The sequence below is a fragment of the Flavobacterium gyeonganense genome (assembly GCF_029625295.1).
Lineage (GTDB): Bacteria > Bacteroidota > Bacteroidia > Flavobacteriales > Flavobacteriaceae > Flavobacterium > Flavobacterium gyeonganense.
In genome coordinates this window covers 634,387-692,057 of sequence record NZ_CP121112.1, presented here as the reverse complement: position 1 = coordinate 692,057, position 57,671 = coordinate 634,387, and the positions used below count along the sequence as shown (strand labels likewise).

Here is a 57,671-nt window from a genome sequence, read left to right as displayed (position 1 = left end):
TTCTTAAATCAGACAGGGGCAAAAGGAACCATCAACGGAGCGGAGTTAATTACAGATGCTTCGGCGTATTACGATCAGCTTTTGGTTGGATCTTACATTCGTCCATTCACTTTAGAAGCGTCACTTAATTTCAGATTCTAAATTTATTTCAGATGAAAAAAAATATTATAACTGCCAGTTTCGTTTTTTTCTAAGTGTTACGATGCAGGCACAGCAAGGAAATTTTACTGTAGTTAAAAACAATAAAGGTGCAGATTTGGGATATTCTCCTGAATCTGGCATCCAAATTTTAACTGTAAATGGTAAAAAGTTCAAAGATTTAAATAAAAATGGAAAGCTTGATAAATATGAAGACTGGCGCCTTTCAGAAGATGAAAGAGCAAAAGATTTAGCTTCAAAAATGTCAGTAGAGCAAATTGCGGGTTTAATGCTTTACAGTCGTCATCAGGCTTTGCCAGCTCCAGCTGACGGATACAGAGCGGGACATTATAACGGAAAAGTGTTTAATGAGAGCGGTGCTAAATCGTGGAATCTGACAGATGAACAAAAAGCATTTTTAAAAGAAGACAATCTTCGCCATGTGTTAATTACAAGTGTAGAAACGCCAGAAGTTGCGGCTTTATGGAACAACCAAATGCAGGCTTTTGTAGAAGGAATCGGACTTGGAATTCCGAGTAACACCAGTACAGATCCACGTCATACGGCAAATGTAACGTCAGAGTTTAATGCAGGAGCGGGAGGAACAATCTCAATGTGGCCGGATGGTTTAGGAATGGCTTCTACTTTTGATCCAAAAATAGTAGAACAGTTTGGACAAATTGCAGCTAAAGAATACCGCGCTTTGGGAATTGCAACGGCACTTTCGCCACAAATCGATTTAGGTTCTGAGCCAAGATGGTACAGAATTTCGATGACTTTCGGCGAAAGCCCAGCTTTAACCAGAGACATGGGAAGAGCTTATATTGATGGTTTCCAAACCTCGTACGGAAAAGACGAAATCAAAGACGGATGGGGTTACAAAAGTGTGAACGCTATGGTAAAACACTGGCCAAGCGGAGGCGCTGAAGAAGGCGGACGCGACGGACATTGGGCATACGGGAAATTTGCCGTTTATCCTGGAAATAATTTGCAGCAACATATTGATCCATTTGTTAATGGTGCTTTCAAATTAAAAGGAAAAACGAGTAAAGCTTCGGCGGTAATGCCTTATTACACTATTACTTTTGATCAGGATAAAAAATACAATGAAAATGTTGCCAATGGTTTTAGTAAATACATTATAACCGATTTATTAAGAGATAAATACGGCTATGATGGCGTTGTCTGCACCGATTGGCTGGTAACTGCCGAAGAAGGAAAAACACCAAATATTTTTGCTGGAAAACCTTGGGGAGTTGAGAATCTTTCTATCGCAGAAAGACACTACAAAGCAATCATCGCAGGTGTTGATCAGTTTGGAGGGAATAATGATAAAATGCCGGTTTTAGAAGCTTATCAAATGGGAATTAAAGAATTTGGTGAATCTTTTATGAGAGCCCGATTTGAAAGATCGGCTGTTCGTTTGTTAAAAAACATTTTTAGAGTGGGTCTTTTCGAAAATCCGTATTTAAATGTTGAAGAAACAAAAGCGATTGTTGGAAATCCTGAATTTATGAAAGCAGGTTATGAAGCACAATTGAAATCAGTTGTATTATTAAAAAACAAAGCTTCGGTGATGCCTTTAAAAGAAAAGAAAACTGTTTTTATTCCGAAGATTTATACGGCTTCAACCAAAGATTGGTGGGGAATTGCGAGTCAGCCGAAATTGGATTATCCGGTAAATTTAGAATTGGTTAAGAAATATTACAATGTAACGGATGATCCTTCAAAAGCCGATTTTGCTATTGTTTTTGTAACCAGTCCGCAGAGTTTAGAAGGCGGTTATGACATAAAAGACAGAACAAACGGAAGTAATGGTTATGTACCGATTTCACTTCAATACGGATCATACACAGCATCTGAAGCAAGAACAAAAAGTATTGCGGCGGGAGATCAGGTAATCGATCCAGCTATCAAAGACAGGACATACAAAAACAAAACCGTTACTGCCGCCAATACCATGGATTTGAGAACGATTCTGGACACGAAAGATATGATGAATGGAAAACCAGTTATTGTTTCGGTTACAGCTTCAAAACCTATGATTTTCAATGAATTTGAAAAACAAGTAGAAGGAATTGTATTGAATTTCGGAGTTTCTTCGCAAGCTGTTTTAGATATTATTTCAGGAAAAACAGAACCTTCAGGATTATTGCCTGTGCAAATGCCCGCGAATATGGAAACGGTTGAAAAGCAATTTGAAGATGTTCCGTTTGATATGATTCCGCATAAAGATTCAGAAGGAAATATTTATGATTTTGCTTTTGGATTGAATTGGAAAGGTGTTATAAAAGACGCTCGTACGGAGGCTTATAAGAAGTAATTGTTTTTTTAATCTCGCAAAATCGCAAAGTTTCTTTTAAGTTTTTAATCTTAGCGTCTTAGCGACTTTGCGAGAACTATAAAAAATCTGCATGAAATAATAAACAAAGAATACACTATGAAAAATCAAATAATCCTGCTTTCTGCTTTCTTCACATTATTAGTAAGCGGAGCAAAAGCACAAGAAAGTATAAAGTTATACGAAGGAAAAGCGCCCGGATCTGAAAACTGGACACAAAAAGAAGCCCAAATGTATTCGGATTTATTCAAAACTGAAGTAGTTTACAATGTTATAGATCCGTCATTATTGGTTTATCAAGTTCCAAAAGGGGTTAAAAATACGGGAACTGCCATTGTGATTGCGCCGGGCGGCGGTTTTCAAAGTTTATCCATTAATAGAGAAGGAAAAGAATTAGCAGAAATGTTAAGTAAAAAAGGAATCACTGCTTTTGTTTTAAAATACCGTTTGAACAAAACGGAAACCAACGACCCCGCAAGAGAAATGATGGACAAACTGAAAGACAGAGCAGCATTCGAAAAAAACGCTGCGGCAACAATTCAGTTAGCAGCACAAGACGGGAAAAATGCTTTGAAATATGTTAGAGCGAATGCTTCGAAATATGGAATTGATATTAAAAAAGTCGGAATAATTGGTTTTTCTGCCGGAAGTACAGTTGCGATGGAAACCGTTTTAGACAACACGAAAGACCAATTGCCCGATTTTGTAGCCAATATTTACGGCGGACCAAGATTAGAACTTTTGAGTATTCCTGTTCCAGAAAAAAAAATTCCGATGTTTGTTTGTGCAGCGAGCGACGATCAGTTAAAACTAGCTCCGAGGAGTATTCAGATGTATAATAAATGGCTGGATGCTGGGCAGACGGTCGAGTTGCATATGTATTCAAAAGGCGGACACGGTTTTGGAACTGGAAAACAAAATCTGCCTGTTGATTCCTGGGAAACACGATTTGAAGAATGGCTGACGCTTCAGGGATTTTTAAATTAAAAAACCACTTTAAAACTATATAGTATGAAACATAAGGTTACAAAAACAGTGAGAATAACGCTTTTAACAGCGCTTGTACTTTCGAACTTGTCTTTTAAAAAGTTACCCGTAAACGAGAAAGATCCTGTAATTACGATTAACGGATTTACGTTTACCGATTTCAATAAAAACGGAAAATTAGATGTATGGGAAGATACACGTCTGTCTGTTAATCAAAGAATTGAAGCCATCATTAAGGAAATGACCAATGCTGAAAAAGTAGAATTACTGATCGGAACGGGAATGCCTGGAATTGAAGTTTTAACAGGTCCGGTTGGAGATTCGAAACAAGGTCTTGTACCGGGAGCGGCGGGAGGAACTGCTTCTTTTGAACGTTTCGGAATTCCTGCGACTGTTGTAGCCGATGGTCCTGCCGGCTTAAGAATTGCGCCAACAAGAGAAAATGATTCTAAAACGTATTATGCAACGGCTTTTCCGGTTGGAACGGCTTTAGCGTCAACATGGAATACAGTTTTGCTGGAACAAGTTGGTAAAGCAATGGGGAATGAAGTTAAAGAATATGGAGTTGACGTTTTATTAGCGCCTGCGTTGAATATTCAAAGAAATCCGTTAAATGGAAGAAACTTCGAATACTATTCTGAAGATCCGCTGATTTCTGGAAAAACAGCTGCAGCAATTGTAAACGGAATTCAGTCGCAAGGTGTTGGAACTTCGATTAAACATTTCGCAGTAAATAATGAAGAAACCAATCGTTTGACCATCAACGCACATGTTTCTGAAAGAGCCATTAGAGAATTGTATTTAAAAGGTTTTGAGATTACGGTTAAAGAAGCGCAGCCTTGGACAGTGATGTCTTCCTATAACAAATTAAACGGCGAATATACATCTGACCGAAGAGATTTACTGACTCAGGTTTTAAGAGACGAATGGGGTTTCAAAGGAATCGTAATGACAGATTGGTTCGGAGGTTTTCCGGGTTTTGAATCGATTCAAAAAGGTGGTATTTCAGATGTTGTAAAACAAATGAATGCTGGAAACGATCTTTTGATGCCGGGAATTCCTGCTCAGAAAAAAGCATTATTAGAAGCTTTAAACTCAGGAAAATTATCTCAGGAAGCCGCTAATACCAATGTGAGAAGAATTTTAGAATACGTTTTCCGCACGCCGACTTTTGCTAAATACAAATACAGCGATAAACCTAACTTAACGCAAAATGCGGCTGTAACGAGAAGTGCGGCAACAGAAGGAATGGTTTTGCTTAAAAACGAAAAAAATGCATTGCCTTTTGCTGACAAGCAGAAAGAAGTTTCATTATTCGGAGTTACTTCATACGCATGGATTACAGGCGGTACAGGAAGCGGAAGCGTGAACAATAAACATACCGTTTCTCTTTTAGAAGGATTAAATGCAGCAGGTTATAAATTAGACAAAGAACTAACTGATTTATATACGCCTTATGCAGAAAAAGAACAAGTGATAGAAAAAGAAAACAGAAAGAAAAGAGGCATTTTGGCTTTGCCGGAAAGACTTCCAGAAATGAAAATGGACGACGCCTTCTTAGCTAAAAAAGCATCAAGTTCTGAAATTGCTTTTGTGACTTTAGGAAGAAATTCTGGAGAAGGCGGAGATAGAGTAGTAGATAACGATTTTAATCTGGCAACAGAAGAAATCGAAATGCTGGACAGAATTTCTAAAGCTTTCCACGCAAAAGGTAAAAAAGTAGTGGTGATTTTAAATATCGGCGGTGTAATCGAAACAGCTTCTTGGAAAGATAAAGTGGATGCTATTTTATTAGCTTGGCAGCCAGGACAAGAAGGCGGACATTCTGTGGCCGATGTAATTGCTGGAAAAGTAAATCCGTCTGGGAAATTGACAATGACTTTTCCTGTAAAATATGCTGACAATTCTTCGGCAAAAAACTTTCCGGGAATTCCTGCGGATAATCCGAAAGAGGTGACTTATGAAGAAGGCGTTTACGTTGGATACCGTTATTTTAATACTTTCAATGTAAAACCATCTTACGAATTTGGTTTTGGAAGTTCGTATACAACTTTTGAATATTCTGGAATCAAAGTAAGTTCACCAACTTTTAAAGATAAGTTAACAGTTTCAGTAACAGTGAAAAATACTGGAAAAACCGCTGGAAAAGAGGTAGTTCAGTTGTATTTAAACGCTCCGTCTAAATCAATTGACAAACCAAAAGAAGAATTAAAAGCTTTTGGTAAAACGAAAGAATTGAAACCGGGAGAAAGTCAGACATTAACTTTTACTTTATCTCCAAAAGACCTGGCTTCTTTTATAGAAAGTAAAAGCGCTTGGATTGCAGAAGCTGGAAAATATAATGTTCTTGTTGGAGCATCTTCATTAGATATTAAACAAACGGCGTCGTTTACGGTTGCAAGTGAAATTACCGCTGAAAAAGTAAAAAAAGCTTTTGAGGCTGATGTAAAATTTACTGAGCTGAAACCTTAGTAATTTGGTTAGTTAATTATTATTAGTCAAAACCTTCAGAACTGATGTTTTGAAGGTTTTTTGTTTAATTTATTTTCTTTTAAGACACTTTGTTATATTTGTAAGTCTCATTTATCTGCTATCAACTTGAAAAATTATTTTCTATTTATTTTAACCTTACTTCTTTATTTTCCTGGCTATTCTTCAGAAGGGACAGATACTATTTTGGATAAGCTAAACGATGCTGTGAAAAATAAACAGTATTACGTCCGGTTAAAAGAAGAACACATTTTAAACTTCAAAAAAATAAAATCAAAGGATCTTTCTAAAGAACAAGAGTATAATTACAATCAGGCATTATATAAAGAGTATCAGAAATTCAATTCAGATTCTGCTATTTTTTATGTAAAGAGAAATCTCAAAATAGCTAATGAACTTCATAAAAAAGACCTGTTGCAACTGGCAGAGCTGCAACTGGCAAACCTGTATTCATCAACAGGAAACTACAGGGAATCAGAAGCGATTTTAAAAAATATCAATAAAAAAGAATTAGAAAAATCACTACTGCCTAATTATTATATTACGTATCGGGAATTTTATGAGCATTATAGCGCAAACAGTCGAAGTAGTGAGTTTTTTGAGCAGATTGGTAAATATCGTGATTCGCTGCTAGGTATTTTAAATCCTAATTCTTTAGATTATAAGATTAATAAAATTCAGAAGAAAATTTACCACAAGGAATTTGATGCTGCCCAAAAAGAATTACTAAGATTATTGAAAGGAATGAAGGATGATAATCCTCAATATCCCATGATCACATATCTTTTGGGCAATATTTCACAAAATGTACGTCAAATAGAATTAGTCAAAAAGTATTATGCGCTTTCTGCGGCTTCAGATATTAAACAAGCTATAAAAGATAATGCTTCACAACAGGAACTGGCTATGGTTTTTTATGAATTAGGAGATGTTGATATGGCATATAAACTCACACAATCTGCTATTGAAGACGCATTATATTGCAACGTACAATTTCGGACACTTCTGATGTCCCAGCTTTATTCTATTATCAATACGGCTTATTTGGAACGTGAATCCCAGCGAAAAACAGAACTTCAGGTTTACCTTTTGTGTATTAGTTTGTTATCGTTGTTTTTAATTGTGGCTGTAATTTATGTTTATAAGCAGATGAAAAAAGTATCCAGAATTCGTGGAGAACTTTATGAAACCAGTCAGAAATTAGCGGAATTAAACAAAGATATCACAGAGGCAAATAATCAGCTTCAGGAACGTAATGCCCAATTATCAGAATCCAATCATATTAAGGAGGAATACATTGCAAATTTCTTTAGTCTGTGTTCAGCCTACATCAATAAGCTTGAAAATTATCGTGTTATTTTAAACAAAAAGGCAACAGCCAAACAGTTTGATGAAATTTACAAAATGTTGAAATCAACTACTTTGGTTGATAATGAACTAGAAGAATTATATAAAAATTTTGACAGTATCTTTTTAAGCCTGTATCCTTCTTTCGTAAAAGACTTCAATGCTTTGCTTATTCCCGAAGAACAAATTATAGTAAAACAAGGCGAACTGCTCAATACAGAACTCCGAATTTTTGCCCTGATCAGACTCGGAATAACAGATAGCGTAAAAATTGCTGCTTTTCTTCGCTACTCTTTAAGCACTATTTATAATTATCGTACCAGAGCGAGAAATAAGGCTATTGTTTCCCGAAATGACTTCGAGGAAATGGTGATGAAAATTGGTTTAATTTCTCAAAAAGCCTAATTCTTTATTTTAAAATCACTACTTTTTTTAATGTTTTTTTTGATTTAAGGTTTTGATTTTTAGTTGTTTATTTTTTAAAATTACTACTTTTTTTATTCAGGATTTTCACGAATACGATATCGTTATAGCTTTACCATATTATTTAGAAAACATTTTAAATGGCAGATCTAAAATAGTATAGTAATGATTAATAAATAAAAAGTTATGTTTAAAAACGTTAAAGTAATAGTTGTTTTACTGTTACTGAATTCATTTGGAAGTAATGCGCAAAATAAAATTCCAATTTATCTGGATGATAAAAAGCCAATTAATGATCGTGTAGAAGATGCGCTTTCGCGAATGACTACTGATGAAAAAATTGCAATGATTCATGCGCAGTCTAAATTTAGTTCACCAGGTGTGCCGCGTTTAGGAATCCCTGAAAACTGGATGACCGATGGCCCACACGGAATTCGTACTGAGGTAAAATGGGATGAGTGGGACCAGGCAGGCTGGACCAATGATTCCTGTATTGCTTTCCCTGCGTTGACGGCTTTATCTGCAACATGGAACAAAGAATTAGCCTCATTATATGGTAAATCATTGGGAGAAGAAGCACGCTATCGCAATAAAAATGTACTCTTAGGACCTGGTGTAAATATTTACAGAACTCCCTTGAACGGCCGTAACTTCGAATATATGGGAGAAGATCCTTTTCTGACTTCAAAAATGGTGGTTCCTTACATTAAAGGGGTTCAGTCAATTGGAGTTGCTGCCTGTGTAAAACATTTTGCCCTTAACAATCAGGAAACCAATCGTAACTCGGTAAACGTGATTGTAGATGATCGTGCCTTGTACGAAATCTATTTGCCGGCTTTTAAAGCAGCTGTTCAGGAAGGTGATGCTTGGGCCATTATGGGGTCTTACAATAAATACAAAGGGCAGCAGTGTTGTCATAATGAGTTTTTATTAAACGACATTCTTCGTGGAGAATGGGGGTTCAAGGGAGTTGTTGTTTCAGACTGGGGAGGAGTTCACGATACAAAACAAGCTATTCATAATGGCTTGGATATGGAGTTCGGCTCCTGGACGAACGGACTTTCATGGGGAACCAGTAATGCGTATGATAATTATTATCTGGCAAAACCCTACTCAGAAATGATTAAAAAAGGGGAAGTAGGAACTAAAGAATTAGACGAAAAAGTGCGCCGTATTTTACGATTGTCTTTCCTTACGAATATGAATAAAAATCGTCCTTTTGGCTCATTTGGAACAGAAGAGCATGCAAAAGCAGGTTTGAAAATAGCAGAAGAAGGAATTGTTTTGCTTCAGAATAACAACAATATTTTGCCAATCAATCTTTCTAAAACGAAGAAAATCGCTGTTATTGGTGAGAATGCCATCAAAATGATGACAGTTGGAGGAGGAAGTTCATCATTAAAAGCAAGTTATGAAATCACTCCGCTGGAAGGTCTGAAGAAAAGAATTGGAAATCAGGCCGAGATTGTTTACGCACGCGGATATGTTGGAGATCCGACGAGTAACTATAACGGAGTTGTTGCAAAAGTTAGTTTAGAAGACAAACGTTCATCTGCTGAATTGACTGCCGAAGCTTTGAAGGTAGCCAAAGATGCTGATATAGTTCTTTTCATAGGTGGATTAAACAAAAGTGATAACCAGGATGCCGAAGGAGCAGACCGTAAAGATTTAGGACTTCCATACAATCAGGATGAATTAATCAGTGAGTTAGTTAAGGTAAATAAAAATATTGTTTACGTAAATATTTCAGGAAATGCTGTAGCAATGCCGTGGGTAAAAGAAGTTCCGGGAATTGTACAGGGATGGTTTTTAGGAACAGAAGCGGGAACTGCTTTGGCAAATGTTTTGGTAGGTGATGTTAATCCGTCAGGAAAATTGACTTTTACTTTTCCTGTAAAATTATCTGATAACGGAGCACATGCGTTAGGAGAATTTCCTGGTGGTGATGAGGTTAAATATAATGAAAGTATTTTTGTAGGCTATCGTTGGGCAGACAAACAAAAAGCAAAACCATTATTTTCTTTTGGCCACGGATTGAGTTATACGACTTTTGCATATGGAAAAGTGACTGCTGATAAAAAACAAATTTCTGCCAATGATCAGATTACATTTTCTGTAAAAGTAAAAAATACAGGAAGCAGGGAAGGATCAGAAATTGTTCAGCTTTATATCAGTGATTTAAAATCTTCCTTGCCTCGTCCGATAAAGGAATTAAAAGGGTTTGAGAAAATTTCTCTTAAAGCGGGAGAAGAGAAAACAGTAACTTTTACAATTGATAAAACGGCTTTGAGCTTTTTTGACAATAAAAAACACGAATGGATTTCAGAACCTGGTGCTTTTGAAGTTATTGTTGGTGCATCTTCAACCGATATAAAATCTAAAGTGAATTTTTCGCTTCAATAAATTACATTAATTTTTCTAAATTGGTTGGTTGAAAGCTGTAATTGTAAAAAGTTGCAGCTTTGCTTTTGAAACCAGTTAAATTTAAAATGTTGATCTTTTAACTTTAAAAAAAATAATTATGAAACGAATAGTTTTGTTTGCAACAGTATTCTTTTTAATACAAAACCTTTCGGCGCAAAGCCTGAACAAAATGCAATGGTTTAATGAACCTGAAAAATGGGAAATTAAAAACAATTCCTTAATCATGAACGTGACCGCTGGTAGTGATTACTGGCGTATTTCGCATTACGGTTTTACGGTTGATGATGCGCCTTTTTATTATGCAACTTATGGTGGTGAATTTGAAGCGAAAGTAAAATTGACCGGAAATTATATTGCACGTTTTGACCAGATGGGACTGATGATTCGAATAGACGAAAAAAATTATATTAAAACAGGAGTAGAATTTGTTGATGGAAAATTCAATATAAGCACAGTTGTGACACACGATAAGAGTGACTGGAGCGTAACCACTTTAGACAAAGCCCCGCCATTTATCTGGATAAAAGTGGTGAGAAGATTAGATGCAGTTGAAATATTCTTTTCTTATGATGATAAAAACTATATTCTGACCCGTAATGCACCTTTACAGGATAATACTCCGGTAATGGTAGGTTTGATGGCTGCTTCGCCTGATGGGAAAGGATTTGAAGCCAAATTTGAGAATTTCAAAGTAACACATTTACCGGATCAGCGCAGATTAGAATGGCTTAAGAATCATCAGGATTAGTTATCAATTAATAATTAACCACTAATTATTAACCATTTTATGACCGAAATTAAACCCAAAAAACATTATGAAATTTTAGACGGATTACGTGGGGTAGCAGCGATTTTAGTAGTTGCTTTTCATGTTTTTGAAGCCTTTGCCGGAGGAAACCGTTTTAAACAAATTATCAATCATGGTTATCTGGCCGTAGATTTCTTTTTTCTTTTATCAGGATTTGTTGTGGCCTACGCATATGATGACCGTTGGGGAAAAATGACGCAATGGGAATTTTACAAACGACGTTTAATCCGTTTACAGCCCATGGTAATTATGGGAATGATTATTGGGGCCCTATTTTACTATTTTCAGGCTTCTGATAAATTATTTCCTATGATTGCTGGAATGGAAGTGTGGAAGGTAATTTTAACTATGATTGTTGGCTTCACATTGCTTCCAATACCGCCATCAATGGAGATTAGAGGCTGGGGTGAAATGCATCCGCTTGACGGACCTGCATGGTCGCTTTTTTTCGAATATATAGCGAATATTTTGTATGCTTTGTTCTTTCGTAAATTCTCAAATAAAGTACTCGGAGTTTTTGTTTTGATATTTGCAAGCTTACTGATTAATTATACTGTTTTTGGACCAAAAGGAGATGTTATCGGAGGATGGTCTCTTAATCTGGAACAAATGAATATTGGATTTACACGTTTACTGTATCCTTTCTTTGCCGGAATTTTACTTTCCCGATTAGGAAAATTAATTCATATAAAAGGCGCTTTTTGGGTATGCAGTTTATTGATATCAATTGTGCTGATAGTGCCAAGAATTGGAGATGAAAATAGTTTGTGGATGAACGGTTTGTATGAATCGTTTTGCATTATTCTGATATTTCCGTTGATAGTATCAATTGGCGCAGGAGGAGAAATAAAAAATCCGTTCTCACTTAAAATATGTAAATGGCTGGGCGATATTTCCTACCCAATTTACATTACGCATTATCCGCTGATTTATTGGTTTACGGCGTGGGTTGTAGATAATAAAATTTCTTTGGAAGATGGATATTTAGTTGGAATTGGAGTTTTAGTTGCCAGTATTGTACTCGCTTATTTGTGTTTGAAATTGTACGATGAACCGGTTCGTAATTGGTTGCAGAATAAATTTCAAAAACGAAAAGTTGTTGTTACGGAATAATTTTCGAATATAAAATTTAAAAAGGGATGAACTCTGAAAAGCGTTCATCCCTTTGAGTTTATTTTCATGTGGACACGCATATTTGTAGAGACGCACAGTAGTGTGTCTAAATTATTTACAAATATTATTATTATTCTAAAACCAATTCCGCTAAAGCTTCTTTACTGAAACCTTTTAATTGATCCGTTTTTCCTGCTTTAATTTTAGCAACCCAATTTGGGTCAGATAATAATGGCCTTCCAACCGCAGCCAAATCAAAATCGCCTCTGTCGAAACGTCTGTTTAGTTCTTCCAAAGAAGTGGGCTCAGAACTTTCTCCTGCAAAAGCACCAAAGAAATCACTTGATAATCCGATAGAACCTACAGTAATAGTTGGTGCTCCGGTTACTTTTTTAGCCCAGCCGGCAAAGTTCAGGTCAGAATCTTCAAATTCAGGTTCCCAGAATCTTCTTTGCGAACAATGTAAAATATCTACTCCGGCATTAACAAGTGGGGTAAGCCAAGCCTCTAATTCCTGTGGATTCTTAGCAAGTTTATAATTATAGTCAGAAGGTTTGAATTGGGAGAATCGCATAATTAAAGCAAAATCTTCGCCAACTTGTTTTCTGATTTCTTTGATAACTTCAACAGCAAAACGATTACGTTCGGGCAACGTTTTTCCGCCATAAATGTCGGTACGTAAATTGGTTTCAGCTCTAAAAAACTGATCAATCAAATATCCATGCGCACCGTGAATTTCGATAGTGTCAAAACCTAACTTTTTGGCATCGGCAGCAGCTTTTCCGAAAGCTAAGATGGTATTTTCAATATCTTTTTCAGACATAGCAATACCATTTCTGAAATCAGGGCGATTGAATCCTGACGGTCCTTCAAAAGGAACAGGAGGAACCCATCCGGAGTGGTGGTTATCCATGATTCCCATATGCCAGATTTGCGGTCCCATCTGACCTCCGGCAGCATGAACTTCATCGATGACTTTTTTCCATCCTTTTAAAGCCTCATCTCCATAAAAATGCGGTACGTTTGCATCGTTTGACGATGAAGGTCTGTCAATAACAGTTCCTTCAGATAATATAAGTCCAACTTCGCCTTCTGCTCTTTTTTGATAGTATGAAGCAACTTGTTCGGTTGGAGTTCCGTTTGGAGAAAATGATCGCGTCATTGGCGCCATCACAATTCTGTTTTTAAGATGTAGTGTTTTCAGGTGGAATGGAGAAAACAGACTGTTTGTACTCATAATAATTTACAAATTAGATTGAATTAATTTACTGAGTGCTTCAAAGGCACTTTCGTTGCGTTTGTAGTATGTCCACTGTCCAACGCGCGTAGATTCTATAAAACCTGCGCGTTGTAAAATCGACAAATATTCTGAAACGGTAGATTGAGTAAGACCTGCCTTGGCTTGTATCTGACCAACACAAACGCCATGTTCAAATCCTGCAGTGATTTGATCCGGGAAGTTGAGTTCTGGTTCTTTTAGCCATTCCAGCATTTGTAATCTGGATTTGTTAGACAATGCCTTAAAAATTTCTACTTGTTCCATAATGCAAATATATCGACTTTTTCCGATATGTAAATTAATTAAAAATAATTTTAGATAAATTTTATGATAGCTATGTGTTCTTAAAAAATATAGTGATTTGCATTAAGCCACTCTTTACAGTCATTGATCCAGTAAAGACTTGTATCTTGTGCTCCCAAACCAAAACCGTGACCGCCTTTTTCGTAAATGTGTAATTCGGCTGAAACGTTATTCTTTTTTAAAGCCAGATAATAATTAATACTGTTTTCAGGTAAAACAGCGCTATCATCTGAGGCATGCACTAAAAATGTTGGAGGAGTTTGTGATGTAACTTTTTTGTCATTCGAAAAATTATCAATAAGAATTTGGGAAGGCTCTTTTCCCAGCAAATTTGTTTGCGAGCCTTTGTGCGTTATATTGCTATCCATTGAGATTACTGGGTAAACTAATATTGAAAAGTCTGGTCGGGCACTCATGTTAAATTTCGATTCATATACTTTATTATCAAAATGTGTTGCCAGTGTCGATGCTAAATGACCACCTGCTGAAAAACCTATCGTACCAATTTTATTCGGATCAATATTCCATTTTGCAGCATTAAACCGAACAAAACGAATGGCCTCCTGGGCATCCTGTAGAGATCCGATAGATTTGTTTTTCATGATTAGATCGCTTGGTAAGCGATATTTTACAACAAAAGCAACAATACCTAAGCTATTTAACCATTCTGCTACATTCGTTCCTTCTTTTTCCATTGACAAATGCGCATACCCTCCACCCGGAAAAATAAGGACTGCAGTTTGATTAGGTTTTATTTGTTTCGGAATGAAAATACTCAATGTTGGGGATGTGACTAAACTTGTACGTTGAATTTTACCTTCTTTTACAACTTCTTTTTCTTTATAGTCAGGAGCCATTATTTCATCTGGAATAGATTTCCAGAGTGGCAAAATTTTATTTTGAGCATGTAAATTCAACATCATTCCAAATGTTAAATAACATAGTAAAAGTATTTTTTCTGACTTATTTTTTTTTGATGTTTTCAAATTTTTAAGATTACAATTTTTAATAAAAAATATATATTGTTGGTAAAATTTATTTGACTTCATATCAATGTTTTAATTGTTTGTGTGTAGTTATTGATTTAACAAGTGCATTGTTTAATGTTTAATTTTTAATATGTTTTTTTGCTATATATATTTAATTAATAGTACGAAATAATTTTTTAAGTAATTTATTTGCAATATAAGTATTTAAACTTATATTTGTGCAATCGATTACATTTTTTGGTTTTATTTGAAAATTAATTATATCTTAAAAACGTATGGTTAATATAAAAATATTGCGTTTGTTTGTAATTGTAAAAAATACATTTTTAATTAATTAAAAGGTTTTAAATAAGCCAAACAAACATAATTACTATGAGTCAAAAAAACCAATCTATTGGAAATTATCGCTGGAGTATATGTGCATTGTTGTTTTTTGCAACAACCATTAATTATTTAGACAGACAAGTTCTTTCGTTAACGTGGAGCGATTTTATTGCTCCTGAATTTCACTGGACTAATAATGATTATGGAAACATTACAGCTTTATTTTCTATCTTTTATGCAGTTTCTTTACTATTTGCAGGAAGATTTGTGGATTGGCTGGATACAAAAAAAGGATTTTTATGGGCTATCGGAATATGGTCTTTAGGTGCTTGTTTGCATGCATTTTGTGGTATTGCGACTTCAGGGATTATAACAGGGGACTGGTTTGTGGGTTTTGAAGGTGCCAAAGATGCTATTCATACAGTTAATGATACAGCATTGGTAATTAATGTGAGTGTTACTCTGTTTATTTTTGCCCGTTTTGTTTTAGCTGTTGGAGAAGCAGGAAATTTCCCGGCTGCTATTAAAACTACAGCAGAATATTTTCCTAAAAAAGACAGGGCATTTTCAACAAGTATTTTTAACGCTGGAGCAACAGTAGGAGCTTTAGCTGCGCCAATAACAATTCCTTTCATTGCTAAGGCTTTTGGTTGGGAAATGGCGTTTATTATTATTGGGGCTTTAGGTTTTGTATGGATGGGATTCTGGGTTTTTATGTATGATAAACCTGAAAAACACCCAAAAGTTAGTGCAGCTGAATTAGCTTATATTCAGCAAGATGAAATAGAGGATAGTAAAATAGTAGGTTATGTACCTGAAACCAAAACAAAAGTTTCCCTTGTAGATTGCTTTAAATACAAACAAACCTGGGCATTTGCTTTTGGGAAATTTATGACAGATGGTGTTTGGTGGTTCTTTTTGTTCTGGACTCCTGCTTATTTGAGTTCTGTCTATGGAATGGACTCTACTGAGGCTGCCTTACCACTATTTGTTTTGTATATGATTACACTTTTGTCAATTATAGGTGGATGGCTTCCGACTTATTTTGTTGAAAAAAAGGTATGAATCCGTATGAAGGAAGAATGAGAGCTATGTTGATTTTTGCTTTTTTTCCATTGTTAGCTTTAGTAGCACAGCCATTAGGCTATATTAGTTACTGGTTGCCGGTAATTATTATAGGTATTGCCGGGGCAGCTCACCAGTCATGGTCGGCTAATATTTTTACAACAGTTGGTGATATGTTTCCTAAAAAAGCAATTGCAACTATTACAGGTATTGGAGGTTTAGCTGGTGGAATTGGTTCAACTTTAATTAACAAAGGTTCTGGATTATTGTTCGATTATAGTAAAGATACAAATATGTCTTTTATGGGCTTTCAGGGAATTGAGGCTGGATATTTTATCATTTTTTCAATTTGTGCAGTATGTTATTTAACAGGCTGGATTGTGATGAAAACTTTGGTTCCTAAATATGCGCCAATTACGGATCTTTAAAAAGATTTTATACTAACTAATTTAACCAACCAAACCAAACTGAATTATGAACCAAACCAATGCCGCGATAGGAAAGTATCGCTGGACTATCTGTAGCTTAGTTTTCTTTGCTACTACCGTAAATTATTTAGATCGAAATGTAATTAGTTATCTACGGCCTTTTCTTGCAGAAGCCTTTCACTGGACCCCGGAGCAGGAAGTAATTGATTACTCTAATATAGAATTGGCTTTTAAAATTGCCTATGCACTTGGAATGCTGATTGCAGGAGGAATTATTGATAAATTAGGTACAAAATTAGGTTATGCAATAGCAACCGGTTTATGGAGTTTGGCAGCTGTTGGGCATGCATTTGCTACCGGGACAGGAGGTTTTTTAATAGCACGTGTGTTTTTAGGTGTGACGGAGGCAGGTAATTTTCCTGCAGCGATAAAAGCTACAGCAGAATGGTTTCCACAAAAAGAGCGTGCTTTGGCAACGGGTATCTTCAATTCAGGAAGTAATATTGGTGCCATAATTGTTCCTTTATCTGTTCCTTTTATAGCAGAAAATTATGGTTGGCAATGGGCATTTATTGCTACAGGTGTTATAGGATTTATATGGTTGGCATTATGGTTCGTTTTATATGAAGTGCCTCAAAAACAAAAGCGTTTATCTCAGGCAGAATTAGAATATATTACTGCTGATAAAACTGAGTTAATTGAAGAAAAAGATACAGAGAAAGTTTCGTGGTTGAAATTGTTGGGTTTTCGTCAAACATGGGCTTTTGCAATTGGAAAATTGTTGACAGATCCCGTTTGGTGGTTTTATTTGTTCTGGTTGCCTGATTTCCTGATGAAGCAATATAAACTTTCAGCTACAGAAATTATCTGGCCCTGCGCTTTAGTATATGTGATAGGAAGTGTTGGAAGTATTTTTGGCGGCTGGCTTCCATTAAAATTAATTGAGAAAAACTGGCCGGCATATAAAGCACGAAAAACAAGTATGCTGCTTTATGCTTTTGCTGTTTTACCCGTATTGTTCTCTCAATATTTAGGAACAATAAATATGTGGTGGGCAATTTTAGTAATAGGTTTGGCGGTTTCTGCGCATCAGGCGTGGAGTGCAAATATATTTACAACTGTGTCTGATATGTTTCCTAAAAAAGCAACTGCTTCTGTAACAGGAATAGGAGGAATGTTTGGAGCACTTGGAGGAATTTTACTAACGGTTTTAGTACAAAAAAATATGTTTGTTTATTATACTAAAATTGGAAAAATTGAAACAGGATATTTTATAATGTTTTGTATTTGTGGAGCAGCATATCTTTCAGCATGGTTAATTATGCATATCTTAGTTCCGAAAATGAAAAAAGTAGAAGTGTGATAATTACACAAATAAATTTTCATTTCTATTATGATATTTAAATATAAAAATATAATTTTGTGCAATCGATTACATTAATTTAAAATTATGACAAAATATAGTTCAAGATACGCATCAAGCCCTGAGGCTGTAAAAAAATATGATACCCAGCAATTGAGAAATGAGTTTCTGATTAATGATTTGATGCAGGAAGATGAAGTAGTATTCGTTTATTCTCATTATGACAGATATATAACCGGTTCAGCAGTTCCGGTAAAAGGAAATTTAGTTTTGGAAACTATTGATCCGCTTAAAGCACCTTATTTTTTGGAGAGAAGAGAGTTGGGTATTATTAATGTAGGAGGAAGTGGTTCTGTTGTTGTGGAAGGAACATCTTATGAGTTAGGTTTTAAAGATGCTTTGTATATCGGTGCTGGAAATAAAGACGTTGTTTTTAAAAGCGACGACAGCAGTAATCCAGCTAAATTTTATTTAAACTCTGCACCAGCACACACCACTTATCCAACTAAAAAAGTAAGTTTAGCTGAAGCTAATAAACTACAGTTGGGAACAATGGAAACGGCTAATCACCGAACTGTAAACCAAATGATTATTGGTAGTGTTGTCACAACTTGCCAATTACAAATGGGTATGACAGAATTAAAACCTGGGAGTGTTTGGAATACCATGCCGGCACACGTTCACGATCGTCGTATGGAAGTGTATTTTTATTTAGATATCCCGGAAAACCAGGCCGTATGCCATTTTATGGGACAGCCTCAGGAAACAAGACATATCTGGATGAATAATCATCAGGCAGTAATTTCTCCGCCATGGTCTATTCACTCCGGTTCAGGAACGAGCAATTACACTTTTATCTGGGGAATGGCAGGTGAGAATTTAGATTACGGAGATATGGATGTTTGTAAAATCACAGATTTAAGATAAGAATCATGACAAACTTATTTGATATAAAAGGAAAAGTTGCTTTAATCACAGGAAGTACTCACGGACTGGGAATGGCAATGGCAAAAGGATTAGGTCAGGCAGGCGCAACGATTGTCGTTAACGGAAACTCTTCTCAGGAAAAAATTGATAATGCTGTAGCAGAATTAAAAAGTGAAGGAATTAATGCTGTTGGTTACAAATTCAATGTAACAGAAGAAAAAGAAGTTAGTGCTGCTGTAGCGAAAATTGAAAGCGAAGTAGGATCAATCGATATTTTAATCAATAACGCCGGAATCATTAAAAGAATTCCTCTATTGGAAATGGAAGTTGCTGATTTCAGAGAGGTTGTTGATATTGATTTAGTTAGCCCGTTTATTGTTTCTAAGCATGTTGCTAAAGGAATGATCGAAAGAAGACAAGGGAAAATCATCAACATTTGCTCTATGATGAGTGAATTGGGTAGAAATACGGTTTCTGCCTACGCTGCCGCAAAAGGAGGTTTGAAAATGCTGACCAAAAATATGGCAACAGAATGGGCAAAATATAATGTTCAGATAAACGGAATCGGACCTGGTTATTTTGCAACTGAGCAAACTAAGCCAATCCGAGTTGACGGACATCCTTTTAACGATTTTATCATTAGCAGAACTCCTGCTGCAAAATGGGGAGATCCAAGTGATTTAGCTGGAGCTGCAATATTCTTGTCATCAAAAGCCAGTGATTTTGTTAACGGTCACATTTTATATGTTGATGGCGGAATCCTTGCAACAATTGGAAAACCATCTAACGAAGAATAATTTTTCTATTATATTAAAAAAATCATGAGTTCTAATAAAACATTCATAAACGATAATTTTTTACTTGAAAATAAATACGCTGAGGAGTTATACCATAACTATTCGAAAAATCAGCCTATTATTGATTATCACAATCACTTAAATCCACAGTTTATTGCAGAAGATAAAATTTTTGACAATATCACAAATGTGTGGATAAACGGAGATCACTACAAATGGCGTGCAATGCGTACATTAGGAATTAACGAGCAGTTTGTTACAGGTAATGGTTCTGATAAAGATAAATTCTTAAACTGGGCAAAAACAGTTCCGTATACAATGCGTAATCCTTTGTATCATTGGACTCACTTAGAATTGGCACGTTATTTTGATATTTACGATTTGCTGAATGAAAAATCTGCTGAAAGAATATATGAGGAAGCTTCGGCAAAAGTAAACTCGGCAGAATACAGTACACGCAATTTGCTTAAAAAAGTAAATGCTGAACTAGTTTGTACTACAGAAGATCCTATTGATACTTTAGAGTTTCACCAAAAATTAAACAGTAATCCTTTTGAAACTAAAATGAGCACGGCTTTTAGGCCTGATAAAGCTATTTTGATTTCAAATGACGGTTACAATGCTTATCTGGACACATTGGGGGATGTGTCCGGAGTAGCAATCAGTACTTACGCTGATTTACTTTCAGCACTAAGAAAAAGAATTGATTTCTTTAATGCAAACGGATGTAAGTTAAGTGATCATGGTTTAGATCAGATTTATTTCGAAAACTTTACTGAATCTGAAGTAAATGCAATCTTCAAAAAGAAAAGAGAAAATCAAACGATTACTCCTGAAGAAGCATTGAAATTCCAGAGTGCAGTATTATTGTTTTTATCTGAAACATACCATGAATTGGGATGGGTTCAGCAATTTCACTTAGGAGCTTTACGTAACAATAATGCGCGTATGCACAGAATTTTAGGACCTGACACAGGATGGGATTCTATCGGGGATTATCCTCAGGCTCAAAAATTATCTGCTTTTTTAAATGCTTTAGATAGTAAAGATAAATTAACAAAAACAATTATTTATAACCTAAACCCTGCTGATAACGAGGTAATGGCTACCATGATTGGTAACTTTAATGACGGAAGCGTTAGAGGAAAAGTGCAGTTTGGTTCAGGATGGTGGTTTTTGGATCAGAAAGACGGAATGACAAAACAATTAAATGCCCTTTCAAACATGGGATTAATTAGCTGTTTTGTTGGAATGCTGACCGACTCCAGAAGTTTCTTGTCTTTCCCAAGACACGAATATTTCAGACGTATTCTTTGTAATCTTCTTGGAGATGAAATTCAGAGAGGTGAACTTCCTGCTGATATGGAATGGATCGGGAAAATGGTTTCTGATATTTCGTATAACAATGCAAAAGAATATTTTAAATTTTAATTAAATATTGACAATGAGTAAAGTAGTTGCATTCGGCGAAATAATGTTGCGTTTTTCTACAGAAAGACATTTGCGTTTTTCTCAGGCTAAAGCGTTTACAGCTTCTTATGGCGGAGGTGAATTTAACGTTTGTGTTTCTTTAGCGAATTACGGTATTAATGCTGAGTTTGTTACCAGATTGCCTGAAAACGAAATTGGTTACTGTGCTGTGCAGGAGATGCGTAAAATGAATGTTGAGTCTAAAAGTATTGTTTACGGCGGAGAACGTTTAGGAACGTATTATTTAGAAACAGGAGCAGGAACCAGAGGAAGCAATGTGGTGTACGACCGCGCGCATAGCTCGATGGCAACGATTAAAAAAGGGGACATTGACTGGAAAAAAGTACTTGAAGGAGCAACCTGGTTTCACTTTAGCGGAATCTCGGCTGCTATTTCTCAAAGTGCTGCAGAAGCTTGTCTGGAAGCAGTTCAGATAGCGCATGAATTAGGATTGACCATTTCATGTGATTTGAATTACAGATCAAAATTATGGCAATATGGCAAAACACCAAGCGAGGTTATGCCTGAGTTATTAAAATACAGTCACGTTATTTTAGGAGACATTGATACAGCTTATTTTATGTTGGGAATACCTAAAGTAAACCCGGATTATCAAGACGAAAAATCATTACCGGCTTTATATTCTAAGTTATATGAGCTTTGTCCGAACTTAAAAACAGTGGCAACTACATTACGTTATTCCGTTAGTGCTTCTCATCAAAGAATCGGAGGTGTTTTATTTGATGGGAAAACCATTTTTAATGCTGCTGTACAGGAAGTAACTCCTGTAATTGACAGGGTAGGTAGTGGCGACGCCTTTATGGGAGGATTAATCTACGGATTAGTTGAATACAAAGAGGATAAACAAAAGGCATTAGATTTTGCAGTAGCTGCTTGTTGCTTGAAACATACAATTGCCGGAGATTACAATTTAGTTACATTAAAAGAAGTTGAAAACATGGCAGGAGGAAACTCTGCCGGATTAGTATCAAGATAAATAAAGTATGGCAAAGTATTCAAGAATTGAAGTAGCTCAGACGATGAAAGACAACGGGATGGTTCCATTGTTTTTTCATTCGGATATTGAAATCAGTAAAAAAGTATTAAAAGCCTGTTACGATGGAGGATCCAGACTAATGGAATTTACCAGCAGAGGAGATTTTGCTTTTGAAGTTTTTGGAGCATTAAATAAATATGCATTGGCCGAATTGCCTGGAATGATGCTAGGTGTTGGTTCTGTTACTGATGCAGCAGCAGCTTCATTATATATGCAGCTTGGTGCAAATTTTATTGTAACTCCGGTATTTAGAGAAGATATTGCAATAGCATGTAACCGTAGAAAAGTTTTATGGTCTCCCGGCTGTGGAACGCTTTCTGAAATTGCAAGAGCAGAAGAATTAGGCTGTGAAGTCGTAAAGTTATTTCCTGCAGATACTTACGGACCAGAATTTATTAAAGCAATAAAAGGGCCATGTCCATGGACTACAATTATGCCTACAGGAGGCGTTTATCCAACTGTAGAAAGTTTGTCTTCATGGCTGAATGCTGGTGCTACATGTGTTGGTCTTGGCTCACAATTAATATCAAAAGATTTGTTGGATAAACAGGATTTTGATGGATTGAAAAATAAAGTAAGTGATGTTTTAAACATCATAAAAGATATTAGAAAAAAATAAATAAAGAATAATTAGTTGTTCCTTATTGTAAAGCATTTTTTTTTAGAGTTTTAAAGGTTGTAATTGAACATTACGCTTGAAAAATAAAGCTTGTCACTCCTCACAGCAAACTTTATTTTAATCTTTTACAAGTGTAATGTTTCTTTTACAATTAAAAAACAGGTAAGGGATTAATGAGGTTATTTATAACATTATTAGAGAAAAATTCAAATGAAAAAGTTAAATAGAGTAAATACAGGATTAGAGAAATTAAATCCAATTAAAGTAGTTCAGTTTGGTGAAGGTAACTTCCTAAGAGCATTTGTTGATTATGCTTTTCACAAACTAAACAAAGAGGTTGATTTTAATGCTGGTATTGCAGTTGTTCAGCCATTAAAAGATGGTATGGTAAACATGATTAATGAGCAGGATGGTTTGTATACTCTGTTCATGAATGGTATTAAAAAAGGAGAAAAAATACAGGATATCCAGTTAATTGATAATATTGTAAAAGCTATAAATCCATATACTGAATTTGCAGATTATTTAGCTTTAGCTAAAGAAGAAGAACTTCAGTTTATTGTTTCAAATACTACTGAAGCAGGAATTGAATTTATTGATACTGATACTCCGGATATGCAGCCGCCAGTAGCATTTCCTGCCAAACTAACTGTTTTGTTATATGAAAGATTCAAGCATTTTAATGGCGATGCATCTAAAGGGGTTACTATCATTCCTTGTGAATTGATCGATTATAATTCCGAGACCCTAAAGAAATATATTTTACAATATGCAGATTTATGGAAATTAGAGGATTCATTCAAAACATGGTTAACGGAGGCGTGTACATACCACAGTACTCTGGTTGACAGAATCGTTCCGGGATACCCAAGAGCAGAAATTGAAGATTATAACAATAAATTAGATTATCAGGACAATTTAATTGTTGCTGCTGAGCCATTTTTCCTTTGGGCTATCGAAGGTGGTGAAGATTTAAAACAAAAGCTTCCTTTTCATAAAACGGATTTAAATGTGAAAATCGTTGACGATATTCGTCCTTTCAAGATGATAAAAGTTCGTATTTTGAATGGCGCGCATACAGCAATGGTTCCTACTTCACTTTTATACGGTAACAAATTAGTAATGGAAACTGTTAATGGTGATTTTACTGGGAAATTCGTAAACAGCGTTATCAGTGAAATCAGCGAAACGCTTGCGATGGACAAAAATGAAATCGCTGCCTATTCTGAAGAGGTAATGGATCGTTTTAAAAATCCATTTATCAAACATGCACTTGCTGATATTGCTTTAAATTCTATTTCAAAATTCAAAGTAAGGGTTTTACCAAGTTTATTAGGATATTATAATGCAAATAAAAAATTGCCGGTTAGTTTGACTTTTTCATTGGCTTCTTTAATACAATTTTATAAAGGAACATGGAATAATGAAGCATTGCCAGTAAAAGATACTCCCGAATTAGTTGAGGCATTTAACAGTGCATGGCAATTAGGAGCTTTAGATTCAGTTGTGGATGCTGTTTTGGCTAACACTGATTTTTGGGGTCAGGATTTAACAAAAATTAATGGTCTTTCTGAAGCATTAGTTGTAGCTTTAACTGAAATTGAAGCAAATGGAATTGAAAAAGGTTACGCTAATTTCAGCGCAAAGTACTAATTAGATTTTAAAATTATTATCATGCAAAAAAAATTAATAAAAGTAAATCCGGCAGATAACGTAATTGTCGCTTTAACTGATTTGGTGCAAAACGAACAAATTATGTTTGAAGGAACTACGGTTTCACCAACAACTGATGTTAAAGCAAAACATAAAATTACAGAGAAAGATTTTGCAATTGGTGATGAGATTATAATGTATGGGGTTTTGGTAGGGAAAGCTGTAAAACCTATAAAAAAAGGAGAGGTAATTACTACTGAAAATGTCAAACATGAAAGCGAAAAAGTTTTTGGTAAAAACGGAAACTTAGGTTGGACTCCACCAAATGTAGATCGTTGGAAAGATAAAACTTTCAACGGGTACCACCGTACAGATGGACAAGTTGGGACTAAAAATGTGTGGCTATTTATTCCGTTAGTTTTTTGTGAAAATAAAAATATCGAAAAACTCAAAGATATTTTCGAAAACGAATTACTGCCAAAAAAGAAGTTTCTTATAAGAACTTATTACGTTCTTTAATTGAAGAGAAAAGTGTAGAAGAAGTAGCTGAGAGAAATTCAAATGAAAATCTTTTAGATAATATTGAAGTAAAATTTATCAATCATCAAGGTGGTTGTGGAGGAATTCGACAAGATTCTGAATTGTTGGCAAAACTGCTTGCAGGATATGTTAACAATCCAAATGTTGCTGGTGCTACTATTTTAAGTTTGGGCTGTCAAAATTTGCAGGTAGATATTTTCAAAGCTGCATTGAAAGCAATGAGTCCAAATTGTGATAAAGAAATTTTGATCTACGAGCAGCAACAAATTGGAACTACCGATCAAATGTTCCAGATGGTGATTAAAGATTCTTATGAAGCCATTAAAAGAGCTAACAAAATTGAACGTAAACCTGCTCCTATTTCAAAATTAAGTATTGGTTTGGAATGTGGCGGATCTGACGGATTTTCAGGTATATCGGCAAATCCGGCATTGGGAGTTGTTTCTGATATTTTCGCAGCTTTGGGAGCTAAATCCATTTTGGCAGAGTTTCCGGAATTATGTGGCGTTGAGCAAGAATTGATGAACCGATGTGTGGACGAAGAAAAAGCAGATAAGTTTTTATCTTTGATGAAAGCTTTTGAAAAATCTGTTGTAGATGCAGGTTCAGGGTTTGATATGAACCCATCTCCAGGAAATATTAAAGACGGATTAATTACCGACGCTATGAAATCTGCTGGTGCATCTAAAAAAGGTGGTACTGCACCAATTGTAGATGTTTTGGATTATGGCGAATATATTTCAAAACCAGGTTTAAATCTCCTAAATACACCAGGAAATGACGCTGAATGTACCACAGGATTGGTTGGATCAGGAGCAACAATTGTTTTATTTACCACAGGTTTAGGAAATCCGATGGGAAATCCGGTTGCGCCCGTTGTGAAAATAGCTTCGAACACGGCATTAACCAATAGAATGTCGGATATTATTGATTTCAATGCTGGAACTGTAATTACTGGTGAAAAAAACATCACGGAAGTTGGAGAAGAACTTGTAGATTATATTATAGAATTAGCTAGTGGAAACGTGGAAACAAAAGCAGATCAGTTGAAACAAGATGTGTTTATTCCTTGGAAAAGAGGGGTTTCATTATAATTTTTCCAACGTTTAACTTATATAATTAATTTTTACTATCTAGAAAGGCAGCTGATAAAGCTGCCTTTTTTTGTTTCTCATTAGAGATAAAAATTTAAGATGTAACGTAACGATTTGCAAATTAAATAAAATTCACATAATTTATTTAATGAGAGATCAAAAGGTAATTCTTGTTGAAGACTGGCGAATATGCAATTCGGGTGCAAGTATTACCTTTTTTTGTATTTTAATAGTTTCGGTTTTACTTATTTGCTCTAAGAATACCTTTGCAGCCATTTTTCCCATTTCAAGCGGAGACTGGTCGACTGAAGTTATTGATAGTTCCATGAACTTTGTAAAAGGTTCATTACTGAATCCTGCTACACAAAAATCATCAGGAATAGAGATGTTTCTTTCTTTTAATTCCTGAATGGCACCTAAAGCGGCAAAATCACTTGAAGAAAATATAGCATCCGGAGGAGTTTCAAGCTGTAATAAAATTTCTATGGCTTCTTTTCCTGATTCTACACTACTTTTAATAGGAATAACATATTCTTCCTTAAAAGGTATTCCACTATCCAGTAACGCTTGCTTATAGCCTAAAAATCTATTTCTAAATATATCAAGTGACTGGTCTCTGGAAAAATGAGCGATATGTCTACAGCCTTCATTGATTAAATGTTTTGTAGTAAGATATCCTCCTTTAAAGTCATTAATAGTTACAGAGCTAACTCCGTCAATATGCCTGGTTCTGTCAAAGAAAATTAAAGGAACATTTTTTTGGAGAACGTTTTGAAAGGCTTCATAATTTTCATCAGTAACATCAGTAACAGACATTAAGATGCCATCTACCTGTGCATCGATTAAAGCATACAGGTTTTCATTTTCTCTTTTGGGATCATCATGAGTCTGTGAAATAATAACATGATAGCCGTGAGGATACAGTTCTTCTTCAATACCTCTGATTACGGTTCCAAAAAAATTATTGTCAACGCGAGGAACGATGATACCTATATTGTTGCTTCTTCCACTTTTTAAAGCCAATGCCAACTTGTTGGGTTTGTAACCCATTAAGTCAGCTGTTTGCTGTACTAATTCGCGTGTGCTTTTTTTATTTTCGGGTTATTATTTAAAGCTCTTGAAACAGTAGCAGCAGTAATGTTTAGTCTCTTAGCAATATCGTATATAGTGGTTTTTTCACTCATTCAAAAAAATATTCTTTTATTTTATTCAGGACAAAAATACTTTTTTTTGAATAATTCAATAGAAAATATCATCGATTGATAAAATGTTATTATTTTAGCTATAAATATGTGTAAAAATGAAATTACAGGTTTTTTATTTTACAATTAATGTAATTGTTTTTATTGAGAATATGTGATGTAAAAGTTTTGATTATGAATAGAAAGAATATTAGATTTTTACAGAAAAACTAAACGTTATTAGGAGAAATGGATTGCAAATAGCAAGAGTAATCATAAATTTATTCTGGACGTGGATTTACGAATATGTAATTCTGGTGCTAAAACTACCTTTTTTTCGATTTTAATAGTGTCTGTTTTACCAGCTTGTTCTAAAAAGACGCGTGCTGACATCCTTCCCATTTCAAGAGGAGACTGATCAACAGAAGTTATTGATAGCTCCATAAACTTAGTGAAAGGTTCATTACTAAAGCCTGCAACACAAAACTCTTGCGGAATACTAATGTTTCGGTCTCTTAATTCCTGAATAGCGCCTAAGGCAGCAAAATCACTTGAAGAAAATATAGCGTCAGGAGGTGTTTCAAGTTCCAGTAAAATATTAATGGCATTTTTTCCAGCTTCAACACTACTTTTTGACTGAATAACATATTTTTCGTTAAACTGGATTCCATTATCCAGTAAAGCCTGTTTGTATCCTAAAAATCTATTTTTGAAAATTTCTAATGACAGATCTCCGGATAGATGTGCAATATATTTACATCCTTGACTAATTAATTGTTTTGTAGCTATGTAACCGCCTTTAAAATCATTTATTGTAACCGAACTTACACCGTCTATATGTTTGCTTCTGTCAAAGAAAATCAATGGTACATTCTTTTCCAATACGTTACGAAAAGCGCCATCATTTTCACTCGTAACATCTGTAACTGACATTAAAATACCATCAACCTGAGCATCAATTAAGGTGTAAAGATTTTCATTTTCTCTTTTTGGATTTTCATGAGTCTGGCAAATAATAACCTGATAACCGTGTGAGTAGAGCTCTTCTTCGATTCCTCTAATTACAGATGCAAAAAAATTACTGTCAATACGCGGTACAATAACTCCAATATTATTGCTTCTCCCGCTTTTTAAAGCTAAAGCTAATTTATTTTGTTTATAGTTCATTGAGGCAGCAGTTTCAAGAACTAATTTTTTGGTGCTGTCTTTTATTTTAGGGCTGTTATTCAGCGCTCTTGATACTGTGGCAGCAGTTATATTTAATTTTTTTGCAATATCATAAATGGTTATTTTTTCGCTCATTCAAAATTCATATTTTGATTATTTTAACACAAAAATACATTTTTTTTGCAAACAGAAGGATAAAATGTTATCGATTACCAAAAAAAAGCCACTTGTTAAATATGATAGAGCAATGGTAAAAAATTATGTTTTTTTTACAACAATTACAATTAATATTACTTTTTAAAAATAAATGCATAATTTTTATTCAAATTTATTTGTTGATGTAATTCGATTTCTTTACTTTCGTGTAATCGATTACATAATTTAAAAAGTCTTGATTAATAAATAGAATACTATAAAATGATGGTGTATAATGTTTTTAAAAATAATTACTCATTTTTAATAATGATATGTTGTATTGTTTTTATGTCTTGCAGGCTCAAAACATTAGAAACATCAATTGAAGATCCATGGAAAAAAATGGACTTTGTTATAAAGACTATGCCTCAAGTTAATTTTTTAGAGAAAGATTATGATGTGAAAGATTTTGGCGCAGTTGGAGATGGAGTTGCGTTCAATACAATTGCTTTTGAAAAGGCAATAAAAGCTTGTACTTCTAATGGTGGTGGAAGAGTTATTGTTTCCGAAGGAAAATACTTAACCGGGCCTATACATTTGGAAAATAATGTGAATTTGCATTTGGAAGATAATGCAGAAATTCTGTTTAGTACAAATCCAAAAGATTATCCAATAGTTCATACTTCTTTTGAAGGAACAGAATTAATGAATTATTCTCCTCTTATTTATGCTAAAAATAAAACAAATGTTGCTATAACAGGTAGAGGTATTTTGAATGGCCAGGCCAGTAGTGGCAACTGGTGGCTATGGTCCGGTGCTAAAGATTATGGCTGGAAAAAAGGGATTCCTTCGCAAAATGATCCAACTAATCGTGAAGTTTTGGTTGATATGGCTGAAAAAGGTGTGCCGGTTTCAGAAAGGATTTTTGGTGAAGGACGTTATTTAAGGCCTAATTTTATTGAATTCTTTGAATGCAATACTGTTCTAATAAAAGATATTAAAGTAATTAATGCACCTTTTTGGATTTTGCACCCAATAAAATCCAATAATGTAATTATAGACGGGGTTACAGTGGATAGTCATGGACCTAATAATGATGGTTGTGATCCTGAATATTCGCAAAATATAATAATTAAAAATTGTGTGTTTAACACAGGAGACGATTGCATTGCTATAAAATCAGGAAGAGATGCTGATGGAAGAAGAGTAGGAATACCAAGCAAAAATATTATTGTACAAAATTGTAAAATGATAGACGGTCATGGAGGAGTTGTAATTGGTAGCGAAATATCCGCAGGTGTAAATAATGTTTTTGTAGAGAATTGTGTTATGGATAGTCCAAATTTAGACAGGGCAATTCGCATCAAAACAAATTCTAAACGAGGTGGAGTTATTGAAAATGTTTATGTGAGGAATCTGGAAGTAGGAACGGTTAAAGAATGTGTCTTGAAGTTAAATATGTTTTATAACGTATACGGTTCGCAGACAGGAAACTTCATTCCTGTTATCAGAAATGTAAGTTTAGAAAACGTAAAAGTAAAAAAAGCAGGTAAATATGGCATTTGGGCTGAAGGATATAAAGAATCCCCGGTCGAAAATATTACGCTTAAGAACGTTATTATCGAAAAGGCGGACTCTGTTTATCTATTGAAAAATATCAGGAATTTTAATTTTATAAATACTTATATCAATGACAAAAATGTAGAATCAGTTAAAAATTGATTTTTTTACTGTATATTATTATTGTTATTTTCAATCATTATAGAGAGAAAGTCTGTTATTTTGCCAGATTTGTATATTAGCTAAATTAGTTTATGAAGAATATTTTTTTAACAGTTCTGTTCTTTGTATCAAATTCTTTTTTTGGACAAATCAATTTTCCCATCGATACTTCATATACGATAAAAAGCACCTATGCTAAACTAATAAAAAAATATCCTTTCATAAAAATTGCTGAAGAAGTAAAAAATAAAAATGTTATTGAAATTAACGATGTGGTTTATAGTCAGGATAAAAATAGGGCATTACATTTTGATGCGTATTTGAATAAAATCAAAAGAAAAAATCCTGCTGTAGTTATGATTCACGGAGGGGGTGGAAATCAGGTAATAAAAGTCAGATGAGAACGATGGCACAGAGAATTGCTTCAGAAGGATATTCCTGTTTTGCAATTGAATACAGGCTTTCATTAGAAGCCAAGTATCCGGAGGGAATTTTCGATGTTAAAAATGCAATAAGATTTATAAAAGATAATGCACGAAAATTCCATGTAGACCCAGACAAAATTGCTGTTTTAGGATGTTCTTCAGGAGGTCAAATGGCTGCTTTGATTGGTACAACAAATAAGAATCCGGCTTTTGATGATGTTTTGAATAAAAGCAAATCTTCATCTGAGGTAAATGCAATTATTAATATAGATGGCATTTTAGCTTTTAAACACCCGGAATCATCGGAAGGTGAAGTAGCAGCTTTATGGCTTAAAGGTACTTTTGATGAAAAACCTGAAAACTGGAAAAATGCTTCTGGTTTGACTCATACAGATAAGAATACACCGCCAACATTATTTTTGAATAGTAGTATTCCGAGATTTCATGCAGGAAGAGATGATATGATTAAAATTTTGAATATAAATAATGTTTACAATGAAGTGCAGACTATTAAGGATTCGCCCCATTCTTTTTGGTTTTTTGCTCCCTGGCTAGATGAAACCATCTTGTATACAACTCAATTTTTAGATAAAATTTTTAAAAAGAAATAAATTAAGTACAAATGCGAAATATAATTTGATAGCATTATAGTTTTATAATTATATGTAATCAGATAAATAGAATTTCCAAAAAGTTAAAATAATTACTATGTTAAACAACACAATCAACACTTTAAAAGTCGCCACACTTTTCGTTTCATTCGCAATTTTTGGATGCAAGACAGCATCACCTGAAGCAGGAAAAAATGCAAATTCTACAAATCAAACAGTAATTTCTAAAGATTTGAAATGGTCAGACAAAATGGCGTTGACATTAATGAAACGCCATCCTCAATCCTGGCAGATTGATGATTCTAAAGCTCCAAAATGGGACTACGTTCACGGTCTTGTTTTGTATTCATTTCAGGAATTATATAAAAAAATCCAAATCCGGCATATGCATCTTATGTTCAGGGGTATTTAGATGCATTAATTCAAAATGACGGCACAATCAAAACGTATGAAATTGAAAAATACAATATCGATATGATTGTGGCTGGGCGTTTGCTTTTTAATGCTTATGATAAAACAAAAGAAGAAAAATATTTAAAAGCGATGCAATTGTTACGCCAACAGTTAACGGTGCATCCAAGAACGCAGTCCGGAGGATTCTGGCATAAAAAAATCTATCCTAATCAAATGTGGTTAGATGGTTTGTACATGGGGGAACCTTTCTATGCTGAATATACAGCAACTTTTGAAGGAGGAAAAAACCTTGATGATGTTGCCCATCAGTTCGAACAAATTCAATTACATGCAACAGATCCGGCTACAGGTTTATTATATCATGGATGGGATGAGAGCAAGCAAATGCCATGGGCAAACAAAGAAACAGGAAATTCACCAAACTTTTGGTCCAGAGCTCTTGGCTGGTATGTAATGGCTCTTGTTGATGCTTTAGATTATTTCCCGAAAGATCATCCAAAACAAAAAGAATTGGTTGGTTATTTAAATAAAGTTTCGGAAAGTTTAGCAAAATATCAGCATAAATCGGGTTTATGGTATCAGGTTACAGATAAAATGGAAAAGGAAGGAAATTATCTTGAAGCTTCAGGCTCATCCATGTTTGCCTATGCATTTGCAAAAGGTGTTAATAAAGGATATTTACCTGCAAAATTCAAAAAAATAGCCAACAAAGCTTTTGATGGACTAACTACTCAGTTAATCAAAGTTGACGCAGACGGAACTATAACATTAACTCAGGCTTGTCAGGTAGCGGGACTTGGAGGAACTCCATACAGAGATGGTTCTTATGAATATTATGTAAATGAAAAAAAGAAAGATAATGATCCTAAAGCAACAGGCCCTTTTATTCTGGCAGCATTAGAATTAAACAGATAATACCTTTTTAAATGAAATTTGTCATAATAACATCTCTTTTGTTGTCCAGTATTTTGATGCAGAATTCAATAGCGCAGGAAAAAAACAAAAGAATTATTCAAATGTCTGGGTAGCAGATCAGGGTGACGGCACTTATAAAAACCCTGTTTTATATGCTGATTATTCTGATCCGGATGCTATCAGGGTGGGAGATAATTATTATATGACCGCTTCATCTTTTAATTGTATTCCTGGCCTGCCTATTCTTCATTCAAAGGATTTGGTAAACTGGAAATTGATTGGACATGCACTTTCCAGACAAAAACCATTAGAAGTGTATAATAAAGTTCAGCATGGAAATGGAGTGTGGGCTCCCTGCATCCGTTTTCATAAAAATGAGTTTTATATTTACTATCCCGATCCTGATTTTGGAATTTATGTTGTGAAATCAAAAAAAGCCGAAGGACCATGGTCTGAACCAGTTATGGTAAAAGAAGGAAAAGGGTTGATTGATCCAACGCCTTTGTGGGATGAGGATGGGAAGGCATATCTGGGTTATGCGTTTGCTGGCAGCCGTGCCGGAATAAAAAGTGTTTTGGCAGTCTGTTCAATGAATCCGGATGGTTTATCTGCAAATAATGATGATGTTATGATTATTGACGGACATCCGGATGAACCAACCATTGAAGGACCTAAATTTTATATACGTAATGGTTATTATTATATTTTTGCTCCGGCTGGAGGAGTAGCGACCGGCTGGCAGACCGTTATGAGGGCTAAGAATATTTTTGGTCCTTATGAAAAAAGAAAAGTGATGGAACAGGGAAAAACAACTGTTAACGGCCCGCATCAGGGTGCATGGGTTCAGACACAAACAGGTGAAGACTGGTTTCTTCATTTTCAGGATCAGTTTGCTTACGGAAGAGTTGTTCATTTGCAGCCTATGAAATGGCAGCAGGACTGGCCGGTAATTGGAAGCGATGAGGATAATGATGGTATTGGAGAGCCTGTTATGGTATATAAAAAACCAAATGTTGGTAAAAAAACTTTTCCGGTTGCAACACCACCTGAAAGTGATGAATTTAATAATCCTAAACTTGGGCTTCAATGGCAGTGGCATGCAAATCCGCAGATAACATGGGGGCTTCCTACCTCAATGGGTTACTATAATTTGAATTGTATCTCTGTCCCTAAAGATTATAATAACCTGTTTGATATTCCCAATTTACTTTTGCAAAAAATCCCGGCAAATGAGTTTACGGCGACTACAAAAATTACTTTCAATTCCAGATTCGATGGAGAATATACAGGGCTGGTTATCATGGGACTCGATTATAGTTTTTTATGTCTCAAGCAAAACGAAGGAAAATTATTTCTTTCGCAAAAAACAGCTTTAAGATCGGATAAAAAAGGAATCGAATCTGAAAGTAAGAAAATCGCAATAAAAGACAGGACAATATACCTGCAGGTAAAAGTAAAATCGGGAGGAATATGTAATTTTTTCTATAGTGAAGATGGACAAAAATTCAATGCAATAGGTGACACTTTTACAGCCAGAGAAGGAAAATGGATAGGTGCTAAGATAGGATTTTTAGCTCTTAGAGAAGGAGTTATAAATGATGCGGGAAGCGTAGCAATTGACTGGTTCAGAATAACTGACTAAAACTAAATAAATAACTAAATAAATAACTAAAATTAACCAATTAAATGAATCAACTCAAAAAGACAGCGTTATTACTTCTAATCATTACTGGCTGTCATGTAAATGCACAGGATAAAGCCAAAAAATGGCCGGACTTAATTGTAAAAAGTTACTCCGCCTGGTTTGGATCTGAAGAAGGTAAAAAAGTAGGCGAAAATGTTTTGCTTTACCAAAGGGATATTGGAGGCTGGCCTAAAAATATTCCAATGCTTAATGAACTGACAGAAGAAGAAAAAGCTAAATTAGTAGCCCTAAAGCCAATAGCAAAAGATTGTACAATCGATAATAGAGCTACAACTCAGGAAATACTTTTTGTTTCAAAAATGTATGCACAGACAAAAGATGAAAGATATAAAGATTCATTTTTGAGAGCAGTGAATTATTTACTTTCTGCACAATATCCTAATGGTGGTTGGCCTCAATACTTTCCGTTAAAAAAAGGTTACTACACACATATCACATATAATGATAATTCAATGGTGGATGTTTTGAATGTATTAAAGGAAATAGCAAATGAAACCCCGTATTACAGTATTAAACCATCACAGGAGGTTATTGACAAAGCCAAAATTGCAGTTAGTAAAGGAATTGAATGTATTCTAAAAACGCAATATAAACAAAATGGTGTTCTCACAGTTTGGTGTGCACAACATGATGAAGTTACTTTTGCACCAGCTGATGCAAGAGCTTATGAACTTGCTTCTTTAAGCGGAAAGGAATCTGCAAAAGTTGTATTGTTTTTAATGTCTATTGATAATCCTTCACCGGAAATTAAGATAGCTGTAAAAAGCGCTTACGACTGGTTTGAAAAAACAAAAATAACGAATCTTAAAGAAGAACGCATCTATGATGAAGACGGTAAAATTATAGGAAAAAAAATGTATCCTATGGTAGATGGAGCGCCAATTTGGCCAAGATTTGCAGAACTTGATACTAATGAGGCAATTTTTTGCGACCGTGACGGAGTTAAAAAGAGATTTATAACTGATATTGGAGAAGAAAGAAGAAATGGTTATTCATGGTATTCTAATGAACCTAAAGAAGTCCTTAAAAAATATAAGAAGTGGGCAAAAAAGAATAATTTAGAAAGTAGTGATTCAGAATAATTTTTAATTACATAATTGTTTTCTGAGTCAGGACATAGATTTTCCTTGATAAAATATAAATCATGAATATTAGACTTCTTATCTTTCTATTGTTTTCAGTAACTGGCTTTGCTCAGGAAAATAAATTCCCAACAGCAAAGACAGATTCGATTATAAATGCTATTCAGTTGCCAAAAATACCTTCTTATCAGGTTAGTGTGGAAAAGCTGGGTGCTAAAGGTGATTCGGTTTCCAACAGCAAACCTTTTTTCGATAAGGCAATGGCATTGTGTAAAAAAAATAATGGGGGGACAATTGTAGTTCCAAAAGGAATTTATCTTTTAAATGGCCCGATTCATTTTGTCAGCAATGTGAATTTGAAAATTGAAAAAGGAGCAAAAATTAAATTTAGTGACAAACCTGAGGATTATTTACCAATGGTCTTAACTAGTTGGGAAGGCACAATGCTTTATAATTATAGTCCGTTAATATATGCTTATGATTGTAAAAATATTGCAATAACCGGTGAAGGAACAATTGATGGAGAAGGAGGAAAGACCTGGAAAACTTTTAAGGCAAAAGAAGGAAAAGGAAAAGAACTCAGTCGCGAAATGAACCATACGAATGTTTCATTAATAGACAGAAAATTTGGGACAGGTTACTTTTTGCGTCCGCAGATGATTCAGTTTTTTAAATGTTCGAATATATTGATTGAAAATGTTCGAATTGAAAATTCGCCTTTTTGGTGTGTGCATTTGCTCAAGTCTGAAAGTATAACTATCAGAGGGATAAGTTACAAATCTTTGAATTATAATAATGATGGTATTGATCCTGAGTATGCAAAAAACGTTTTAATTGAAAATGTAACGTTCAATAATGGCGATGATAATGTTGCCATAAAAGCAGGAAGAGATCATGAAGGAAGAGCTAACTCAGCGACTCCAAGTGAAAATATTATTATTAGAAACTGCAATTTCAAAGGACTTCACGGAGTGGTTATTGGAAGCGAAATGTCTGCAGGTGTAAAAAATGTTTTTGTGGAAAATTGCAAAACAGTTGGTTATCTGAAAAGAGGGATTTATCTGAAAACTAACGCTGACAGGGGAGGATTCATAAAAAATGTTTTTGTTAGGAATATTCAACTCGATGAAGTAGAAGACTGTCTTTATATAACCGCAAATTACCACGGAGAGGGAAAAGGATATCAGTCTGAAATTTCAAATGTATTTTTCTCTGATATTTCGTGTAATAAAGCATCTGCTTCGGGTATTGTCATACAGGGTTTTGCAGATAAAAAAATCAAGAATATCTCTTTAAACAATATCGAAATTAAGTCCGCAAAAAATGCTATTTCAAGTACAAATGCTGATAATGTCATTCTGAATGAAGTTTTCATCGGAGAAAAAGCTACAGTTCCTTCAGCAGCAAAATAGTTTAATACAAATAAAATGAAAAAGTACATATTAATTTTTTGGTTGGTTTCAACCGTTTGTTTTGCACAAAAGACTACCGTTTACACCATCGGTGATTCGACAATGGCAAATAAAAAAGATCCTGATAAAAATCCGGAACACGGTTGGGCTCAGGTTTTACAACCTTTTTTTAAAGATAATATTGTTATAGATAACAGGGCTTTAAACGGAAGAAGTACCAGAAGCTTTATTGCTGAAAAACAATGGGAGGCAGTTTATAATAGTCTTAAAAAAGGGGATTATGTTTTTATCGAGTTTGGGCATAATGACCAAAAAAACATGGATTCATTGCGTTATACAAATCCGCATACTGCATACAGGCATAATTTAATTCGTTTCGTAAAAGAAAGTCGTGAAAAGGGAGCAATTCCAATTTTACTAACTTCAATTACAAGAAGAAACTTTAATGAAAAAGGTGTTTTAATTGGTACGCATGGAGATTATCCTCTCGAAACAAGACTGGTTGCCCAGGAATATAAAGTTCCTTTTATAGATTTAGAATACTATACAGAACTGTTGGAACAGTCTTATGGTCCTGAAAAATCAAGGCAACTGCATTTGCATTTTAAAGCAGGGGAAAATCCTTTTTATAAAGAAGATAAAGCAGATGATACACATCTTTCCTTGAAAGGCGCAACAGAAATAGCACAGATTGTTGTTAATCAAATAAAACTTTTGGAAGACCCTTCAGTTGAAAAACTTAAAAAGGGAATCAAATAAATTTCAATTAAATTATAAAAAATCGTATTCGAATTAAAACTCCGGATACGATTTTTTATTTTTAAGACTAATTATGGAATTAATCGAACTATTTTTTTTGCAAAGGACTAATGATTTGAACGTTCTGAAAAACAATAGCTCCTTTTACAACACCTGCAATTGTACTTCTTAAAGCATCAATGATCTGCATTTTTAATTCGCTTTTTGGGTAAATTAAACTCACTTCACGCGCAGGTTTTGGTTCTTTAAAATTACGCAGTTTTAATTTGTCAGATTCCTTTAAATCTAGGGTATGAAGATAAGGAAGCAATGTTGTCCCCAAACCTTCATCAGCTAATTTTATAAGGGTCTCAAAACTTCCACTTTGTATCTGGAAATTGTTTTGTTCGATTTCAGTAGCGTTTTTACACAAATTCAGGATCCCGTCTCTAAAGCAATGTCCGTCTTGTAATAATAAAATTTCATTGATATTTAAATCAGAAACTTCTATCTCTTCTTTTTGGTAAACAGAATGATGCTCAGGAATGTAAGCGACAAAAGGCTCAAAATACAATACGATTTCCTTGATTTTTTCATCCTCGAGAGGAGTTGCGGCTATAGCAGCATCCAAATGGCCATTTTTTAATTTTACAATGATCTCATCTGTATTTAGCTCCTCAATCAAAAGTTTTACTTTTGGATATTTTTTTATAAAATTATTTAAAAACATCGGTAAAAGTGTAGGCATTATGGTTGGGATTATCCCTAAACGGAATTCCCCTCCAATAAAACCTTTCTGCTGCTCTACAATATCCTGGATACGATTTGCTTCGTTTACAATATTCTTTGCCTGATTTACAATTTTTTGGCCAATATCAGTAAGCTGAATGGGTTTTTTACTTCTGTCAAAAATTAAAATATTAAGTTCTTCTTCAATTTTTTGTATTTGCATACTTAATGTAGGCTGAGTCACGAAACATTTTTCTGCAGCTAATGTAAAATTTTTATGTTCAGCCACTGCTAAAACATATTGTAATTGAGTAATAGTCATTTCATAGTATTTTGTGATGCAAAAATAAGAAAATATAATTTTTAACTATGCTTTTTCGGAACAACTTATTTTAAATTTGTAAAAAACATACTATAAAATAGATAAAGATGAAAACAAATATTTTAGGACTACCCGTTAAAGAATCAGAATTAGTAGTAAATGAATTGAACGTACTGCTATCAAACTTTCAGATTTACTATCAGAATTTAAGAGGAATTCATTGGAATATAAGAGGAAAACGTTTCTTCGATTTACATGTAAAATTTGAAGAATTGTATACTGATGCACAATTAAAAATTGATATGATAGCCGAAAGAGTTTTGACAATTGGCGGAACACCATTGCATACTTTCGAAGATTATATTAAAAACAATAAACTTACAATTGGAAAGAATATTTCGAACGATGAAAAAGCAGTTCAGCTCATTGTAAATTCATTATCTGATTTATTGAAAATTGAAAGAAATATTCTTAATCAATCTGGAGAGATCAATGATGAAGGTACTAATTCAATGATGAGTGATTTCATTTCCGAGCAGGAAAAAACAATTTGGATGATGAATGCATGGCTTGAAGGGGAATTGTAAAGCATTATTAGTGAGTATTTTAGAAGGCTGGGTAACGAAGATCGATTATTCAGCTTTTTTATAAATGTTAAATTTCTATAAAAATTTTAACGTGACACTTTGATTTTACATCTATAACATTATTTTTGTTCAGATGAAATTAGTAGCCCGCATATTATTATTCATATTTATCGCCTTCTTATCAACCCCAACAATTGTGGCCATGATAAAGAAAAGCAATAACGCGGCTATAACAATCAATATTTCTGAAGAAGAAAAATCTCATAAAGAAATTAAGGCAGCAGTTTATGCTGACGCTGTTGATCATGAATTGACAATGCCTGTTTTCACAGAATCAAAAATTATAGTATCAGGAAATATTGTAAAACTTGACAATATTTCTCCAAGCATTTTTGCACCACCCCCAAACTTCGTATAATACTTCCGATTATTTTGAACCAACTGTATTTATATAAATGCAGTAGATTTTTTATACATTATTTTAGTATTATATCATGACAAAAAAAATTAATCTTTTTGCCAACCTCAAATCTGACTTCGCTTCAGGTTTAGTGGTTTTTCTGGTGGCTCTTCCATTGTGTTTAGGTATAGCAATGGCTTCGGGTGCACCTTTATTTTCAGGAATTATTGCAGGTGTTATTGGCGGAATCGTAGTAGGTTATTTAAGCCAGTCACATATCAGCGTTTCCGGACCTGCAGCAGGACTGACAGCAATTGTATTAACGGCTATTACTGATTTTGGTGCTTTTGATGTGTTTTTACTTTCTGTTTTTATAGCGGGTGTAATTCAGTTAGCATTAGGGTTTTTAAAGGCAGGTAGTATTTCGAATTATTTTCCGACTAACGTAATCGAAGGGATGCTGGCAGGTATCGGAATTATTATAATCCTGAAACAAATTCCACACGCTTTTGGTTATGATGCTGATTTTGAGGGTGATCAGGCTTTTGTTCAAAATGACGGAAGTAATTCTTTTTCATTTTTATTTGACGTAATTAATCATATTCAATTAGGAGCCGTAGTAATCTCACTGATATCATTGGTTATCTTGATTTCATGGGACAAAGTTCCTTTTTTAAAAAGATTAAAATTAGTTCCAGGAGCTCTGGTAGCTGTAATTTTAGGAGTTGTTCTGAATGAATTTTTTACATCTTCAGGAAGTTCACTTGCTATTGGAAAAGAACATTTAGTTTCGTTGCCAGTTCCAAAATCTTTTGAGGACTTTAAATCGATTATTATTACGCCAAATTTTGCAGCCGTAACAAATCCACAAGTTTGGGTTGTAGGTATTACAATTGCTATAGTTGCTTCTATTGAGACATTATTGTGTATTGAAGCTTCAGACAGGATGGATGTTCAGAAACGATATACAAATACAAATGTCGAGCTTAAAGCGCAGGGATTAGGAAATATGGCGAGCGCACTTTTAGGAGGTTTGCCAATGACATCAGTAGTGGTCAGGTCATCTGCAAACAACAATGCTGGTGCTAAATCTAAAATGTCAACTATAATTCATGGAGTTCTTTTATTAATCAGTGTACTGTCAATTCCGGTAGTATTAAATAAAATTCCATTGGCTACTTTGGCAACTGTCCTGATTTTGGTTGGATATAAATTAGCAAAACCGGCAACTTTCATGCATTTCTGGGAAAAAGGAAAATACCAGTTTATCCCTTTTATAGCAACATTAGTCTTTGTTGTCGCTACAGATTTGCTGAAAGGTGTTGCGTTGGGAATTATAATTAGTATCATCTTTGTATTAAGAGGAAACCTGAAGAGAGCATACAACTTCAAAAAAGAAGAATATGAAGATGGCGATATTATTCACATCGATTTAGCTCAGGAAGTTTCCTTTTTGAATAAAGCTGCTATAAAACAGACTCTAAATGATATTCCGGAAAATTCTAAAGTAATAATTAATGCCCATGATACAGAGTATATTGCGCATGATGTACTTGATTTGATTCGTGAGTTTAAGGAAACCCGTGCTATTGACGAAAATATTAAAGTGAAGCTTAAAGGCTTTAAAGAAGCTTATGAGTTAGAGAATACGCCTGAAAATAATAACCATGTTTCTATTGAACATTACTATGATGTGGCTAAAAGGGCATTGGTTAAAAAACAAGAAGTAAAAGAAGATTTTTAAAACAAATAAAATAAATTTAAATGGTTCTATGACTTGAAAACCTTTAAAAATCAGGTAACTTTACATAGAAATACCATTCAAACAAATAAAAAGATGAGAGAGTTTTATAAACAGCTATTAGAAAATAATAAAAAGTGGGTTGAAACTTCATTAGCAAAAGACCCTAACTATTTTGCTGATTTAGCTAAAGGGCAGCAGCCGCCATTGTTATGGATTGGATGTTCCGACAGTCGTGTTCCTGCAAACGAAATTGTTGGAGCAAAACCAGGTGAAGTTTTTGTACACAGAAACATTGCTAATATGGTAGTGCATTCTGATATGAATATGCTGAGTGTTCTGGATTATGCGGTAAATGTTTTGAAAATTAAACATATTATCGTTTGTGGACATTATGGATGCGGTGGTGTAAAAGCAGCAATGGGTAACCAGTCTGTAGGTATCATAGATAACTGGCTTCGTCACATTAAAGATGAATACCGATTACATGACAAGTACCTGAATTCTATTGAAGATGAAGATGAACGTTTTAATGCATTTGTAGAAATAAATGCCAAAGAGCAGGTTTATAACTTAGCTAAAACTTCTATCGTTCAGGGAGCATGGAAAAATGGCCAGGATTTGATGGTTCATGGCTGGGTTTATGGCTTGAATTCAGGTTTTGTAACAGATTTGAATGTAACAATCAGTTCAAATGAAGAACTGGATCAGGTTTACCAGCTCGATTTATAATCTTAAAGCTGAATAAAAAATCGCCAATTAGGCGATTTTTTATTCATTTTCGTCCAGATTTTCATTAAAAGCTGACGGCAGCATTGTAGGAATAAATTTTATTAAAATAGGTAATAGCAAACTGCCCCCGGGAAGTAAAAAGATCGTAAGTGATGGAATCGTCTTGCAGATGTCTAAAAGCTGTTTTTTTACCTTTTTCTTTTCTTTGGCATCTAAATCCCTTGTTGTAGAATAGGCCAAAAGAATCATTAATTCTTTGCTTTGAACGATTTCCTTGACTAACCTGTTTTTGTTTCTAATAATCAGTTTTACGACCATATGCGTCATCTGATCATAGAAATGCTTTACCGGATTCGAATAATTGAAATATGGTATTTTGCTTTTATGGGTTGTTATAAATGCATTAGTAGTTTTAATGCTATTAGTTACAAATTCATCTGATACATTCATCATGGATCCTAATGAATATAAAAAGTATGCTTCTTCATTCTCAACAACACCGTCACTCCATAAAGCCATTCCGGCCATATCTATTAAATAATATTGTTCCAGTTTGTTTTTGAAATAATCAAGATTTAAAGTTTCTAAAGTATCTACGGTTACTTTTGAGAATTTAGAATATCGTATAGAACCTTCAAAAAGTTTAATTAATAAATCGTCGTACTGTGATTTTACGGTCTTGGTTTTTAATGCTAAACCTACAATTCCTAAAACAGTTTCTTCAATTCTTTTGAGATATTTTTCCGGGATTTCTCCTTGTTCTAAATATTTCCTAAAAGCAAGTACATCAATAAACAAAAGCGCATTAGTTACTAAATGTGAGAAGTTTTTACTGATGATGCTGTCATTGGTTTGTACCCTTTGATCAATTATGTTTTCCAGTGAAAGTGCAGGCGTATCTTTTGGAAGCAGCATTTTAAATAAACTGAACCCTTCCGGATTCATTTCTTTATAAAATTTCAAAACTTCTGATAGGAAGTTAGCTGGTTCAGAATTTCTTTTTTCTAAGCAGAAAACATGATATAAAGTGTTTAATAAAGCAGTTTTTGAAATTTCGGTTTTAAACCAGCCTTTTATTGTAATAGGAACCTGGCTATCGATAGAAATGATGTGACCGTAAATGAAACCGGTTTCCCTGACCTTGTAGTAAAACGAGTCAGCTGTTTCAAAAGGAATTGCTTCTGAAAACTTTTGTTCATTAAAAAACTTATCTATCCAGCCTGGTGCCGATGGGTTAATCATTAAGTTGAATTTGAGGATACAAATCTATATCTTTTTCTTATGTGAAGATTATATTTTAAATAAAAATAACCACTAGATTTTTTAGAAAATAGTGGTTATCATATGTATTATGTTTTTATATTATTTGATGATTCCGGCACAAGCAACCCTGCCTCCTGCATTTCCTGTAGGCTGAGTTGTAAAATCATCCGCTCCCTGATGCACGATTAGTCCCTTCCCTAAGATATTTTTAGTTTCGTCATCACCTCCAATAGCCCATTCGTCTGTTGTCAAAGTGATAGTGCCATTGCCGTTTGCATCTGCAGTAAAATTGCCAATATCTCCTTTATGGTATTCACCAACTCCCCATTTTCCATGTTTTTTAAAAGTTGGATTCCAGTGACCGCCTGCAGAACTTCCGTCAGCAGCAGAACAATCCGATTTTTCATGAATGTGTATAGCATGAACACCTGGCTGTAAACCGGCTATTTTTGCTGTAAAAGTTACTTTGCCATTCTTTTCTGTAAAAGTAGCAGTTCCTGTAACTGTACTATTGCTTTTTGGTTCTAAATTGACAGTTAAAGTTTTTGCATCGTTTGATTTTGTACTAGTCTTACAACCAATAATTAAGGCTGTAATTATTGCGAAGGAAACAATTATTTTTTTCATGAGTGAGTTTTTAAATTATACATTAAGTAAATTTAACATAAAACAGTTGATATTCTTTAGGACCTAACGTTAAAAAAAACTAAAACTATTCAATGTAATTTAAGTTTGTTTTTTGATATAATGCTCAAAAAAATCCTTAATTTAGATATGTTTTTTAATAAAAAAATATAATTATATCTGGAATATATTAAAAACTTAAAATTTATGATGAAGAACGTTTCTACCCTTGTTTTATTTAGTTTCCTTTTAATTTCATGTAATATTTTTAAATGCAATAAGAATACTATTTCTAAATTAGAAGGCAACTGGGAACTTAATTACATATCCGGGCCACGAATTGCATTTGATGGTTTATATCCAAATAAAAAACCGACAATAAACTTCAATACAAAAGAAAAAATGGTTTCTGGTAATAATAGTTGTAATTCCTATATTGGAAAACTTGTAGCAACAGAAAATAAGATTGATTTTACACAGCCGATGGTATCAACAAAAATGATGTGTCTGGACGGGCAGGGTGAACAGGTTTTTATGAACACTTTGTCAAAAGTAACTTCCTATAGTATTACTGATGATGGAAAAACTTTAAATCTTATTTCTGGTAATATTGCAACGATGCGATTTACAAAAAAGTAAAAAATATTTAAACTATTAATATATAATTTATGAAAACTAAACTATTTGCATTAGTAGTAATATTGTCCTTTTTAACCATTCCCGGATCAGCACAGAGAAAATCAAGAAAAGATCTTAAGGCTGAAAGGCAACTACAGAAACAAAAAGAAATTGAATCTCTAATGAATTCAAAGAATTTTGTTTTTGAAGCACAAAAAGTTATGCCACAAGGCGGAAGACTTTTAAATTTAGATTACGATCGTTATTTTTTGAAATTTAATGAAGCCAAAACAACCTGCGATCTGCCCTTTTTTGGGCGTGGATTTAATGTGCCATACGGAGGAGGTGATGGCGGAATAAAATTCGAAGGAGTTCCTGAAAATATTGTGATTAAAAAAAGAAAAAGTCATATAATATAAAGGCAACTGTAAAAGGCAAAGATGATTTCTACAATCTTTTTTTTACTGTTTTCTTAGATGGGGGGGCATCTCTTTCAGTTAATAGCAATAATAGGGCGTCAATTTCTTATGATGGAGAAATTGATACGCCAAAATTAGAGGAAGTTAAAAAATAAATCCCTGTAGCAAGTACTTTATTTCTGTATGTAAATTTAGAAAGCCGCATTTGTTTCGGGACAAATGCGGCTTTAACAAATTAAAACCTAAAAAGTATTTTAAACTAGAAGCAGTATGAATTTTCTGCAACTAATTTTTCTGCGATTTTTTCTCTCAATGCTACTACGTTTGGAAGATTAGTGTATTTTGTAAAACGTTTAAGTCCCATTAACATCATACGTTGTTCATCACCTTCAGAGAAAGAAGCGATTCCTTCTTTTCCTCTCAAGTTTACAATATCTACAGCTTTGTACAAGTATAATTTTGCCATAGCGATTTGCTCCTGAACTTTATCTTCGCCTTGAGATTTAGCTAATTTCTCAGTTCTCAAGATTGTACTCTCAGCCATGTAGATTTCGATTAAGATATCAGCAGCGGCCATTAATAACTGTTGATGAGAATCTAAATCAGGACCGTATTTTTGAACAGCGCTTCCGGCAACCATTAAGAAAACTTTTTTCAAGTTAGCTACGATCACTTTTTCTTCAGCAAATAATTCAGAGAAGTCTGGTGTATCAAACGATGGAATTCCCATTAATTCTTCTTGAACTTTCATTGCTGGTCCAAGTAAATCAACGTGTCCTTTCATTGCTTTTTTGATCAACATACCCACAGAAAGCATTCTGTTGATTTCATTTGTACCTTCGTAGATACGAGCGATACGAGCATCTCTCCAGGCACTTTCCATTGGAGTATCTTCAGAGAATCCCATTCCACCAAAAATCTGGATTCCTTCGTCAGCACAGTTTTGAACGTCCTCAGAAACGGCTACTTTCAAGATAGAACACTCGATAGCATATTCTTCAACACCTTTCAATTCTGCTTCCTGATGACTTGTTCCTTCTGCTTCACGAGCAGCGATTCTGTCTTCGATGTCTTTTGCAGCACGGTAAGAAGCACTTTCTCCTGCGTAAGCATTAGTTGCCATTTCAGCTAATTTAGAACGAATAGCTCCAAAAGATGAAATAGATGTATTGAACTGAATTCTTTCGTTAGCATATTTTACAGCTCCGGTTGTTACTCTTCTTTGAGCATCTAAACAAGCAGCAGCCAGTTTAATACGACCAACGTTTAACGCGTTCATTGCAATTTTGAAACCGTTTCCTCTTTCAGATAACATGTTTTCAACTGGAACTTTTGTTTCGTTGAAGAAAACCTGACGAGTAGAAGAAGCACGGATTCCTAATTTATGTTCTTCTTCATTCATAGAAATTCCGTTTGAAGGATCGTTTTCTACGATGAAACCTGTAATATTTTTATCATCACCAATACGAGCAAAAACGATGAAAACGCTGCAGAAACCTGCATTCGAAATCCACATTTTTTGACCTGTAATTAAATAATGAGTTCCGTCTTCAGATAAAACAGCTTTTGTTTTTCCTGAGTTCGCATCAGATCCTGCGCCTGGTTCAGTTAAGCAATAAGCTCCAAACCATTCTCCAGAAGCTAATTTCGGAACGTATTTTTTCTTTTGTTCTTCAGTACCATAAAGTGTAATTGGCATAGTTCCAATTCCTGTATGCGCGCCAAAAGCAGTTGAGAATGAACCTGTTGCTCCAGAAATGTAGTCACAAACCAACATTGTAGAAACAAATCCCATTCCTAATCCGCCGTATTCTTCTGGAACTGCTACTCCAAGAAGTCCTAGTTCACCAGCTTTACGCATAGATGATTCTGTATACGCGTAATCTTTTTTCTCAAAACGATCTTTATGCGCCCATAATTCTTTGTCAACGAACTCTTTTACAGAGTCACGCATCATTAACTGCTCTTCAGAGAAATCTTCTGGTGTGAAGATGTCCTCGCATTTTGTTTCTTTAACTAAAAACTGACCACCACGAGTCACGTTTTTTTGGATTGTATCTGCCATGATTATGTTTTTTTTATATTTTGTTTTTGCTCAATCTTGTCATTTCGACGAAGGAGAAATCTCCGCAAGTAGCTCTACAACGATTGACAAACTTTGCAGAAAATTGTCGCGGAGATTCCTCGTTCCTCGGAATGACAAACTAGATGGTTACTTTGTCGAATTACTATTGCGATTTCTCGTTCCTCGAAATGACAAACTGAACGTATACTTTACTTAATAATACTTTTTATAATACCTCGTAGATTCCAGCGCTTCCTTGCCCAGTCCCCACACACATCGAAACGATTCCGTATTTGTTTCCTCTGCGTTTCATTTCGTCGAATAACTGAACAGAAAGTTTAGCTCCTGTACATCCCAGAGGGTGACCTAAAGCGATTGCTCCACCGTTTACGTTTACGATTTCTGGATTTATGTTTAATTCGCGAGTTACTGCTAAAGCTTGTGAAGCAAAAGCCTCATTTAATTCGATTAATTCGATATCGTTTAATGTTAATCCCGCTTGTTTCAAGGCTTTCGGAATTGCTTTTACAGGACCTATACCCATAATTCTTGGCTCAACACCAGAAGAAGCAAAGTTTACCAAACGTGCAATTGGCTCAAGGTTTAATTCTTTTACCATTTCTTCGCTCATAATTAAAACGAATGCAGCACCGTCGCTCATTTGAGAAGAGTTACCAGCAGTTACACTTCCGTCAGCAGCAAAAACTGGTTTTAAACCTGCTAAAGCTTCTTTAGAAGTTCCTGCTCTTGGACCTTCGTCTTTATTTACAACGTATGATTTTGTTTCTTTTTTACCATTTTCGTTGATGAAAGTCTGCTCAACAGTAATTGGAACGATTTGTTTGTCGAATTTTCCTTCTGCTTGCGCTTTTAATGCTTTCATGTGAGAGTTATAAGCAAACTCATCCTGATCTTCTCTAGAAATTTTGTATTGGTTTGCCACTGCTTCAGCAGTTAAACCCATTCCCCAGTAGTAATCTTCGTGACCTGCAGCCGCAACTTTATAATCCGGAGTTGGTTTGTAACCTCCCATCGGAATATAACTCATACTTTCTGCACCACCTGCAATGATGCAATCTGCCATTCCTGACTGGATTTTAGCAGTCGCCATTCCGATAGTTTCTAATCCAGAAGCACAGTAACGGTTAACCGTTACACCAGGAACATCTTCAACTTTTAATCCCATAAGAGAGATTAAACGTCCAACGTTAAGTCCTTGCTCAGCTTCCGGCATGGCATTTCCTACCATAACGTCATCGATACGTTTTTTGTCAAAATTAGGCAGTTCGTCCATCATAAACTGAATGGTTTCAGCTGCTAATTCATCAGGTCTTTTAAATCTAAAAACACCTTTTGGAGCTTTTCCAACTGCTGTTCTATATGCTTTTACTATATATGCTGTTTTCATAAATGATTGTATTAAGATTGGAGAATTAAGTATTAAGATTTTCCAATTGTTTTGTTGATTTTATCTTTTAATGATCGTTGAAAAGAAAAATTCATATTTGAAACCTCTACTAATTGATTAATAGTTGGTTGAATTAAATCTTCACTAACAAGTTTAAGCCTTTTTGCAAGTATTAATTGTGTTATCAATTCGAATGTTGAGCCATTTGCAATTCCTAAAAAGTGCATGAATTCTTTGTCGGAATTTCTTCCAGAACCTTCAGCGATGTTTGAAGGAATAGAAACAGCGCATTTTTTAATTTGATGAATTAAATTGAATTTTTCATCATTTGGCAGCAATGCAGAGATTTCATAAACATGAACCGCAATATCCATTGCTTTTTGCCAAATCTTTAATTTTTCAAACTGATGCATTTCTTAATACTTAATTCTTATTACTTGATACTAGTTTCTTAAAGGTTTCCCTTTAGTCAACATGTACTGGATTCTTTCTAACGTCTTGCGTTCTGTACATAAACTCAAGAAAGCTTCACGTTCGATATCTAATAAATATTGTTCAGATACTAAAGTTGCTTCAGATAAATCACCACCAGCCATTACGTAAGCAAGTTTGTTTGCGATTTTTTTATCGTGCTCAGAAATGTATTTTCCAGCTTGCATTTGATCTGTTCCAACTAAGAACATACCCAAAGCTTGTTTTCCTAGAACTTTAATATCATTTCTTCTGATTGGCTGTGTATAACCAGCTTCAGCTAATAATAATGCATGTTTTTTAGCTTCAGCGATCTGGCGATCTTTGTTTACTACAATAACATCTTTTCCGTGTTGCAAAAGTCCTGTGTCAAAAGCTTCATAACCAGAAGTTGATACTTTTGCCATTGCGATTGTTAAGAAATACTCTTGAAGAACGTTTAATTCCACATCATTTTTGCGGAATAAATCTGAAGCTCTTAAAGTCATTTCTTTAGAACCACCACCACCAGGGATAACTCCAACACCAAATTCAACTAATCCCATATACGTTTCTGCAGCAGCAACTACTTTATCAGCGTGTAAACTCATTTCGCATCCACCGCCAAAAGTCATTCCGTGAGGCGCAACCACAACTGGAATTGAAGAATAACGAACACGCATCATGGTATCTTGGAACAATTTAATCGCCATGTTCAATTCGTCATATTCCTGTTCAACCGCCATCATGAAAATCATTCCGATATTAGCTCCAACAGAGAAATTTGCTGCTTGGTTACCAATAACTAAACCTTGATATTCTTTTTCTGATAAGTCAATTGCTTTATTGATAGCCTGAAGTACATCGCCACCAATTGTATTCATTTTAGATTGGAATTCTAAGTTCAAAATTCCGTCTCCTAAATCCTGAATGATTGCACCGCTATTGCTCCAAACTTTTTTGCTTTCGCGAATGTTGTTCAGAATAATGAATGAATCTTGTCCAGGAACTTTTACTTGTGATTTTGTCGGAATGTTATAGAAATAAGTCGCTCCTTCTTTTACAGTATAGAAACTGTCGCTTCCAGAAGCTAACATTTCAGTAACCCATGCAGCTGGCTCTAAACCTTCCGCTTTCATGATTTCAATTCCTTTGGCAACACCAATGGCATCCCAGATTTCGAATGGACCATTTTCCCATCCAAAACCAGCTTTCATGGCATCATCAATTTTGTATAATTCGTCTGAGATTTCAGGAATTCTGTTTGACACATAAGCAAACATTCCAGCAAAACTCTTACGGTAGAATTCTCCCGCTTTGTCTGTTCCTTTTACTAAAACTTTAAAACGATTGATTGGTTTGTCAATAGTTTTAGTTAATTCTAAAGTTGCAAAATTTGCTTTTTTTGCAGCACGGTATTCTAATGTATCTAAGTCTAAAGAAAGAATATCTTTGTCTACTTTTTTGTAGAAACCTTGTCCGGTTTTGCTTCCTAACCAATTATTTTCCATCATTTTATTGATGAAATCAGGAAGTTTGAACAATTCGTGTTGTTCGTCTGTTGGGCAGTTTTCATAAATACCGTTGGCAACGTGTACCAAAGTATCTAAACCAACAACGTCAACTGTACGGAAAGTAGCCGATTTTGGACGACCAATTACTGGTCCTGTCAATTTATCAACTTCTTCAATCGTTAATCCCATTTCTTTTACCAAGTGGAATAAACTTTGGATTCCGTAAATACCAATTCTGTTTCCAATAAACGCCGGAGTATCTTTAGCAACAACCGAAGTTTTTCCTAAGAATTTAGATCCGTATTCGTTTAAGAAATCCAATACTTCAGTTGAGGTTTTTGGACCAGGAATAATTTCAAATAATTTTAAGTAACGCGCAGGGTTAAAAAAGTGAGTGCCGCAGAAGTGTTGTTGAAAATCTTCGCTTCTTCCTTCGCTCATAAAATGAATTGGAATACCAGAAGTATTAGAAGTAACTAAAGTTCCCGGTTTACGGAATTTCTCGATTTGTTCAAAAACCAATTTTTTGATGTCTAAACGCTCTACAACAACTTCGATAATCCAGTCAACATTAGCAATTTTTGCCATATCATCTGTTGTATTTCCAGTTGTGATTCGGCTTGCGAATTTTTGACTGTAAATAGGAGAGGGTTTCGATTTTAATGAATTCGCCAGATGCTCGTTTACCACACGGTTGCGAACAACTTTACTTTCAAGCGTTAATCCTTTTTTAGTTTCAGCTTCTGTCAACTCGCGGGGAACGATGTCAAGCAGTAAAACTTCAACACCAATGTTGGCAAAATGACAAGCTATTCCTGAACCCATAATTCCGGATCCAATTACAGCGACTTTTTTAATTGTGCGTTTCATATTTGATATTTTGTTTTTTTATTTTGAATTTCCTCAATAATTAAGGTTATTCATTTTCTGTCTTTCCTGTTTGCTTCGCCAGTTCGCTGGCGCTCGTGTGATTAAATATGTTTTTGTCCTGAATCAATTCGTTGATGATTTCCGAAACTTCTATAAAATGCTGAAGCTTCTCATCTGAAACATGTTTTCTAACCGTTTCATTAAACTTCAGAACTGTATTTTTAGATAATTCTCTTTTTTCTTTTCCAAATTCAGTTAGGTAGATTAATACACCTCTTCCGTCGCTTGGATTTTTTTGCGAACAATCAAACCTTTGTCTTCCATAGATTTTAAAGTTCTGGTCAGACTTGTGGCTTCCATTCCCATCCTCGGACCTAAAGCGGTCGACGGAGTTCCTTCTTCCTTGTCAATACTTAACAGAGCAAATCCGGTTGCCATTGTAGCATCGTATTTTGCAGCCTCTTCATTATACATTCTGGATACAGCCTGCCATGTTGCTCTTAAAATATAATCTATCGTTTTATCTTTCATAAATAACTATATCGATTTCAAATATAATGAAAAAATACTATGCGTGCATATTATTTTTTCATAAATTTTAGGTTAATTAGTAAATACTTTTGAATTTGTGGGGTTTAAGGGATTCTTTTTAATTGAAATATACTACTCTTTTTTTAGTATTAATGAGTTTATAATCGGAATAATTATTGTTACAATAAAATGAAGCATTTAATTTACCTTTTGAGAAATCCCGTTTTATTCAGTTGGATTTTGTTCATCATATCTGGCAAATGCTTTTTGAAGTATTTCCTTCATTCGTTTTCTGAAACCTTCGGGCCTGAGAATTTCAATTCCGCAGCCAAATCCCAATAATAAACGTTCCATTTCGTAATTCGGAATAACAAAAAGATGCACAATAATACTTTTATCCTCATTTTCCTGAATCACCCTTTGGGTTTGATGTAAGGGTTTGGTCAGAACATAGGGCGCATTTTCAGCATCAATCCAAAGTTCGATCCGTCTGGGCTGTAAGCCTGAATTGACAGTAACGCCAATTACATTTTTATAATATAATTCGGCATCAAAATCTTCTTCTAAATAAGGAAGATTAAAGTCATAATCAATCGAAATAATTCTGTCCAGTGCCAGATTCGTAATGGGCTGTGATTTTTTCTTCTTTCCAACCAAAAACCAACGGTTATTAAATTCCTTCAAAATGAAAGGATGAAAGTGAAATTTTGTTTCGTCTCGCGATTTAAAAGATTTATAGGTAATAATCAAAACCATTTTCTTGATAATCGCCTGATATATTTCATCTAAATAATGAAGACCTTTGAGTTTTTCATTCTTATCCAGATAAATTACTGGTTTGGTATGCGACTTTTCAGCATAGATTTTATCCTCCAGTCGCTGTAAAATATCCGATACGTCATTAAACAAAGAGAAATCTTTAAATTGTTTCAGCATCGAAACCGTTTCAGTCAAGACATTCATATCCGTTTCTGTCAGCGGAATATCGGTTATCGAAAAATCTTCATCTTCATATTTATAATACTTTTTATCGTAAACCACGATTGGCGCATTATAACCCAATTTTTCACTTCGCATCAGCTGAATATCCATTTGAATTGTTCTTTTGCTAATCGGAATTTGGCGGCCTTCATATTCTTCCAAAGCCTGTGAACAACATTCGATTAAATCCTCCAAGGTCCATTGCCTGTATTTATTCTGCAGACATTTATCGATCGTCTTGTACCGAATTAAGGCGTTTTTGTTTTGTGACATATTTTCGTTTTTTGGGCGTGTCCCTCCGGGTCGGGCTGTCCACTATATCTTTTGTGGCGAACCCCGCCACAAAAGGATGCCGTTCCCATCCCTCACGCGTTTACGTTAATAAAGAAATTTCCTTTTCAATAATTGGTTCTTGCTTTTTTATATAACTCATCGACTATTTAATCTACAGATAAAGACATTTAAAATCTGCTAAATCTGCCAGATCTGCGAGAAAAAATGCCTTTCAGTATCTTGAGAGATTATAAATTTATCAATTCAAGTTAGCAGTAAAATCTCCTTTTCAATATTTTTCCTCGCTTTTTCTTCATATAAACCTCTGAATTCTTCGGTTTGAAAAATAAATTCATTCTCCAGAAAATGTTTCAACGCTTTGGCGCGTCCGGGTTTGTATAGAAAATCAGGGTAAATGCGATATTCTTTTCGAATTTGTTCAAAATAGATTTTATAATCATCCCAGTCTTTAGCCAGAATTTTCAAATCAAAATCGATTAACCAGTTTATATCTTCAATTGCGTTTTGCTGATGCTGTTGTGTTGCGCAGATGGCATCAAAAACTAATTGTTTATTTAGATTGACATTTTCAGGTAAAATCGACAAAGCATACTCAGCACTTTTGAGTTCGTTATCTTTTTTGGAAGCCGAATAAACAAAATCATGATAAAAAATAGAAAATAATATTTTGTCTGGGTTTTGAAGTTTAGCGCGATACGTTTCAAAAACCTCTATCATTTCTTTTAAATGCGTGAGATTATGATAATGCCTTGATTTCTTGGAATATGCTTTTTCTAAATCCAACCAGTTTTGCTGAATTTCATTTGCTGAAAAGCCAATATTGGAGAGTAAATCAGAATATATTTTCTCTAAATTCATCTTGTTTTTTACTCAAATTTAAAATTCTTTTTTTACTGCGCAAAATAATTGCGTAGTGGCTTTGAAATCTTTGTCATGTCAAAACGAAACAGTTATGAGAACTATTAAAATTTATTGTAAAGAATGTGAAATTGAATTGACTGATGAGTTAGTAGAATCTAATGACATATGGGAATACGATTTTGGTATAATGCCCGAAAATCATTTCTTTATTCGATCTCAAGAAGCATCTCTCAAAAATTCCATCATTGTTCCTATAGATAATTATAAATTAAAAGATCATCCAGATATGAAAAGATTTCAGGGATGTTGTGGAAGCTCTGGCTTGGACGGTATGAATAAATTGTGTTTTAATGGTCATGAAGTTGCAACAGAATTTTCTGATTGCTGGACAGATGATTGTATAGAATTTAATAATGATAAAGTGGTTATAAAAGAAAAGATTGGGGATAATATTTTTAAAGAATTAAAATTATAATTCTTACTACGCAAAATAACCGCGTACTAGTTTTGAAATCTTTGTTCAGAAATAAAAAACAAACGTTCATAGAAATAAAATAAAGAATAAAACAGGTCAAGTTTGAGTTACTTCGAAAACACTTTCCAATGTACATACTTATACCATTACCTTTTTATTCATTATAATAAGGAAGCAGTAGCTCAGCGGTAGAGCAGGTAGTTTTGAAATTATCCTTAAAGGGTCAATCCAAACTTACTTCGTACACTTTTAATGTCCGGGTCGTGGGTTCGAATCCCATCTGCTTCACTATTAATGGTCAATTAAAACTTACTTCTTACAGGTTAATTCCCCATCTTCCGAGAGGAAGTTGGCATTAAAGTTTTAAAATCATCATTAATAAAAAACGAGGGTCAAGATTAACTTACTTCTCGGGGAAACCCACCAGATAAAATAGTTCATCAATTACACTCGAATTTAAGGTCAAGTGCTTCTTACTTCAAACACTCTTTTAGGTAGAACTCAGAAGCACCATTATCTAAATTTTAAAATTTAAAAAAAAATGAAAACAAAAGAATTATTAAAAATCAGTTTACGTCAAAATGCTATTTTCATTCCATCAGAAATGATTACGAATGACGTTAAAAATTTATCAGGAACAACTTCAGTTTTGTTAGCCAATGTTTCAAAACTTGGATTTACATTTTCTGAGTCATTGCTTCACGCTTTAAACAATGTGAGCCCGAATTATAAAATTGAGGTTTTAGAAGTTTTGAGAGAAGTTTTAGGAACAGATAAAAACTGGACGCCATTGGTAAAAGAATGGAATGTTCCAACAGGCGAATCTGTTTTGGATCATATTTTAACTTATTTCTGGAATGTTTTAGGTGTGAAAAACGGAACAACTTTACAATGCGGACATATTATCCCTGATAATACTTTTCCATTAGAAAGATACAATGGTTGTCCGTTCTGCGGAACTCCGTTTGAATTCGGAAAACTGGAAAATATCGGACAAGGAAGCAAATTAAAAGTCCTTGAATTGTGGTCAGAAAGAGATTTAAATGATTTCTATATCTCATTATTGCAATCTAAAACCGCTTTAGACGCTACTCAGGTAGATAGTTTAAAAATGGCGATGCAATATTTGCCTTTACCAAAAACAGAAGTGGCAATGAAGGAAACTTTAATGCTGGTGATTGATCTTTTGATCGAAAATGGTAAAGAAGACGAAGCCTCTCAGTTTTTAAAAACACCAACCGATATCTTACGATACTTGTGGTATAAAAACACAGGAATGCTTCAGATTATCGAGCCAAAAACGATTATCAAAAGAACATCAAAAAATGCACAGCATTTCCATAATGTTTTAGATACAAGCGCTAAGGCAAGAATTGCTTCTAAAAAAGATTTGAAACTAAAATATTCCCGAAAAGAATGTTTGATGGTCGCCAATTGGTTAAATAATATGAATTTGGATGTAGAAGCAATGTGCGAAATCATGCATCCAAAAAGAGGAATGTGGGTTCGTTTTATCCGAGCGTTGCGTTTGGCAGAATACAGCAAAAGAAAAGGGTTTAAGAAATTGAACTTTTTAATAGATGTATTCTACAACCAAGTGTACGATGTTTGGCAAAGCAAAGTAGATTCGTCAAGATTGAAATTTGATGCAGATAAAACATTTGCCTTATTAAAACAACGTCCGGGATTGTTTGCACGTTCGTTATTTTCGAATATGCTTTGGTTTGGAGCAGAGGAAACTATTGCCCATTTCGAAGAGATCATCGATAAAGTTCCGGCAAGACTGGTGTTTACATTAAACATGTATGCGCAGAATTACTTTGATGTAAACATACAGAGAAGTGTGAAACCTTTGGGCGGAACAAACAAAAGAATTGCGTCAAATCAGTTGTTGAAGTTGTACGATGATAATCAGTTGGAAACAATGAAAATTCAAATCGAAGACTTGACTATTTTGGCGATGAAAAAACGATTTGCGTCGGTTTCAAATTCAAATAAAACAATTTATATCGATCCGCAATTGTTTAATATTCCGGTTTCTATAGGAGATCGAAGCGATACCGTTCAGGATTTGCCAGTTGCTTTAATGGGAACACGTTTCCCAATCGAAGGAAATGAAGTGCGATTGTTTATGCAATGGGGGAAAGATTTGCCAGCGCAGCATTTAGATATGGATTTGAGCTGTCATATTGCTTATGAAGATAAAGCCGATATTTGTTCTTTCAGCCGATTAACGACTACAGGTTGTCAGCATAGTGGTGATATCAGAAGTATTCCGAATAAAATTGGAACTGCCGAATATATCAACATCAATATCGACCAATTGGCAAAAGCCAACGCAAAATTTGTAACTTTTACCTGCAACGCCTACAGCAACGGAAGTATTACACCAAATCTTGTTGTAGGTTGGATGAACAGCAAATATCCAATGAAAATTTCGGAACGAACTGGTGTGGCTTACGATCCGTCGTGTGTAGATCATCAGGTTCGTGTAACGCAGAATGTTGCCAAAGGTTTGGTTTTTGGAGTGTTGGATGTAGCCAAAAGAGAAATCCTTTGGTTAGAGATGACTTTTGGAGGTCAGGTTGTAGGCGGTTTGGATTTCAAAGGCGTTCAGGCTTTATTGGCAAAACTAAACAGCAAATTGAATATTGGTAGTTTATTACAGCTTAAAGCGGAAGCACAAGGCTTAACGATTACCGAAAATGAAATCGCTGATGAGGTGTACACAGCTCAATGGGCGATGAATCCGGCGGTTGTGACGCAATTGTTAATAGATTAAGTCAAAGTAACAAAGAGAAAAAGGTTTTGTAGAGGCGCACTGCTGTGCGTCTCCGCAAAGTTTTTCTTCAGATTATAAGGATTAAATGCATTTTCTTGTTTTATGTCATTTCGACGTAAGGAGAAATCTCCGAAAGTAGCTCCGCAATCAAAAGCAATACTTTGTCGATTTTGCAACGGAGATTTCTCCTTACGTCGAAATGACAAAAAGCACGTTTACAGTCTTTATAAAACTTTACGAGAAATAAATTATCTAAGCAAAATAACTGCGCATTGAATTTTGAATATTTGTTCAAAGATTAGAACTAATGAATACAACGCTTTTAAAAGAAATGATTTCGCAAAATTATATCAGGGTAAACAAACATCCTGAGCATGATTTGTATATTTATAATTACACTCAAAATGCCCAATTTGAGAGAGTCTGGAATGAAATTACATTAAGCTGCCGGGGTTTGATTTTAGATGCAAATGGAAATGTTGTAGCCAGACCTTTTCCTAAGTTTTTTAATTTGGGTGA

43 protein-coding genes, 1 tRNA gene and 6 pseudogenes (2 of these 50 only partly in view) are annotated in these 57,671 nt (G+C 34.5%); 35 read left to right on the top strand and 15 right to left on the bottom strand.

Translation table 11 applies throughout. The features are described 5' to 3' along the window. The 8 genes from P5P89_RS02830 to P5P89_RS02795 all read left to right on the top strand — a co-directional run. Window positions 1-141 carry the 3' end of a TonB-dependent receptor gene (locus P5P89_RS02830; RefSeq protein ID WP_278010649.1) on the top strand. Its footprint begins 1,254 nt before the window's first position, so 141 of the gene's 1,395 nt are visible here — the last part of the coding sequence; its start codon lies off the left edge, out of view; it ends in the stop codon at window positions 139-141. Window positions 142-202: 61 nt separating this feature from the next. After that, window positions 203-2,461, top strand: a complete 2,259-nt coding sequence (locus P5P89_RS02825; RefSeq protein ID WP_278010648.1) for a glycoside hydrolase family 3 protein — start codon at window positions 203-205, stop codon at window positions 2,459-2,461. Window positions 2,462-2,578: 117 nt separating this feature from the next. Then, on the top strand, window positions 2,579-3,466 hold the full coding sequence (locus P5P89_RS02820) for an alpha/beta hydrolase (RefSeq protein WP_278010647.1): 888 nt from the start codon (window positions 2,579-2,581) through the stop codon (window positions 3,464-3,466). Window positions 3,467-3,490: 24 nt separating this feature from the next. Beyond that, the gene (locus tag P5P89_RS02815; RefSeq protein WP_278010646.1) at window positions 3,491-5,938 is read left to right on the top strand and encodes a glycoside hydrolase family 3 C-terminal domain-containing protein; all 2,448 of its coding nucleotides are present in this window, start codon (window positions 3,491-3,493) and stop codon (window positions 5,936-5,938) included. Window positions 5,939-6,064: 126 nt separating this feature from the next. Beyond that, the gene (locus P5P89_RS02810) at window positions 6,065-7,708 is read left to right on the top strand and encodes a DUF6377 domain-containing protein (RefSeq protein ID WP_278010645.1); all 1,644 of its coding nucleotides are present in this window, start codon (window positions 6,065-6,067) and stop codon (window positions 7,706-7,708) included. Between the two features lie 204 nt (window positions 7,709-7,912). Then, window positions 7,913-10,129, top strand: coding sequence for a glycoside hydrolase family 3 C-terminal domain-containing protein (locus P5P89_RS02805; protein ID WP_278010644.1), 2,217 nt, complete (start codon window positions 7,913-7,915; stop codon window positions 10,127-10,129). 118 nt (window positions 10,130-10,247) lie between these two features. Continuing rightward, the gene (locus P5P89_RS02800; RefSeq protein ID WP_278010643.1) at window positions 10,248-10,898 is read left to right on the top strand and encodes a DUF1349 domain-containing protein; all 651 of its coding nucleotides are present in this window, start codon (window positions 10,248-10,250) and stop codon (window positions 10,896-10,898) included. 39 nt (window positions 10,899-10,937) lie between these two features. Then, complete coding sequence (locus P5P89_RS02795; protein ID WP_278010642.1) at window positions 10,938-12,071, top strand: acyltransferase family protein; 1,134 nt, start codon at window positions 10,938-10,940, stop codon at window positions 12,069-12,071. A 130-nt stretch (window positions 12,072-12,201) separates the two neighbouring features. On the opposite strand, the gene P5P89_RS02790 is transcribed toward P5P89_RS02795, so the two are convergent. The 3 genes from P5P89_RS02790 to P5P89_RS02780 all read right to left on the bottom strand — a co-directional run bounded on the left by P5P89_RS02790 (window position 12,202) and on the right by P5P89_RS02780 (window position 14,639). Then, entirely contained in the window at window positions 12,202-13,308 is a 1,107-nt protein-coding gene (locus tag P5P89_RS02790; RefSeq protein WP_278010641.1) for an NADH:flavin oxidoreductase, read from the bottom strand. A 6-nt stretch (window positions 13,309-13,314) separates the two neighbouring features. Continuing rightward, window positions 13,315-13,614: an ArsR/SmtB family transcription factor gene (locus P5P89_RS02785; RefSeq protein WP_278010640.1), complete on the bottom strand. Its 300-nt coding sequence runs from the start codon at window positions 13,612-13,614 to the stop codon at window positions 13,315-13,317. An 80-nt stretch (window positions 13,615-13,694) separates the two neighbouring features. Beyond that, complete coding sequence (locus P5P89_RS02780; protein WP_278010639.1) at window positions 13,695-14,639, bottom strand: alpha/beta hydrolase; 945 nt, start codon at window positions 14,637-14,639, stop codon at window positions 13,695-13,697. Window positions 14,640-15,014: 375 nt separating this feature from the next. Between P5P89_RS02780 and P5P89_RS02775 the strand changes: the two are divergent. From P5P89_RS02775 to P5P89_RS02735, 9 genes and pseudogenes are all read left to right on the top strand, one after another. Next, window positions 15,015-16,459: pseudogene (locus tag P5P89_RS02775) on the top strand (MFS transporter). Between the two features lie 46 nt (window positions 16,460-16,505). Further along, window positions 16,506-17,822: an MFS transporter gene (locus P5P89_RS02770; RefSeq protein ID WP_278010638.1), complete on the top strand. Its 1,317-nt coding sequence runs from the start codon at window positions 16,506-16,508 to the stop codon at window positions 17,820-17,822. 87 nt (window positions 17,823-17,909) lie between these two features. Beyond that, window positions 17,910-18,749 carry a 5-dehydro-4-deoxy-D-glucuronate isomerase gene (gene kduI / locus P5P89_RS02765; protein WP_278010637.1) on the top strand — a complete coding sequence of 280 codons (840 nt, stop codon included), beginning with the start codon at window positions 17,910-17,912 and terminating at the stop codon, window positions 18,747-18,749. A 5-nt stretch (window positions 18,750-18,754) separates the two neighbouring features. Next, window positions 18,755-19,546 carry a gluconate 5-dehydrogenase gene (locus P5P89_RS02760; protein ID WP_278010636.1) on the top strand — a complete coding sequence of 264 codons (792 nt, stop codon included), beginning with the start codon at window positions 18,755-18,757 and terminating at the stop codon, window positions 19,544-19,546. A 24-nt stretch (window positions 19,547-19,570) separates the two neighbouring features. Then, a complete protein-coding gene (gene uxaC / locus P5P89_RS02755; protein WP_278010635.1) occupies window positions 19,571-20,977 on the top strand; it encodes a glucuronate isomerase in 1,407 nt (468 codons plus the stop codon). A 13-nt stretch (window positions 20,978-20,990) separates the two neighbouring features. Next, a complete protein-coding gene (locus tag P5P89_RS02750; RefSeq protein ID WP_278010634.1) occupies window positions 20,991-22,013 on the top strand; it encodes a sugar kinase in 1,023 nt (340 codons plus the stop codon). Window positions 22,014-22,020: 7 nt separating this feature from the next. Beyond that, window positions 22,021-22,692, top strand: a complete 672-nt coding sequence (locus P5P89_RS02745; RefSeq protein ID WP_278010633.1) for a bifunctional 4-hydroxy-2-oxoglutarate aldolase/2-dehydro-3-deoxy-phosphogluconate aldolase — start codon at window positions 22,021-22,023, stop codon at window positions 22,690-22,692. A gap of 210 nt (window positions 22,693-22,902) precedes the next feature. Then, entirely contained in the window at window positions 22,903-24,345 is a 1,443-nt protein-coding gene (locus tag P5P89_RS02740; RefSeq protein WP_278010632.1) for a tagaturonate reductase, read from the top strand. 21 nt (window positions 24,346-24,366) lie between these two features. Next, window positions 24,367-25,979: pseudogene (locus P5P89_RS02735) on the top strand (UxaA family hydrolase). A gap of 156 nt (window positions 25,980-26,135) precedes the next feature. Here P5P89_RS02735 and P5P89_RS02730 read toward each other — a convergent pair. Beyond that, window positions 26,136-27,163: pseudogene (locus P5P89_RS02730) on the bottom strand (LacI family DNA-binding transcriptional regulator). Window positions 27,164-27,433: 270 nt separating this feature from the next. Next, the gene (locus tag P5P89_RS02725) at window positions 27,434-28,462 is read right to left on the bottom strand and encodes a LacI family DNA-binding transcriptional regulator (protein ID WP_278010631.1); all 1,029 of its coding nucleotides are present in this window, start codon (window positions 28,460-28,462) and stop codon (window positions 27,434-27,436) included. A gap of 327 nt (window positions 28,463-28,789) precedes the next feature. Between P5P89_RS02725 and P5P89_RS02720 the strand changes: the two genes are divergently transcribed. The 8 genes and pseudogenes from P5P89_RS02720 to P5P89_RS02685 all read left to right on the top strand — a co-directional run bounded on the left by P5P89_RS02720 (window position 28,790) and on the right by P5P89_RS02685 (window position 37,507). Further along, window positions 28,790-30,184 (top strand): glycoside hydrolase family 28 protein, encoded by a 1,395-nt coding sequence (locus P5P89_RS02720; RefSeq protein WP_278010630.1) that lies wholly within the window; start codon window positions 28,790-28,792, stop codon window positions 30,182-30,184. A 92-nt stretch (window positions 30,185-30,276) separates the two neighbouring features. Continuing rightward, window positions 30,277-30,585, top strand: coding sequence for a hypothetical protein (locus P5P89_RS02715; RefSeq protein WP_278010629.1), 309 nt, complete (start codon window positions 30,277-30,279; stop codon window positions 30,583-30,585). 5 nt (window positions 30,586-30,590) lie between these two features. Next, entirely contained in the window at window positions 30,591-31,220 is a 630-nt protein-coding gene (locus P5P89_RS02710; protein ID WP_278010628.1) for an alpha/beta hydrolase, read from the top strand. 97 nt (window positions 31,221-31,317) lie between these two features. After that, window positions 31,318-32,549: pseudogene (locus P5P89_RS02705) on the top strand (glycoside hydrolase family 88/105 protein). Window positions 32,550-32,733: 184 nt separating this feature from the next. Next, entirely contained in the window at window positions 32,734-34,191 is a 1,458-nt protein-coding gene (locus P5P89_RS02700) for a glycoside hydrolase family 43 protein (protein ID WP_278010627.1), read from the top strand. A gap of 44 nt (window positions 34,192-34,235) precedes the next feature. Then, a complete protein-coding gene (gene pelA / locus P5P89_RS02695) occupies window positions 34,236-35,336 on the top strand; it encodes a pectate lyase (protein WP_278010626.1) in 1,101 nt (366 codons plus the stop codon). Between the two features lie 62 nt (window positions 35,337-35,398). Continuing rightward, the gene (locus P5P89_RS02690; protein WP_278010625.1) at window positions 35,399-36,748 is read left to right on the top strand and encodes a glycoside hydrolase family 28 protein; all 1,350 of its coding nucleotides are present in this window, start codon (window positions 35,399-35,401) and stop codon (window positions 36,746-36,748) included. Between the two features lie 15 nt (window positions 36,749-36,763). Beyond that, a complete protein-coding gene (locus tag P5P89_RS02685; protein WP_278010624.1) occupies window positions 36,764-37,507 on the top strand; it encodes a rhamnogalacturonan acetylesterase in 744 nt (247 codons plus the stop codon). Window positions 37,508-37,595: 88 nt separating this feature from the next. Here the strand turns inward: P5P89_RS02685 and P5P89_RS02680 are convergent, their stop codons facing one another. Continuing rightward, window positions 37,596-38,537, bottom strand: a complete 942-nt coding sequence (locus tag P5P89_RS02680) for a LysR substrate-binding domain-containing protein (RefSeq protein ID WP_269236995.1) — start codon at window positions 38,535-38,537, stop codon at window positions 37,596-37,598. Between the two features lie 107 nt (window positions 38,538-38,644). Between P5P89_RS02680 and P5P89_RS02675 the strand changes: the two genes are divergently transcribed. The 4 genes from P5P89_RS02675 (at window position 38,645) to can (ending at window position 41,997) form a co-directional block, all read left to right on the top strand. Further along, window positions 38,645-39,124 (top strand): Dps family protein, encoded by a 480-nt coding sequence (locus tag P5P89_RS02675; RefSeq protein ID WP_278010623.1) that lies wholly within the window; start codon window positions 38,645-38,647, stop codon window positions 39,122-39,124. Between the two features lie 202 nt (window positions 39,125-39,326). Then, entirely contained in the window at window positions 39,327-39,542 is a 216-nt protein-coding gene (locus P5P89_RS02670; RefSeq protein ID WP_278010622.1) for a hypothetical protein, read from the top strand. 76 nt (window positions 39,543-39,618) lie between these two features. Then, a complete protein-coding gene (locus tag P5P89_RS02665) occupies window positions 39,619-41,268 on the top strand; it encodes a SulP family inorganic anion transporter (protein WP_278010621.1) in 1,650 nt (549 codons plus the stop codon). 93 nt (window positions 41,269-41,361) lie between these two features. Beyond that, on the top strand, window positions 41,362-41,997 hold the full coding sequence (can, locus tag P5P89_RS02660) for a carbonate dehydratase (protein ID WP_269236992.1): 636 nt from the start codon (window positions 41,362-41,364) through the stop codon (window positions 41,995-41,997). 39 nt (window positions 41,998-42,036) lie between these two features. Here the strand turns inward: can and P5P89_RS02655 are convergent, their stop codons facing one another. Together P5P89_RS02655 and P5P89_RS02650 are read right to left on the bottom strand one after the other, a co-directional pair. After that, window positions 42,037-43,239: an LETM1-related biofilm-associated protein gene (locus P5P89_RS02655; RefSeq protein WP_278010620.1), complete on the bottom strand. Its 1,203-nt coding sequence runs from the start codon at window positions 43,237-43,239 to the stop codon at window positions 42,037-42,039. Window positions 43,240-43,359: 120 nt separating this feature from the next. Then, the gene (locus P5P89_RS02650) at window positions 43,360-43,887 is read right to left on the bottom strand and encodes a superoxide dismutase family protein (RefSeq protein ID WP_223682662.1); all 528 of its coding nucleotides are present in this window, start codon (window positions 43,885-43,887) and stop codon (window positions 43,360-43,362) included. Window positions 43,888-44,091: 204 nt separating this feature from the next. Between P5P89_RS02650 and P5P89_RS02645 the strand changes: the two genes are divergently transcribed. Both P5P89_RS02645 and P5P89_RS02640 read left to right on the top strand, forming a co-directional pair. Next, the gene (locus P5P89_RS02645; protein WP_278010619.1) at window positions 44,092-44,523 is read left to right on the top strand and encodes an META domain-containing protein; all 432 of its coding nucleotides are present in this window, start codon (window positions 44,092-44,094) and stop codon (window positions 44,521-44,523) included. Window positions 44,524-44,552: 29 nt separating this feature from the next. Then, window positions 44,553-45,076, top strand: a pseudogene (locus P5P89_RS02640) (DUF4251 domain-containing protein). A gap of 104 nt (window positions 45,077-45,180) precedes the next feature. Here P5P89_RS02640 and P5P89_RS02630 read toward each other — a convergent pair. The 7 genes and pseudogenes from P5P89_RS02630 to P5P89_RS02600 form a co-directional block, all read right to left on the bottom strand. Continuing rightward, entirely contained in the window at window positions 45,181-46,986 is a 1,806-nt protein-coding gene (locus P5P89_RS02630) for an acyl-CoA dehydrogenase family protein (protein ID WP_278010617.1), read from the bottom strand. A gap of 226 nt (window positions 46,987-47,212) precedes the next feature. Further along, window positions 47,213-48,394 (bottom strand): thiolase family protein, encoded by a 1,182-nt coding sequence (locus P5P89_RS02625; protein ID WP_012026720.1) that lies wholly within the window; start codon window positions 48,392-48,394, stop codon window positions 47,213-47,215. 32 nt (window positions 48,395-48,426) lie between these two features. Further along, window positions 48,427-48,807 (bottom strand): four helix bundle protein, encoded by a 381-nt coding sequence (locus tag P5P89_RS02620; protein ID WP_057120870.1) that lies wholly within the window; start codon window positions 48,805-48,807, stop codon window positions 48,427-48,429. A gap of 30 nt (window positions 48,808-48,837) precedes the next feature. Continuing rightward, window positions 48,838-51,228 carry a 3-hydroxyacyl-CoA dehydrogenase/enoyl-CoA hydratase family protein gene (locus P5P89_RS02615; protein WP_278010616.1) on the bottom strand — a complete coding sequence of 797 codons (2,391 nt, stop codon included), beginning with the start codon at window positions 51,226-51,228 and terminating at the stop codon, window positions 48,838-48,840. Between the two features lie 46 nt (window positions 51,229-51,274). Beyond that, window positions 51,275-51,759: pseudogene (locus P5P89_RS02610) on the bottom strand (MarR family winged helix-turn-helix transcriptional regulator). Window positions 51,760-51,984: 225 nt separating this feature from the next. Further along, entirely contained in the window at window positions 51,985-53,013 is a 1,029-nt protein-coding gene (locus tag P5P89_RS02605) for a helix-turn-helix transcriptional regulator (protein WP_278010615.1), read from the bottom strand. A gap of 264 nt (window positions 53,014-53,277) precedes the next feature. Beyond that, entirely contained in the window at window positions 53,278-53,892 is a 615-nt protein-coding gene (locus tag P5P89_RS02600; RefSeq protein ID WP_278010614.1) for an HD domain-containing protein, read from the bottom strand. Window positions 53,893-53,986: 94 nt separating this feature from the next. Here P5P89_RS02600 and P5P89_RS02595 point away from each other — a divergent pair, with 94 nt between their 5' ends. From P5P89_RS02595 to P5P89_RS02580, 4 genes are all read left to right on the top strand, one after another. Then, entirely contained in the window at window positions 53,987-54,370 is a 384-nt protein-coding gene (locus P5P89_RS02595; RefSeq protein ID WP_278010613.1) for a hypothetical protein, read from the top strand. A gap of 171 nt (window positions 54,371-54,541) precedes the next feature. Then, window positions 54,542-54,658, top strand: a tRNA-OTHER gene (locus tag P5P89_RS02590). Between the two features lie 253 nt (window positions 54,659-54,911). After that, window positions 54,912-57,152: a hypothetical protein gene (locus P5P89_RS02585; protein WP_278010612.1), complete on the top strand. Its 2,241-nt coding sequence runs from the start codon at window positions 54,912-54,914 to the stop codon at window positions 57,150-57,152. Window positions 57,153-57,459: 307 nt separating this feature from the next. Beyond that, window positions 57,460-57,671: the 5' end (the start) of an RNA ligase gene (locus P5P89_RS02580; RefSeq protein WP_278010611.1), read on the top strand. The gene runs 805 nt beyond the window's last position; 212 of the gene's 1,017 nt are visible here — the first part of the coding sequence; the start codon lies at window positions 57,460-57,462; its stop codon lies off the right edge, out of view.

Excerpts from the sequence above, each read along its gene's own strand:
- P5P89_RS02650 (WP_223682662.1), bottom strand. The coding sequence starts at position 43,887 with ATGAAAAAAATAATTGTTTCCTTCGCAATAATTACAGCCTTAATTATT.
- pelA (WP_278010626.1), top strand. The coding sequence starts at position 34,236 with ATGAATCAACTCAAAAAGACAGCGTTATTACTTCTAATCATTACTGGC.
- P5P89_RS02760 (WP_278010636.1), top strand. The coding sequence starts at position 18,755 with ATGACAAACTTATTTGATATAAAAGGAAAAGTTGCTTTAATCACAGGA.
- P5P89_RS02665 (WP_278010621.1), top strand. The coding sequence starts at position 39,619 with ATGACAAAAAAAATTAATCTTTTTGCCAACCTCAAATCTGACTTCGCT.
- P5P89_RS02725 (WP_278010631.1), bottom strand. The coding sequence starts at position 28,462 with ATGAGCGAAAAAATAACCATTTATGATATTGCAAAAAAATTAAATATA.
- P5P89_RS02815 (WP_278010646.1), top strand. The coding sequence starts at position 3,491 with ATGAAACATAAGGTTACAAAAACAGTGAGAATAACGCTTTTAACAGCG.
- P5P89_RS02655 (WP_278010620.1), bottom strand. The coding sequence starts at position 43,239 with ATGATTAACCCATCGGCACCAGGCTGGATAGATAAGTTTTTTAATGAA.
- P5P89_RS02690 (WP_278010625.1), top strand. The coding sequence starts at position 35,399 with ATGAATATTAGACTTCTTATCTTTCTATTGTTTTCAGTAACTGGCTTT.
- P5P89_RS02740 (WP_278010632.1), top strand. The coding sequence starts at position 22,903 with ATGAAAAAGTTAAATAGAGTAAATACAGGATTAGAGAAATTAAATCCA.
- P5P89_RS02620 (WP_057120870.1), bottom strand. The coding sequence starts at position 48,807 with ATGCATCAGTTTGAAAAATTAAAGATTTGGCAAAAAGCAATGGATATT.
- P5P89_RS02685 (WP_278010624.1), top strand. The coding sequence starts at position 36,764 with ATGAAAAAGTACATATTAATTTTTTGGTTGGTTTCAACCGTTTGTTTT.
- P5P89_RS02820 (WP_278010647.1), top strand. The coding sequence starts at position 2,579 with ATGAAAAATCAAATAATCCTGCTTTCTGCTTTCTTCACATTATTAGTA.
- P5P89_RS02770 (WP_278010638.1), top strand. The coding sequence starts at position 16,506 with ATGAACCAAACCAATGCCGCGATAGGAAAGTATCGCTGGACTATCTGT.
- P5P89_RS02595 (WP_278010613.1), top strand. The coding sequence starts at position 53,987 with ATGAGAACTATTAAAATTTATTGTAAAGAATGTGAAATTGAATTGACT.
- P5P89_RS02785 (WP_278010640.1), bottom strand. The coding sequence starts at position 13,614 with ATGGAACAAGTAGAAATTTTTAAGGCATTGTCTAACAAATCCAGATTA.
- P5P89_RS02675 (WP_278010623.1), top strand. The coding sequence starts at position 38,645 with ATGAAAACAAATATTTTAGGACTACCCGTTAAAGAATCAGAATTAGTA.
- P5P89_RS02715 (WP_278010629.1), top strand. The coding sequence starts at position 30,277 with ATGAAGAATATTTTTTTAACAGTTCTGTTCTTTGTATCAAATTCTTTT.
- P5P89_RS02585 (WP_278010612.1), top strand. The coding sequence starts at position 54,912 with ATGAAAACAAAAGAATTATTAAAAATCAGTTTACGTCAAAATGCTATT.
- P5P89_RS02600 (WP_278010614.1), bottom strand. The coding sequence starts at position 53,892 with ATGAATTTAGAGAAAATATATTCTGATTTACTCTCCAATATTGGCTTT.
- P5P89_RS02805 (WP_278010644.1), top strand. The coding sequence starts at position 7,913 with ATGTTTAAAAACGTTAAAGTAATAGTTGTTTTACTGTTACTGAATTCA.
- P5P89_RS02645 (WP_278010619.1), top strand. The coding sequence starts at position 44,092 with ATGATGAAGAACGTTTCTACCCTTGTTTTATTTAGTTTCCTTTTAATT.
- kduI (WP_278010637.1), top strand. The coding sequence starts at position 17,910 with ATGACAAAATATAGTTCAAGATACGCATCAAGCCCTGAGGCTGTAAAA.
- P5P89_RS02720 (WP_278010630.1), top strand. The coding sequence starts at position 28,790 with ATGATATGTTGTATTGTTTTTATGTCTTGCAGGCTCAAAACATTAGAA.
- P5P89_RS02795 (WP_278010642.1), top strand. The coding sequence starts at position 10,938 with ATGACCGAAATTAAACCCAAAAAACATTATGAAATTTTAGACGGATTA.
- P5P89_RS02790 (WP_278010641.1), bottom strand. The coding sequence starts at position 13,308 with ATGAGTACAAACAGTCTGTTTTCTCCATTCCACCTGAAAACACTACAT.
- P5P89_RS02680 (WP_269236995.1), bottom strand. The coding sequence starts at position 38,537 with ATGACTATTACTCAATTACAATATGTTTTAGCAGTGGCTGAACATAAA.
- P5P89_RS02800 (WP_278010643.1), top strand. The coding sequence starts at position 10,248 with ATGAAACGAATAGTTTTGTTTGCAACAGTATTCTTTTTAATACAAAAC.
- uxaC (WP_278010635.1), top strand. The coding sequence starts at position 19,571 with ATGAGTTCTAATAAAACATTCATAAACGATAATTTTTTACTTGAAAAT.
- P5P89_RS02745 (WP_278010633.1), top strand. The coding sequence starts at position 22,021 with ATGGCAAAGTATTCAAGAATTGAAGTAGCTCAGACGATGAAAGACAAC.
- can (WP_269236992.1), top strand. The coding sequence starts at position 41,362 with ATGAGAGAGTTTTATAAACAGCTATTAGAAAATAATAAAAAGTGGGTT.
- P5P89_RS02750 (WP_278010634.1), top strand. The coding sequence starts at position 20,991 with ATGAGTAAAGTAGTTGCATTCGGCGAAATAATGTTGCGTTTTTCTACA.
- P5P89_RS02670 (WP_278010622.1), top strand. The coding sequence starts at position 39,327 with ATGATAAAGAAAAGCAATAACGCGGCTATAACAATCAATATTTCTGAA.
- P5P89_RS02710 (WP_278010628.1), top strand. The coding sequence starts at position 30,591 with ATGGCACAGAGAATTGCTTCAGAAGGATATTCCTGTTTTGCAATTGAA.
- P5P89_RS02605 (WP_278010615.1), bottom strand. The coding sequence starts at position 53,013 with ATGTCACAAAACAAAAACGCCTTAATTCGGTACAAGACGATCGATAAA.
- P5P89_RS02615 (WP_278010616.1), bottom strand. The coding sequence starts at position 51,228 with ATGAAACGCACAATTAAAAAAGTCGCTGTAATTGGATCCGGAATTATG.
- P5P89_RS02625 (WP_012026720.1), bottom strand. The coding sequence starts at position 48,394 with ATGAAAACAGCATATATAGTAAAAGCATATAGAACAGCAGTTGGAAAA.
- P5P89_RS02630 (WP_278010617.1), bottom strand. The coding sequence starts at position 46,986 with ATGGCAGATACAATCCAAAAAAACGTGACTCGTGGTGGTCAGTTTTTA.
- P5P89_RS02825 (WP_278010648.1), top strand. The coding sequence starts at position 203 with ATGCAGGCACAGCAAGGAAATTTTACTGTAGTTAAAAACAATAAAGGT.